The organism is Deinococcus sp. QL22 (assembly GCF_023370075.1).
In the GTDB taxonomy this organism is placed as follows: Bacteria; Deinococcota; Deinococci; order Deinococcales; family Deinococcaceae; genus Deinococcus.
In genome coordinates this window covers 2,986,217-3,042,246 of sequence record NZ_CP097149.1, presented here as the reverse complement: position 1 = coordinate 3,042,246, position 56,030 = coordinate 2,986,217, and the positions used below count along the sequence as shown (strand labels likewise).

General features: G+C 62.8%; 55 protein-coding genes (1 of these 55 cut by a window edge). 25 read left to right on the top strand and 30 right to left on the bottom strand.

Translation table 11 applies throughout. The annotated features are described in order from the left end of the window. Positions 1–23 precede the first annotated feature (23 nt). The 3 genes from M1R55_RS15125 (at position 24) to M1R55_RS15115 (ending at position 3,605) form a co-directional block, all read left to right on the top strand. A complete protein-coding gene (locus M1R55_RS15125) occupies positions 24–1,166 on the top strand; it encodes a low temperature requirement protein A (protein WP_249392549.1) in 1,143 nt (380 codons plus the stop codon). A 168-nt stretch (positions 1,167–1,334) separates the two neighbouring features. Further along, the gene (locus M1R55_RS15120) at positions 1,335–2,483 is read left to right on the top strand and encodes a low temperature requirement protein A (protein ID WP_249392548.1); all 1,149 of its coding nucleotides are present in this window, start codon (positions 1,335–1,337) and stop codon (positions 2,481–2,483) included. 174 nt (positions 2,484–2,657) lie between these two features. Beyond that, positions 2,658–3,605 carry an aldo/keto reductase gene (locus tag M1R55_RS15115; RefSeq protein ID WP_249392547.1) on the top strand — a complete coding sequence of 316 codons (948 nt, stop codon included), beginning with the start codon at positions 2,658–2,660 and terminating at the stop codon, positions 3,603–3,605. Between the two features lie 142 nt (positions 3,606–3,747). Here the strand turns inward: M1R55_RS15115 and M1R55_RS15110 are convergent, their stop codons facing one another. The 3 genes from M1R55_RS15110 to M1R55_RS15100 form a co-directional block, all read right to left on the bottom strand. Further along, positions 3,748–4,383, bottom strand: a complete 636-nt coding sequence (locus M1R55_RS15110) for a response regulator transcription factor (protein ID WP_249392546.1) — start codon at positions 4,381–4,383, stop codon at positions 3,748–3,750. A gap of 58 nt (positions 4,384–4,441) precedes the next feature. After that, a complete protein-coding gene (locus tag M1R55_RS15105; RefSeq protein ID WP_249392545.1) occupies positions 4,442–5,542 on the bottom strand; it encodes a S1C family serine protease in 1,101 nt (366 codons plus the stop codon). A gap of 71 nt (positions 5,543–5,613) precedes the next feature. Continuing rightward, positions 5,614–6,132 (bottom strand): GNAT family N-acetyltransferase, encoded by a 519-nt coding sequence (locus M1R55_RS15100; RefSeq protein ID WP_249392544.1) that lies wholly within the window; start codon positions 6,130–6,132, stop codon positions 5,614–5,616. Positions 6,133–6,155: 23 nt separating this feature from the next. Between M1R55_RS15100 and M1R55_RS15095 the strand changes: the two genes are divergently transcribed. Continuing rightward, positions 6,156–7,106, top strand: a complete 951-nt coding sequence (locus M1R55_RS15095) for a histone deacetylase (RefSeq protein WP_249392543.1) — start codon at positions 6,156–6,158, stop codon at positions 7,104–7,106. A 120-nt stretch (positions 7,107–7,226) separates the two neighbouring features. Here the strand turns inward: M1R55_RS15095 and M1R55_RS15090 are convergent, their stop codons facing one another. Beyond that, on the bottom strand, positions 7,227–7,994 hold the full coding sequence (locus M1R55_RS15090) for an SIMPL domain-containing protein (RefSeq protein WP_249392542.1): 768 nt from the start codon (positions 7,992–7,994) through the stop codon (positions 7,227–7,229). A 152-nt stretch (positions 7,995–8,146) separates the two neighbouring features. On the opposite strand from M1R55_RS15090, the gene M1R55_RS15085 reads away from it, so the two are divergent. The 4 genes from M1R55_RS15085 (at position 8,147) to M1R55_RS15070 (ending at position 10,739) form a co-directional block, all read left to right on the top strand. Beyond that, positions 8,147–8,311: a hypothetical protein gene (locus tag M1R55_RS15085; RefSeq protein ID WP_249392541.1), complete on the top strand. Its 165-nt coding sequence runs from the start codon at positions 8,147–8,149 to the stop codon at positions 8,309–8,311. Between the two features lie 3 nt (positions 8,312–8,314). Next, the gene (locus M1R55_RS15080; RefSeq protein WP_249392540.1) at positions 8,315–8,488 is read left to right on the top strand and encodes a hypothetical protein; all 174 of its coding nucleotides are present in this window, start codon (positions 8,315–8,317) and stop codon (positions 8,486–8,488) included. A 36-nt stretch (positions 8,489–8,524) separates the two neighbouring features. After that, positions 8,525–8,761 (top strand): Fic family protein, encoded by a 237-nt coding sequence (locus tag M1R55_RS15075; protein ID WP_249392539.1) that lies wholly within the window; start codon positions 8,525–8,527, stop codon positions 8,759–8,761. Between the two features lie 271 nt (positions 8,762–9,032). After that, on the top strand, positions 9,033–10,739 hold the full coding sequence (locus M1R55_RS15070) for a peptide chain release factor 3 (RefSeq protein ID WP_249392538.1): 1,707 nt from the start codon (positions 9,033–9,035) through the stop codon (positions 10,737–10,739). A 73-nt stretch (positions 10,740–10,812) separates the two neighbouring features. Here the strand turns inward: M1R55_RS15070 and M1R55_RS15065 are convergent, their stop codons facing one another. Then, the gene (locus M1R55_RS15065; RefSeq protein ID WP_249392537.1) at positions 10,813–11,928 is read right to left on the bottom strand and encodes an aminopeptidase; all 1,116 of its coding nucleotides are present in this window, start codon (positions 11,926–11,928) and stop codon (positions 10,813–10,815) included. Positions 11,929–12,137: 209 nt separating this feature from the next. Here M1R55_RS15065 and purU point away from each other — a divergent pair, with 209 nt between their 5' ends. Continuing rightward, the gene (purU, locus tag M1R55_RS15060; RefSeq protein ID WP_249392536.1) at positions 12,138–13,073 is read left to right on the top strand and encodes a formyltetrahydrofolate deformylase; all 936 of its coding nucleotides are present in this window, start codon (positions 12,138–12,140) and stop codon (positions 13,071–13,073) included. 73 nt (positions 13,074–13,146) lie between these two features. On the opposite strand, the gene M1R55_RS15055 is transcribed toward purU, so the two are convergent. The 5 genes from M1R55_RS15055 to rpsP form a co-directional block, all read right to left on the bottom strand. Then, complete coding sequence (locus M1R55_RS15055; protein ID WP_249392535.1) at positions 13,147–13,758, bottom strand: LON peptidase substrate-binding domain-containing protein; 612 nt, start codon at positions 13,756–13,758, stop codon at positions 13,147–13,149. A gap of 74 nt (positions 13,759–13,832) precedes the next feature. Beyond that, positions 13,833–14,675, bottom strand: a complete 843-nt coding sequence (trmD, locus tag M1R55_RS15050; protein ID WP_249392534.1) for a tRNA (guanosine(37)-N1)-methyltransferase TrmD — start codon at positions 14,673–14,675, stop codon at positions 13,833–13,835. A gap of 27 nt (positions 14,676–14,702) precedes the next feature. Beyond that, positions 14,703–15,233, bottom strand: coding sequence for a ribosome maturation factor RimM (rimM, locus tag M1R55_RS15045; protein WP_249392533.1), 531 nt, complete (start codon positions 15,231–15,233; stop codon positions 14,703–14,705). A gap of 77 nt (positions 15,234–15,310) precedes the next feature. Next, a complete protein-coding gene (locus M1R55_RS15040) occupies positions 15,311–15,553 on the bottom strand; it encodes a KH domain-containing protein (protein WP_168733480.1) in 243 nt (80 codons plus the stop codon). A 140-nt stretch (positions 15,554–15,693) separates the two neighbouring features. Continuing rightward, positions 15,694–15,942 carry a 30S ribosomal protein S16 gene (rpsP, locus tag M1R55_RS15035; RefSeq protein WP_249392532.1) on the bottom strand — a complete coding sequence of 83 codons (249 nt, stop codon included), beginning with the start codon at positions 15,940–15,942 and terminating at the stop codon, positions 15,694–15,696. Positions 15,943–16,244: 302 nt separating this feature from the next. Here rpsP and M1R55_RS15030 point away from each other — a divergent pair, with 302 nt between their 5' ends. Continuing rightward, a complete protein-coding gene (locus M1R55_RS15030) occupies positions 16,245–16,988 on the top strand; it encodes a hypothetical protein (protein WP_249392531.1) in 744 nt (247 codons plus the stop codon). On the opposite strand, the gene M1R55_RS15025 is transcribed toward M1R55_RS15030, so the two are convergent. The 3 genes from M1R55_RS15025 to ftsE are packed head-to-tail and all read right to left on the bottom strand — an operon-like array spanning position 16,985 to position 20,185. Further along, on the bottom strand, positions 16,985–18,598 hold the full coding sequence (locus tag M1R55_RS15025; RefSeq protein WP_249392530.1) for a M23 family metallopeptidase: 1,614 nt from the start codon (positions 18,596–18,598) through the stop codon (positions 16,985–16,987). The genes M1R55_RS15030 and M1R55_RS15025 overlap by 4 nt on opposite strands. Further along, on the bottom strand, positions 18,598–19,461 hold the full coding sequence (locus M1R55_RS15020; RefSeq protein ID WP_249392529.1) for an ABC transporter permease: 864 nt from the start codon (positions 19,459–19,461) through the stop codon (positions 18,598–18,600). The genes M1R55_RS15025 and M1R55_RS15020 overlap by 1 nt, the downstream gene beginning before the upstream one ends. 40 nt (positions 19,462–19,501) lie before the next feature. After that, positions 19,502–20,185: a cell division ATP-binding protein FtsE gene (gene ftsE / locus M1R55_RS15015; protein WP_249394234.1), complete on the bottom strand. Its 684-nt coding sequence runs from the start codon at positions 20,183–20,185 to the stop codon at positions 19,502–19,504. Between the two features lie 175 nt (positions 20,186–20,360). Here ftsE and M1R55_RS15010 point away from each other — a divergent pair, with 175 nt between their 5' ends. Beyond that, entirely contained in the window at positions 20,361–21,677 is a 1,317-nt protein-coding gene (locus M1R55_RS15010) for a S41 family peptidase (protein WP_249392528.1), read from the top strand. 146 nt (positions 21,678–21,823) lie between these two features. Here M1R55_RS15010 and M1R55_RS15005 read toward each other — a convergent pair whose 3' ends face one another. The 6 genes from M1R55_RS15005 to M1R55_RS14980 form a co-directional block, all read right to left on the bottom strand. Next, positions 21,824–22,450, bottom strand: a complete 627-nt coding sequence (locus tag M1R55_RS15005) for a hypothetical protein (protein ID WP_249392527.1) — start codon at positions 22,448–22,450, stop codon at positions 21,824–21,826. Further along, complete coding sequence (locus tag M1R55_RS15000) at positions 22,434–23,024, bottom strand: GNAT family N-acetyltransferase (RefSeq protein ID WP_249392526.1); 591 nt, start codon at positions 23,022–23,024, stop codon at positions 22,434–22,436. Before M1R55_RS15000 ends, M1R55_RS15005 begins: the two co-directional genes overlap by 17 nt. Before the next feature lie 60 nt (positions 23,025–23,084). Further along, on the bottom strand, positions 23,085–25,322 hold the full coding sequence (locus M1R55_RS14995; protein WP_249392525.1) for an AAA family ATPase: 2,238 nt from the start codon (positions 25,320–25,322) through the stop codon (positions 23,085–23,087). Continuing rightward, the gene (gene clpS / locus M1R55_RS14990; protein ID WP_249392524.1) at positions 25,322–25,642 is read right to left on the bottom strand and encodes an ATP-dependent Clp protease adapter ClpS; all 321 of its coding nucleotides are present in this window, start codon (positions 25,640–25,642) and stop codon (positions 25,322–25,324) included. The genes M1R55_RS14995 and clpS overlap by 1 nt, the downstream gene beginning before the upstream one ends. Before the next feature lie 440 nt (positions 25,643–26,082). After that, the gene (locus M1R55_RS14985; RefSeq protein WP_249392523.1) at positions 26,083–26,733 is read right to left on the bottom strand and encodes a desiccation-associated late embryogenesis abundant protein; all 651 of its coding nucleotides are present in this window, start codon (positions 26,731–26,733) and stop codon (positions 26,083–26,085) included. A gap of 68 nt (positions 26,734–26,801) precedes the next feature. After that, the gene (locus M1R55_RS14980; RefSeq protein ID WP_249392522.1) at positions 26,802–27,236 is read right to left on the bottom strand and encodes a VOC family protein; all 435 of its coding nucleotides are present in this window, start codon (positions 27,234–27,236) and stop codon (positions 26,802–26,804) included. A gap of 22 nt (positions 27,237–27,258) precedes the next feature. Between M1R55_RS14980 and M1R55_RS14975 the strand changes: the two genes are divergently transcribed. After that, on the top strand, positions 27,259–30,222 hold the full coding sequence (locus tag M1R55_RS14975) for a GAF domain-containing protein (protein WP_249392521.1): 2,964 nt from the start codon (positions 27,259–27,261) through the stop codon (positions 30,220–30,222). 101 nt (positions 30,223–30,323) lie between these two features. Continuing rightward, positions 30,324–30,758, top strand: coding sequence for a hypothetical protein (locus M1R55_RS14970; protein WP_249392520.1), 435 nt, complete (start codon positions 30,324–30,326; stop codon positions 30,756–30,758). A gap of 13 nt (positions 30,759–30,771) precedes the next feature. On the opposite strand, the gene M1R55_RS14965 is transcribed toward M1R55_RS14970, so the two are convergent. Next, a complete protein-coding gene (locus M1R55_RS14965) occupies positions 30,772–31,806 on the bottom strand; it encodes a Sectered polysaccharide deacetylase (protein ID WP_249392519.1) in 1,035 nt (344 codons plus the stop codon). A gap of 172 nt (positions 31,807–31,978) precedes the next feature. Between M1R55_RS14965 and M1R55_RS14960 the strand changes: the two genes are divergently transcribed. Next, positions 31,979–33,205: a glycosyltransferase family 4 protein gene (locus M1R55_RS14960; RefSeq protein ID WP_249392518.1), complete on the top strand. Its 1,227-nt coding sequence runs from the start codon at positions 31,979–31,981 to the stop codon at positions 33,203–33,205. Here the strand turns inward: M1R55_RS14960 and M1R55_RS14955 are convergent. Beyond that, the gene (locus tag M1R55_RS14955) at positions 33,171–33,839 is read right to left on the bottom strand and encodes a glycosyltransferase (RefSeq protein WP_249392517.1); all 669 of its coding nucleotides are present in this window, start codon (positions 33,837–33,839) and stop codon (positions 33,171–33,173) included. The genes M1R55_RS14960 and M1R55_RS14955 overlap by 35 nt on opposite strands. A 92-nt stretch (positions 33,840–33,931) precedes the next feature. On the opposite strand from M1R55_RS14955, the gene M1R55_RS14950 reads away from it, so the two are divergent. Together M1R55_RS14950 and M1R55_RS14945 are read left to right on the top strand one after the other, a co-directional pair. After that, positions 33,932–35,143 carry an MFS transporter gene (locus M1R55_RS14950; protein ID WP_249392516.1) on the top strand — a complete coding sequence of 404 codons (1,212 nt, stop codon included), beginning with the start codon at positions 33,932–33,934 and terminating at the stop codon, positions 35,141–35,143. Between the two features lie 164 nt (positions 35,144–35,307). Beyond that, entirely contained in the window at positions 35,308–35,970 is a 663-nt protein-coding gene (locus tag M1R55_RS14945) for a polysaccharide deacetylase family protein (RefSeq protein ID WP_249392515.1), read from the top strand. Positions 35,971–36,063: 93 nt separating this feature from the next. Here M1R55_RS14945 and M1R55_RS14940 read toward each other — a convergent pair whose 3' ends face one another. Further along, entirely contained in the window at positions 36,064–36,468 is a 405-nt protein-coding gene (locus tag M1R55_RS14940) for a hypothetical protein (RefSeq protein WP_249392514.1), read from the bottom strand. 88 nt (positions 36,469–36,556) lie between these two features. Between M1R55_RS14940 and M1R55_RS14935 the strand changes: the two genes are divergently transcribed. Next, the gene (locus M1R55_RS14935; protein ID WP_371827119.1) at positions 36,557–37,591 is read left to right on the top strand and encodes a DUF1517 domain-containing protein; all 1,035 of its coding nucleotides are present in this window, start codon (positions 36,557–36,559) and stop codon (positions 37,589–37,591) included. A gap of 100 nt (positions 37,592–37,691) precedes the next feature. On the opposite strand, the gene M1R55_RS14930 is transcribed toward M1R55_RS14935, so the two are convergent. Next, positions 37,692–39,155 carry an aspartate aminotransferase family protein gene (locus M1R55_RS14930; protein WP_249392513.1) on the bottom strand — a complete coding sequence of 488 codons (1,464 nt, stop codon included), beginning with the start codon at positions 39,153–39,155 and terminating at the stop codon, positions 37,692–37,694. A gap of 88 nt (positions 39,156–39,243) precedes the next feature. Here M1R55_RS14930 and M1R55_RS14925 point away from each other — a divergent pair, with 88 nt between their 5' ends. The 5 genes from M1R55_RS14925 (at position 39,244) to wecB (ending at position 44,600) form a co-directional block, all read left to right on the top strand. Next, positions 39,244–39,996 (top strand): fumarylacetoacetate hydrolase family protein, encoded by a 753-nt coding sequence (locus M1R55_RS14925; protein ID WP_249392512.1) that lies wholly within the window; start codon positions 39,244–39,246, stop codon positions 39,994–39,996. Positions 39,997–40,008: 12 nt separating this feature from the next. Continuing rightward, the gene (locus tag M1R55_RS14920) at positions 40,009–40,749 is read left to right on the top strand and encodes an NUDIX hydrolase (protein WP_249392511.1); all 741 of its coding nucleotides are present in this window, start codon (positions 40,009–40,011) and stop codon (positions 40,747–40,749) included. Positions 40,750–40,794: 45 nt separating this feature from the next. Next, positions 40,795–42,111: a S41 family peptidase gene (locus tag M1R55_RS14915; protein ID WP_249392510.1), complete on the top strand. Its 1,317-nt coding sequence runs from the start codon at positions 40,795–40,797 to the stop codon at positions 42,109–42,111. A gap of 136 nt (positions 42,112–42,247) precedes the next feature. Continuing rightward, positions 42,248–43,426: an MraY family glycosyltransferase gene (locus M1R55_RS14910; RefSeq protein ID WP_249392509.1), complete on the top strand. Its 1,179-nt coding sequence runs from the start codon at positions 42,248–42,250 to the stop codon at positions 43,424–43,426. Between the two features lie 13 nt (positions 43,427–43,439). After that, entirely contained in the window at positions 43,440–44,600 is a 1,161-nt protein-coding gene (wecB, locus tag M1R55_RS14905; RefSeq protein WP_249392508.1) for a non-hydrolyzing UDP-N-acetylglucosamine 2-epimerase, read from the top strand. A gap of 73 nt (positions 44,601–44,673) precedes the next feature. Here the strand turns inward: wecB and pgi are convergent, their stop codons facing one another. Further along, on the bottom strand, positions 44,674–46,320 hold the full coding sequence (pgi, locus tag M1R55_RS14900) for a glucose-6-phosphate isomerase (RefSeq protein ID WP_249392507.1): 1,647 nt from the start codon (positions 46,318–46,320) through the stop codon (positions 44,674–44,676). Between the two features lie 104 nt (positions 46,321–46,424). Beyond that, a complete protein-coding gene (locus M1R55_RS14895; RefSeq protein WP_249392506.1) occupies positions 46,425–47,156 on the bottom strand; it encodes a TetR/AcrR family transcriptional regulator in 732 nt (243 codons plus the stop codon). Positions 47,157–47,352: 196 nt separating this feature from the next. Between M1R55_RS14895 and M1R55_RS14890 the strand changes: the two genes are divergently transcribed. Together M1R55_RS14890 and M1R55_RS14885 are read left to right on the top strand one after the other, a co-directional pair. After that, positions 47,353–48,708: an HD-GYP domain-containing protein gene (locus tag M1R55_RS14890; RefSeq protein ID WP_371827118.1), complete on the top strand. Its 1,356-nt coding sequence runs from the start codon at positions 47,353–47,355 to the stop codon at positions 48,706–48,708. Between the two features lie 436 nt (positions 48,709–49,144). Beyond that, the gene (locus M1R55_RS14885) at positions 49,145–49,384 is read left to right on the top strand and encodes a hypothetical protein (RefSeq protein ID WP_249392505.1); all 240 of its coding nucleotides are present in this window, start codon (positions 49,145–49,147) and stop codon (positions 49,382–49,384) included. A 7-nt stretch (positions 49,385–49,391) separates the two neighbouring features. On the opposite strand, the gene M1R55_RS14880 is transcribed toward M1R55_RS14885, so the two are convergent. Beyond that, complete coding sequence (locus M1R55_RS14880) at positions 49,392–50,291, bottom strand: carbohydrate kinase (RefSeq protein ID WP_249392504.1); 900 nt, start codon at positions 50,289–50,291, stop codon at positions 49,392–49,394. Positions 50,292–50,460: 169 nt separating this feature from the next. Here M1R55_RS14880 and M1R55_RS14875 point away from each other — a divergent pair, with 169 nt between their 5' ends. Beyond that, positions 50,461–51,246: an SDR family NAD(P)-dependent oxidoreductase gene (locus M1R55_RS14875; protein WP_249392503.1), complete on the top strand. Its 786-nt coding sequence runs from the start codon at positions 50,461–50,463 to the stop codon at positions 51,244–51,246. A gap of 4 nt (positions 51,247–51,250) precedes the next feature. On the opposite strand, the gene M1R55_RS14870 is transcribed toward M1R55_RS14875, so the two are convergent. From M1R55_RS14870 to uvrA, 4 genes are all read right to left on the bottom strand, one after another. After that, positions 51,251–51,688, bottom strand: coding sequence for a disulfide bond formation protein B (locus M1R55_RS14870; protein ID WP_249392502.1), 438 nt, complete (start codon positions 51,686–51,688; stop codon positions 51,251–51,253). Positions 51,689–51,698: 10 nt separating this feature from the next. Further along, entirely contained in the window at positions 51,699–52,385 is a 687-nt protein-coding gene (locus tag M1R55_RS14865; protein ID WP_249392501.1) for a thioredoxin domain-containing protein, read from the bottom strand. 135 nt (positions 52,386–52,520) lie between these two features. Next, complete coding sequence (locus M1R55_RS14860; RefSeq protein ID WP_249392500.1) at positions 52,521–53,183, bottom strand: hypothetical protein; 663 nt, start codon at positions 53,181–53,183, stop codon at positions 52,521–52,523. Positions 53,184–53,230: 47 nt separating this feature from the next. After that, a protein-coding gene (gene uvrA, locus M1R55_RS14855; RefSeq protein ID WP_249392499.1) for an excinuclease ABC subunit UvrA crosses the window boundary here: on the bottom strand, positions 53,231–56,030 show its 3' portion. The gene runs 329 nt beyond the window's last position; the window shows 2,800 of its 3,129 coding nt (coding positions 330–3,129); its start codon lies beyond the right edge, outside the window — the gene reads right to left on this strand; the stop codon is at positions 53,231–53,233.

Sequence of the window (56,030 nt, the reverse complement as noted above, 5' to 3'; positions counted from 1 at the left end):
CGTCTGCTTGTACTCTGGAAAGAATGACCATTCAGTCTGTAATCCCGGCTCCTTTAGTTACGCCTACCGAGACCCCCATGCAGCGTGTCAGAACGATCGAACTCTTTTTCGATCTCGTCTTCGTCTTCGCCCTGACCCAATTGACCAGATTGGTAGCGCACCCATACGGCCCCGCCGACTACGGCAAGGCGCTGCTGGTCTTCTTGACCCTCATGTGGATTTACAACGGATACGTGTGGTTGGGCGGCAACGTCGAATTCGGTGCAGGAAGGCAACGCCGCCTGATTTTTGTGGCGATGGGCGGATTTTTTATCATGGCCCTCAGCATTCCCACCGTGTTCGGTGCCGGCGGTGTTCCCTACGCGCTCGGAATGCTCGCCGTCACTGCCCTTCACATCTGGCTGTTCAGAACAACGCATAACAGCAGTGCTCGGGTTGTCTGGCAGTTGGCGGGCTTTCATGTCGGCGCGGCGTTACTGGTCTTGGCTGCCGCGTTCGTCTCTGCGCCCTACGATTGGCTCATTTGGGTGGCGGCAATCGTCACGCTGGTCTCCACCATCATTTTGAGACGCGAACGTAGTTTTCAACTCAACCCCCAACATTTTGTAGAGCGGCACAGCCTTTTGATTATCATTGCGCTGGGAGAAAGCATCGTGGCGGTGGGAAGCGGCGTAGGCGAGTTGGCCCTGACTGGCCCGCTGCTGACTTACAGTGTGCTGGCCCTGATGCTGTCGGCCCTGTTGTGGTTGACTTATTTTCACCGCGACGATGCCCGCGCCGAACATGCTTTTTTGCGTGCCAATGCCGCTCAGCGCATGCGTGTAGCGGTCATGGGGTACGGGTACGGCCATTTTGTCATGATTACCGGCATCATCCTGATCGCGGTGGGCCTGAAGGTTGGGGTAGCCCACCCCACGGGGCATCCGGACGCCATCGGCATCTGGAATCTGACCTTTGGCACCAGCCTGTACCTGGTTGGAGATGTGATCTACCGCCGAATCGTGGGTATCGATCCCGGTTGGGCGCGCTTCGGTTTGGCTGCCGTGCTGCTCCTGACCATTCCGATAGGCCTGATGTATGGAGCGCTTCCGCATCTTGTGCTTTGTGTGTTCCTGCTCACGTCGCTGCTGTGGGTAGAGGCGGCGCGTGATACGAACGTGGATTGAACGCCGTGTTTTCTTGACCTCTAATCCGAGTGAAGCCGGAAGAAATCGGTCAGCGCCGCTGTCAGGGCGGGCAGATTGCCGTGAACGTCGCCAAACACTGCCAACCTGAAGCCTTCTTGCATACATCAGCCCAATAGAAAAGACCTGACTTGCCGTAGGCTGACAGGAATGACCACCCAGTCCGATCTACCCAGCTCGCTCGTTCCTTCTGAGGAAGCCGGAGCCCCCGTGCAGCGTGTGGGCACCATAGAACTGTTTTTTGACCTTGTGTTCGTGTTTGCCCTGACCCAGTTGACCAGTCTGGTGGCGCATCCACACGGCCCCGCCGACTACGGCAAGGCGCTGCTGGTCTTTATGACCCTGATGTGGATTTATGACGGGTACGTATGGTTGGGGGGCAACGTCGAATTTGGAGGTGAACGCCAGCGCCGCCTGATTTTTGTGGCGATGGGCGGATTTTTTGTCATGGCCCTCAGCATTCCGACGGTGTTTGACGGCGGTGGGCTGCCGTATGCGTTGGGCCTGTTGACGGTCACGAGCATCCACGCTCTGATGTTCAAAACTTCCCACAACAGCAGTGCCCAGGCCATCTGGCAGATTGCGCCCTACAATTTCGGCGCGGCGTTATTGGTACTGGCCGCCGCGTTTGTCCATCCCCCCTACGATTGGCCCCTCTGGGCGGCGGCAGTCGCTACGTTGTTGTCCAGCACCCTTCTGGGCCGCGAGCGCCAATTTCAACTCAGCCCCCGCCATTTTGTGGAGCGGCACGGCCTGATCATCATCATTGCGCTGGGAGAAAGCATCGTAGCGGTGGGCAGCGGCGTCGGTAAACTGGCCCTGACTGGCCCGCTGCTGGGTTACGGCGTGCTGGCCCTGATGTTGTCGGCCCTGCTGTGGTGGACTTATTTTCACCGCGACGATGCCCGTGCCGAACATATTTTTCTGCACGCCCACCCCAAAGAGCGCAGCCGGATGGCGATTCTGGGCTACGGCTACGGCCACTTTGCGATGGTCTGCGGCATCATCCTGATCGCGGCGGGCCTGAAGGTCGGCGTGGTCCATCCCACCGGGCATCCGGACGCTGTCGGCATCTGGAATCTGACCTTCGGTATCACCCTCTACCTGCTGGGCGACGTGATTTACCGCCGCGCTCTGGGCATCGGCCCCGGCTGGGTGCGCCTTCTGTTGGCCGCCGCGCTGCTCCTGACCATTCCGGTGGGCCTGATCTACGGGGCATTGCCGCATCTCGTGCTGTGCGTGCTGCTGCTCACATCGCTCCTCTGGATAGAGGCGGCGCGTGATCCGCTGGACGGCTGAAGCTGCTGCCTTCGCTAAACGATAGATGTATTCGCCCTGCCTAACCGGGGAGTACCCTTGCCTGTCTGAATGCGTTTCCCGCCCCGCTTGGCCCGCCCTGCTTATTTCAGAGGAGTTTCCATGACCCAGTTTCCTTCCACCTCGCTGCCTGCCCGCTAACTTGGTTCCCTACGTGTGTCTGCCCTCGGCCTCGGCTGCATGGGCATGAGCGAGTTTTACGGCGACGCCGACGAGACCGAAAATATCCGCACGCTAGACCGCGCCCTCGAACTGGGCGTGACTTTTTACGACACCGCCGACATGTACGGCCCCTATACCAACGAAGAGCTGCTGGGCCGCTGGCTGGCCGGAAAGCGTGAGCGCGTGGTGCTGGCGACCAAGTTCGGCATTCAGCGCGGCCCCGACAACCGCATGCGGAGCATCAGTGGCAAGCCGGAGTACGTGCAGCAGGCCGCCGAAGCCAGTCTGAAGCGCCTGAACATCGACCATATCGACCTGTATTACCTGCACCGCGTAGACCCCACCACGCCCATCGAAGACACGGTGGGCGCGATGGCGAGTCTGGTACAGCAGGGCAAAGTGCGTTACCTCGGCCTCTCTGAAGTCAGCGCCGACACGTTGCGCCGCGCCCACGCCGTGCATCCCATCACCGCCGTACAGAGCGAATACAGCCTGTGGACGCGTGACCCTGAACAGAACGGCGTGCTGGACGTGTGCCGCGAACTGGGCGTCGGCTTCGTGCCTTATAGCCCTCTGGGACGTGGTTTTCTGACCGGACAGATTCAGACGCCCGACGACTTTGCGCCCGACGATTTCCGCCGCTACAGCCCGCGCTTTCAGGGCGAACACTTCCAGAAGAATCTGGATCTGGTGCGGCAGGTCGAGCAGTTGGCAGCCCAGAAGGGTTGCACGCCCTCGCAATTGGCGCTGGCGTGGGTGCTGGCGCAGGGCCAAGACATCGTGCCCATTCCCGGCACCAAGCGCGTGAAATACCTGGAAGACAACCTCGGCGCAGTAGACGTGCAACTGAGCGCCGATGATCTGGCCGCCATTGACACCGTATTCCCAGTGGGCGCGGCCAGCGGGGAGCGCTACGCAGACATGGGCAGCGTAAACAGGTAGGAGCCGCCGGAAAGAGTTCAGCCCCATTCTTCCTGTGCTGAGTGGAGGAACCGGGCTGAATTTTGCTGAATTGGAATACTGGTTAAATTGGAATAACCGTAAATGTAAATTCGAAAGGGTTGTCTGCTGGCGACTGTCCGCCTCACACACTCACCAGTCCCAGCCCAATCCCGCGTGCCACAGCTCCAGCGCGGCTCTGTACACCCAATTTGGAATACACCGCCTGCACATGAAACTTGATGGTGCTCTCCGTAACGCCCAGTTCCCGCGCCGCCCGTTTGTTGCTCAGGCCTTCTGCCAGCAGCACCAACACGTCGTGTTCGCGGGGCGTCAGGGTCACGTCGGAAGGCGGGGAGTCGGTGTCGTCGGCTTCCGGCTCTGCGCTCTGAAATAGCGCGGGCGGCATCACCACCAACCCTGCCGCCGCACCCAGGACTCCGGCCAAGAGTTCGGCGGGCGTGGCATCGGCACTCAGTACAGCCCAGCCACCGCCCGTCAGTTCGGGCAGCAGATTCGCCCAGGCTCCTGTCCCGAGCGCCACGATTGCCCCAGATGCGGCTACAGAGTCTGTTAGTGCGTCAAGGTCGGTCAGCCACGCATCGTCCACCATCAGCACGTCTGTTTCGGTGTGGTCGTTGTTGCTCTGGACACTCAGGCCTGCCGCCACCAGCAGGCTTTCTACCCCGGCCCGCAACATCGCGGAGCGCACCGCCACCCGCACCGAGGGCAGCAGGTGACTGGGTGCCAACTGCTCGGGCAATGCGGCGGGCTCAGTCATGGCTGATGCTACGCGCTGGGGCCGCAAAGGTGAGGGTGGCTGCACGCGGGGCAAGGCCTCAGCGTTCTCCAACTGTCACGGTGACGTCGGTTTCCTGACCACCGCGCAGCACCCGCACGGTCAGCGTTTCTCCGGCCCGCTCGCGCACCCGTTGCAGCAGTTCGCCGGGGTGCCGCACCGCCTGACCATCCAGCGCCAGCAGCACGTCACCGACCAGGAGACCTGCCTGGGCGGCGGGGCTGCCTGCTTCCACCTGCACCACCGTCAGTCCGACGCGGCCACTGTGTCGACCAAAACCGGGTTGACCAAACCCCTGCGGGCCACCCCAACCAGGGCCACCGCGTCCATTCCAACCGCGTCCATCACGCCTGCCATCGCCTCGTCCATCCCACATGGGGCCGCCGCGTTCGCCCCGTCCGGCTCCCCGCCGTGGCTCATGCTCGCCGCGCCCGCCGCGTTCTTCGGGCTTGGGTGCATCGCTGCCCGCTTCGGCCTGCGTTTTGGGCTGTTGGTTATCAGGAAAATGAACAGGTTGAGTTGCCAATCCCAGATAGCCACGCGGCACACGTCCCGCCGTGTTCAGCAGTTCGGCCACCCTGAGGGCACGGGCCGCGGGCACGGCCAGCAGGGTTCCCCGGCTCACGCCCGCATTCAAAATACCGACCAGGCCGCCGCGTGCGTCCACAAGTGCGCCCCCAGTCACTCCGCGAAAAGGTGCGGCTCCGGCATCCAGCCAGCCGCGCATCGGCCCACGCTGGGGTGGTTCGGCGCGTTCCATCAGGCCCAATGTGACCTGTAGCCCGTGCATAGGGCGGCCCACAGCCAGCAGCAATTCCCCCACCCGCGCTCCGTTGCTCGCGGTCATGGCGGGCATATTCAGCCCCTCAATCCGTAGGAGGGCCAGATCGGTGGAGGGGTCACGGCCTGCCACTGTGGCGGCCAATTCCCGACCATCTGCCGTGCGCACCTTCACCTCGTCGCCGTGCAGCACGTGCCCCGCGGTCAAAACCTGTCCATCTGCGACCACTGTGCCGCTTACGGTGGCTGGGCCGCCAGTCAATACCGTCACCACCGAGTGTCCCGCCGTTTGCGTGGCGTCCGCTAAGCTCTCCGAGATCTTGCTCAGGTCGCTGAAGTTCATACCGTTTGTATTCGTCATGCCCATAGAATGCGTCTGAAAGGCCAGATCCGCGCCGGGCGAATGGTGGGGGCCGCAGCCTGTCCGAACGGCTAGGGTGGTGCGGAAGCCTGCTGAACGTCGGCCCGCCGGAGCCCATAGCAAATCACTTCTACCATCTGGCCCCGGTACACTTCCGGCTCAGCCCGGCCCACCACTGTGAATCCCAGCCCCAGCATCAGGCGATGAGAGCGTGCGTTGGGCGCATGAACCTGTGCGGTGACGGTCGTTAGTCCAAGTGGGCCAAAAGCCTGTGCCAGCATCAATCTGCACGCTTCAGCCGCCAGCCCACGCCCCCACTGCGCCCGTTCGCCAATCGCCACGCCCAGTTCTGCCGTGTGGGCCTGTCTGTTGGCGAGGTCTACGTAGCCCACCAGTTGCCCGTTTTCCTCTATTCCCAACCGCAAAAAGTCCGGCCCGGTTCCGGCAATCAGGAGTTGCCAGTGCCTGTTGATCAGACGCGGGGCGAGCCGGGGCGTCCAGCCTGCCGCCAGGCAGAATTCCGGGTCAGCGGCCCAGCGCACGGCGACTTGCTCGTCGCCGGGTCGAAGTGGACGCAGGGTCACGGCCATGCCTGCAGGATAGGCTGAATCCAGTGTCCAGCTTCCCACATCCCTACCGCGCCTTCACGGCCTTTCTCGGTACGTCGTTCTCGGTTGGCCCGCCGCCACGCCGTCAGTTCTTGCCCGCCGAATTCCGTGAACCGTTGCTTGCCGGAGCAGGGGAGAGGCTGCCCCTCCTGGATGCCCCGGTACTGGACTGGGCATTGGCCGAGCGTGTCCACGACACCGATTATCTGCGTCGCTGGCGGGCCGGAGAGGTCACGCGGGCGGAGGAACGGGCGCTGGGATTCGCTTGGTCGCCTGCTGTGGTAGAGCGCGGCCTTGCCAGCAGCGGCGCAACCTTGGCCGCCACACACGACGCTTTGGCCTTGGGCCTCGGCATCAATCTGGGCGGCGGCACGCACCACGCCTACCGCGCTCACGCCGAAGGGTTTTCCTTCCTGAACGATGTGGCAATCAGCGCCCAGTGGTTGTTAGATGAAGGCTGGGCGGCGCGGATTGCAGTCGTTGATCTGGATGTGCATCAGGGCAACGGCACCGCGTCCATCTTTGCCGCCGAATCCCGCGTGCTCACCATCAGCGTGCATGGGGCCAACAATTACCCGTTTCAGAAGGAGGTGAGTGGGCTGGACGTGGCACTGCCCGATGGCACGGGTGACGAGGCTTATCTGGCTGCGCTGCGAGGTTCCGTGTTCCCCGCACTGCACGCTTTCGCCCCTGATTTTGTCTTCTACCTCGCCGGTGCCGATGTGCTGGAAGGCGATCAGTTGGGCCGCCTCGCCCTCACGCCCGCCGGGGTGCGCGAGCGGGATGATCGCGTGTGCCGCTGGGCCGCTCTGCGCGGTATTCCATTGGTGTTGGTCATGGCAGGCGGCTATAACAAAAATCCCCAAACGCTGATCGCGGCGCGGTTGGGGACGTTGGATGCGGCTTTGGATGCGTTTGGCATCGTGGGTGGCGCGTCTAAGGGTCTAAAGGTCTAGGGTGCTGGGTCAGTCCGGTCTTGGGATTGGGTTTGTAGAAAGGCGGTTTGGCTTTATGCCCGCCCCGACGCAAAAAACCTCAGACCCTTGACCCCTAGACCAAGCCCTCACAACCTCCGCCTACTTCACCACAAAGTCAATCTCCACCACCGCCGTCACGTCTTTTTCCAGCGCCGTCGTGTCGTAGCTGCCCGTGTCTTCTACGCTGGTTTCAAAGCGGGGCGTAATCTGGAACACGCCCACGCGGGCATTCTTCACGGCCCCGATGGAGTTTCCCGCACTCTGGGCAATTGCCTGAGCGCGACGTTGGGCGTCTTTGCTGGCTTCTTCCAGCAGTTGTACGCGCACGTCGCTCAGCTTGGTGTACAGGTACTGCACGTCGCCGCTTTCGATGCTGAGGCCGCCCGTGCTGGCATTTACAAATGCCGACGTCGCCGCGCCCACCGCGCTTTGCAGCTTGGCAATGTTGCCCGACTGCACCCGGAACGTCTGGCTGACCACGTAACGGGTACGCTCCACTTCAGCATTTTCGCCGTTCACATCCTCAATCACCACGTAATTTTGTGGCCCCGCATTTACCGGTTCGCGCCGCAGTTCGGAGGCAGAAAAGGTCTGCGCCCGCAAAAAGGCGTCTATGGCAGGCTGCGCCCCCTGAAAAGCCTTGTAAGCATTTTGCAGATTGGTGTCGTCGCTGCTGCGAACCGTGAATGTCCATCCCGCCAGATCGCTGGTGATATTGCGCTTGGCGCTGCCCGTTACATTGATCACATCGCTGGCGTTCTTGACATCGGCCAGCCCCCGCACGACGACAAATCCGGTGGCGAAAAAGGCGACAGAGGCGATAGCGGTAGCAATAATGGCGCTGGGCAAGCGCACCGATGGGGTCATGAGCTACGCTAACACGCTTCTCATGTAGTCGCGTCATCCGAAAGAATTGGGTTGGCTGGATTTTTGCTGAACAGGGTGTGGGTGGTCAGAAAGCCGGGGCGTGGGCTGTAGCATAGCAGGAGCGAGCGCCGTCCAGCGGGGGATGGGAAGAGATGACTGTCAATAACAATTCACAAGATCAAGCTCAAGACTATTTGCGTGCCCAAGAGGTGAAGCGGGAATCCAAACCGCCCCGCACGGAGGCCGAAATACGTGCCGAAATGAAAGAGAGTGTTAAACGCAACGCCCGCGCCCTGCAGACGCTCGCCAAGCTGTAGCGGATGGCTGGCCCACTGTCCAGCACCTATTTCTACCGCTACCGGGGCATGGACTTACCCACAAAAATATATGTGCCTGAACTCCATGACGATGTTCTGGAAGTGTCGGAAGGCCGCGCAGGTGTGGCCCATATCGGCGTGATTGAAAGTGCGGTCAACAAGCGCGTGACGTCTTAGGGCGGCGAAGATGCTTACCCTACGTTCTTTACTAAATTGGCGGCGATTGGCTACACCTTGGCCCACGATCACGGCTTCAGCGACGGTAACAAGCGCACCGCCCTGCAGGTCATGCTCAATGTCTTGGAAGAAAACGGGTTTTATCCTGATCCGTCTGACCGCGGGAAGGTGACGGCGGCGATTCTGGCGGCCATGAATCTGCTGGATGTGGCCGGACTCCGCGTTACCCTGATGCTGTGGTGCGGCATTGACCCCGCCGACGCGGAAGCCTGACGCGTTATACTGAGTGCATGACGCGCCGCCTAACGCCAACCTAGCTAACTCGAAGTTCATTTCTGGATGAACCGAATAAAGCGAGAGGCCAAGAGAAGACAGTGTAGCGGGAATAGAGAGGTTGCCCGCTTTTTGGCGAGGCTCGCAATGCGAGCGGCACTGTCCCAAGCGTGAGTTGAAGGCGCGACCACCCAGCCTCAAGAACACAGTCTCAAGAACCAGCAGCGATTCACCATTCGGGCCGTTCCCAATCAGGCCCGCAGGAGTTTTTATGACCAGTCTTCCTACCCAGCTTGACGTGCAGGACGGGGCCGCCGTACCCGAAACACAAGCCGAATCTACACTGACCGAATCCAATCTTATCGAACCCACTGCCACCGAGAAGGCCGCAGCATTGGCCGACAAGACCCTGACCACCGAAATCGCCCGCCGCCGTACCTTTGCCATTATTTCTCACCCGGACGCGGGCAAAACCACCATTACCGAAAAGCTGTTGTTGTACGGCGGCGCGATTCTGGAAGCGGGGAGCGTGACCGCCAAGGAAGGCCGCTCGCACACCAAGTCCGACTGGATGAGCATCGAACAGCAGCGCGGGATTTCTATTTCCAGTTCGGCGCTGACCTTCGAGTTTTCGGGCCGCCACATCAACCTGCTGGATACGCCCGGACACCAGGATTTCAGTGAGGATACCTACCGCACCCTGACCGCCGCCGACAGCGCCCTGATGGTGCTGGACGCGGCGCGTGGGGTACAGACGCAGACTGAAAAGCTGTTCGCGGTGTGCCGCAACCGGGGCATTCCCATTCTGACTTTCGTCAACAAAATGGATAGGCCCGCCCAAGACCCCTTTGAACTCTTGGAGCAGATCGAGAACATTCTGAAAATCACGGTGGTGCCGCTAACGTGGCCGATTGGCGACGGCCCCGACTTTAAGGGCGTGTACGACCTGCAAACCAAGCAGGTGCTGGCCTTCGAGCGCACGGCAGGCGGCAAGCAGCGTGCGCCGATGCAGACGGCGGGCTTGGATGATCCCAAACTGGTGGGCCTCGTCGGCGCGGATTTGGCCGCCAAACTGCGCCACGACGTGGAACTGATCACCGCCGCCCTGCCCGAATTCGACGCTGCCGAGTTTCTGAGCGGCGAACTGACGCCCGTCTTCTTCGGGAGTGCCATGAACAATTTCGGCATCGAGCATTTCCTCAGCAACTTTGTGGAACTCGCGCCGCCTCCCGGCCCCACCGACACCAATCTGGGCGAGCGCGAGCCGGAAGCGCCGTTTGCCGGATTTATTTTCAAATTGCAGGCCAACATGAGCAAGCAGCACCGAGACCGCACCGCCTATATGCGCGTCATGAGCGGGCATTTCGAGCGCGGCATGGACGTGACCCACACCCGCACGGGGCGCAAGCTGCGGCTTTCGCAGGCGCATACCCTGTTTGCCCAAGACCGCGAAAAAGTCGAGGACGCCTACCCCGGCGACATCGTGGGACTGGTCAACCCTGGCGTGTTTCAGATTGGCGACGTGATCAGCGTGAACGGCAAAGTCGTGCTGCCCAGCTTCCCGCGCTTTACGCCCGAAACCTTTGCCACCCTCGGCCTGCGCGACGTGGGCAAGCGCAAGGCGTTTATGAAGGGCCTCCAGCAACTGGCAGAAGAAGGCGTGGTGCAGGTGTTCTACCCCACCGACGGCGCACGCGATCCGTACCTTGGCGCTGTAGGCCCGCTGCAATTCGAGGTCTTTCAGGCCCGGTTGTTGGAAGAATACGGCGTGGACGTGGAGATGAACGTCACGTCTTACCAACTGGTGCGTTGGCTGGCGGGCGACGCCAATTCTGTGGCCCGCTTTGCCCGCCACGTGGAAGACGATCAGGGCCGCCCGGTCATGTTGTTCAGGTCTAAATATGACCTGAGCTATACGCAGGAACAGCACCCTGAGATTGAATTCCTGCCGCTGCCCAAAGATTTGACGCGGGTGTAAGGGAAAGAGCTAATTCTATAAGCCGCCCGGCTTGAATCCTCAGCATTGGATTCAGGCCGGACGCTTTTGATCATTACAAAAACTGCCCGTTTTCCTGCCAGACCTCGCCGTCCAACAGAATCCGCCCGCCCTGCCGCAAGTCTGCAATCAGATCCCAGTGAATCGCGCTGGCGTTCACGCCACCCGTTTCTGGATACGAGCGGCCCAGCGCCAGATGCACCGTGCCACCGATCTTTTCATCGAACAGAATGTTGCCTGTAGGCGTCTGAATGCCGCTGTTGGAGCCGATGCCCAGTTCGCCTAGACTGCGTGCGCCGGAGTCGGTGTTCAGAGCGGCCAACAGGGTGCTTTCGCCTTCGTCGGCACGCGCATCCACCACCACGCCGTCCCGGAATTCCAGCCGTGCGCCGCGCACCATCACACCCGCGTATTCGGCGGGCACGTCAAACGTAATAAATCCGTTGGCGCTGTTTTCAATCGGCCCGGTAAAGACCTCGCCGCTGGGCATGTTGCGTTTGCCGTCGCTGTTGGCCCAGGTTCGCCCACCCACGCGCAGGGTCAGGTCGGTGCCAGGGGCTTCTAGTTTTACCGTATCGGCGCGGCTCAATCGGTCTATCAGGCGGGCCTGAAGTTCGCGCACCTCGCCCCATGCGGCCACCGGGTCGGGGCGATCCAGGAACATGGCCCGCATCACGAACGCGCCGAAGTCGGCCTCGGTCATGCCAGCTTGGGCGGCAGCATGCGCGGTGGGAAACAGCGTCAGGCTCCATTTTTTGCGGGCGCGGGCGGCGGCCAGTGGTGAGCGGGCAGCGGCCAGGCGGGCGCGGCGGCGGGCGTCCACCGCATCCACTCGGCCCGCTTCGGGCGTCAGGATTCGCAAGGTGCCATCCATGCCTTCCATATCGGCCAACTCTGCGGGATGAAGCACGTCCAGTACACCGTCCGCGGCTAGTGCCGCCACGTCATCGTCTTGGCCCGGATACTCTAGCCGCACTGCTGGCCGCCCGCCTGCTCGCAACATGGCGCGGGCCACTTCGCGCACGAGGGGCAGGCCCACCACGCCGCTTGCAATCAAAATGCGCTCACTCGGCTGCACATTCAGGCAGTACGCCACCAGCAATTCGGCATGCGGGCGCGGATCGTAGGCCAACTGGGTTGCTTCTGAAGTCGCTTCTGGATTGTTCTGCACGCGGGCCAGCCTACTGCATCGGCTCTGTTTACAGGACTGAACTGGGCAGAGGACTGAACTGGAGCGTTGTTCTCTGATCGGGCGTCCACGTTTTGTTCAGGCAACCTTTCCGAGAAGACGCCGAATCTGGCCCACTCGTTCCTGAAAGTTCGTGTGCAGATAGCCCGCCCCGCTGCTGACCATCCAGCCCGGTGCTATCCTGCTCGGCTATGACGGCCCCGCTTGACCCCACTCTATCCCACTCCCCGAAATCCGCTCCGGGTGTATCCGAACCTACCCGGCCCGACCCCAACAACACGGCCACCCTGACCATCGCCTGCCCAGACCGCAAGGGCATCGTGGCCGCCGTATCGCAGTTTCTCCTCAATCACGGCGCGAATATCCTGCATTCCGACCAGCACACCACCGACCCCAGCGGCGGCCAGTTTTTTATGCGAATGGAGTTTCACCTGGACGGCCTGGATCTGGCACGCGGCGCATTCGAGCGGGCCTTTGAAGGCGTCATCGCCCAACCCTTCGAGATGCAGTGGCGCGTGAATTACACCGCCCAGCCCAAGCGCATGGCGATTCTGGTCAGCCGCTACGACCACTGTTTTCTGGACTTGCTGTGGCGCAAACGCCGGGGCGAACTGCACATAGAGATTCCGCTGATCATCTCTAACCATGAAGACCTGCGCCGCGACGCCGATATGTTCGGCATTCCCTTTCATGTGGTGCCCGTGACCAAAGAAAACAAGGCCGAAGCCGAGGCCGAGCAGGTGCGCCTGATGCATGAGGCGGGGGCCGATTTTGCCGTCCTGGCCCGCTACATGCAGATCCTGAGCGGCGACTTTTTGCGGGGCTTTGGCCGTCCGGTCATCAACATTCACCATTCTTTTCTGCCTGCGTTTATCGGGGCCAACCCCTACCGCGCTGCCTTTAACCGGGGGGTCAAGCTGATCGGTGCCACCAGCCACTACGTGACTGAGGAACTCGACGCCGGGCCGATCATTGCCCAGGACGTGATTCCGGTCACCCACCGCGAAACGCCTGATTCACTGATGCGAATGGGCCGCGACGTGGAGCGGCAGGTGTTGGCCCGCGCTGTCAAAGCCCATGTAGAAGACCGGGTGCTGGTGTACGGGAATAAAACGGTGGTCTTCTAAAGCCTGATCTTGACCCACAAAAACGGCGCTGAGTGATTCAACTCCAGCGCCGTTTGATTTGCTGACAACTTCCCTAATTCAGTTCCCGCGCCCCCGCCGGAACCGTGGACATCAGTACGTCCAAGCGGTCTAGCAGTGTCTTGCCTTCCAGAGCCTCCTCCCGCTGCTCGGGCGTAAGCGGTAACAGGGCGGCGGCGAAACTGGCGAGCAGCAGCGGTTCGTCGGGGGCGTTGTCGCGGATGGCGGCGGCGTCGCTGGCCCTTAGTCTCAGCAGGTCGGCCAGCAGGCGGCGGGCTACAGCTTCAGTGGCGGGAAGCCCAAGGGGATCGGGTTCCAGCGGCCAGTCTTCCACGGTGGCGCTCAGGAACGGCTCGGTCAGGTCAAAGTCCTGAATGCGGAAGCGGTCGCCGCCGACCACGATAATGCTGCTCGTGCCGTCTTCGTGGCCCTGCGCCTGCATCAGGTGGGCGTAACTGCCCACTTTAGACACCCGTTCATGGAAGGGCAGATTGGACTCGTTGCTGGTTTCGCGCACCCGCACGACGCCGAATGGTTCGCCCGTTTCCTGCACGCGTGCCAGCAGCGCCCGGTAGCGTGGTTCGAAGACATAGAGCGGCAGCACTTGCCCCGGAAACAGCACGAGGTTTGGCAAGGGAAAAAGCGGGACAACCGGAGACGCGGACATGTTCTGCTTATCCTGCGCCCTGAACAGGGGTCATGACTTGTGCGGAAGCTACAGAAGCCCTCCGGCAGAGCTTACTATTCAGGGGTCGCATCATTGGCTGGAACTTTAGATTGGTCTTGAAGGGTCGAAGGAGTGCTGCGCTTGCGCTTCCGTTTGGGCACGGGTGGCGGCGGAGCATTCCAGGTCTTGAGCTGCTCTGCCGATGCGCCAAGAGTGAGCAGATGTGCACTGTCTTGGGGCGTGAGCGTAGTCGAGGCCAGCAAATCTGGGCGGCGGGCGAGCGTGCGGGCCAGAGCTTCTTGCCTGCGCCACGTCGCAATAGCCGCGTGATTGCCGCCGCGCAGAACGTCGGGCACGGGTTCGCCCCCCCAGTCCAGCGGGCGGGTGTATTCGGGGTAGTCCAGCAGGCCGCTGGAGAAGGAATCGGCGCGGTGAGAATCGGCGTCTCCTATGACTCCCGGCACCAACCGCGCCACCGCTTCCAGCACGCAGGCGGCGGCAGCTTCCCCGCCCATCATCACAAAATCCCCGATGCTCAGTTCCCGCGTGACCCGCGTTTCCACCCGTGCGTCAAACCCCTCGTAGCGCCCGCACAGGAATACCAGATGCCGCTTGCCGCTCAATTCCTCGGCCACCGCCTGAGTAAACGGCTGCCCCGCCGGACTGAACAAAATGACCTCATCGGCTTCCGGCACGCTTGCCAGCGCACGTTCGGCCACATCTACCCGGATGACCATGCCTGCGCCGCCGCCGTAGGGCGTGTCGTCCACTTTGGCGTGTCGGTTGCCCGCAAAATCGCGCAGATTCACCAACTGCACGTCAATCAGGTCACGTTCCCGCGCCTTGCCCACAATCGCCTCCCGCGCAAAGGGGGCCAGCAATTCCGGAAACAGCGTCAGGAAGGAAAACGTCAGCATGGGTGCAGGCTCCTGCTCTTCGCCGTGCTATTGGTCGCCGTCATCGTCCAGCAGGCCAGCGGGCGCGTCTTCAGTCATCACCACGCGCACGGGGCGGCCTGCCTCAGTCTGCACGTCTATGTAGGGCGCTTGCAGGGGCAACAAAAATTCTTTGCCCGCGTGCTGCACCACCAATAAATCCTGCGGCCCAGCGTCTATCACGTCACTGACCTCGCCCAACACTGTGCCCGCCGTATTCAACAAGGGCAGGCCGCGCAGGTCGTGGTAATAGAAACTCCCTTCTTCCAACCCCGGCAGATCGGCGTCGGCGGCGTACACGTTCGCGCCGCGCAGGGGTTCTGCGCCCTCCCGGTCAGTTATTCCGGCCAGTTGCAGGGCCACGCCGGGAGCCAGAGGATCGACCCGGCGGATTCGCAGCCAACCGCGCCCCTCGACATACACGCGGGGCAGGCTCAGAATTTGGCCTGCGTCGCCCAGCACGTACAGCTTGATGCCGCCCTGCACGCCATGTGGCCCCAGAAAATAGCCCAGTCGGGTGGTGTCGGCGGGCGCGGTCATATCTGCTGCCCGGTTGGTGTGGTGCCAGTTCGTGTGGTCTGTCTCATGCAGCCTACTTTTTAGTCAGAAAGAGAGGATTACTGCTGTTTGCGCGGCGCATCCAGATCGACATTCAGGCGCTCGCGGGGGTCGCTGACAGCCCGCACCAGCGTCCGAATCGCCTGAATCACGCGCCCCTGCCGCCCGATCAACCGGCCTTCTTCGCCGGGGCCAACGCGCACCGCCACTGTCGGCCCACGCTTGGCGACCCGCACCAGCGAGGGTTGGTCGACCACACTCTGTGCCAGAAACAATGTCAGGTCTACCGGGTCGGTTTTCATGAGCGGCATTCTAGAGCATTGCGCCTGACGCCGAATTCATGTCTGTTTTGACTCCATCACTGCGCCAATCGCAGCGCCAAGAAAAACAGCGTCAAGAAAAAAAGCCCCCGAAGGAGCTTTGATCAAACCGAATGTTCGGTTTATGCGACCTTGACGCCCTGAGACTTCAGCAGGCGGCGGGCCGTCTGGGTAGGCTGAGCGCCGTTGGCGATCCAGTAGGCGGCGCGTTCGGCGTCGATCTTCAGGAAGGTTTCGCTGGTTTTGCGGGGGTCGTAGTGGCCCAGGTTCTCGATGTAACCACCGTCGCGGGGACGGCGGACATCGGTCACGACGATACGGTAGTGGGGGTTGTGGGCGGAACCAAAGCGGGAAAGGCGAATCTTGACCATGGGAAAAACCTCGGATTTAGGGTGTACTGAGGGTAAAGCGCCTGCAAGGATGGCAGGGTTCATACGCCCGTCAGCAGCCAACCGGGAGCGCACCGAGGAAGAGTATCAGACCGGGGCACATGGGGCAAGGGGCAAACGGGGCAATTGCTGTGGCCTCAGCTGCCACCCTGTTTTCCAATGTTTTCAGGCTGAAAACGCTCTAAGCCTTTTGACCACCAATGCTGCTGACTGTTAAGGTCGTTGACCGAGCCGCCCTTTTGAAACAGCGCCCCCGACTCTGCCCGGTTAACCAAGGAGACATCATGTTGCAAGAGAGAGCCACGTTTCTGGAAAGGACGGTTCCGCTGCTGCCTTGTCCGGCCATTTTGCCCATGACCGAGTTTTATACATTGCTGGGATTCGAGGTGACCTACCAGCAACGTGCGCCCAACGGGTATGCCTGTGTGCGGCGCGGGGGTATCGACCTGCATTTTTTTGTGCTCAAGGGGTTGGAGCCCGCGCAGTCCTATACGTCGTGTCTGGTGATCATCGAAGACGGTACGGCGATGCATGGAGTGTTTGCGGCAGCCTTGCGAGGTGCTTACGGCAGAGTGCCCGTGCAGGGGATTCCCCGACTGGGACGCTTACGCGCAAACGGGGCCTTCAACGTCATTGATCCGGGCGGCAACTGGATTCGGTTCGTTCAACACACCGAACCAGCCACCTCTGATTCTTCTGATGTTGATTCTTCCGATTTGCAACGGGCCACCGAGCTGGCCGAAACCCTCAGCGAATCCAAAGGTGATTTGGTCGCCGCCGCGAAAGTTCTGGACAAAGCGCTGCGGCAAGTAGATTCGGCCCCAGCCGCACACCGTCTGCAGGCTGTGCTGCTGCGGGCCGACCTTGCCTTGGCCCTCCAAGACGTACCGAAGGCGACAGAGTTGCTCGCGGAGATTGAAGGGCTGTTGCAGCAGGCTCCCGCTGCCGACGAACATGCACTGTGGGCCGAATTCCTGAGCCGCGCCGCTGACCTCGCCGAACGAATAGAGGATGGAGAAGCGCCCTAGAACCCCGGATTTACTGGCTGCCGGGTTGCCCCATTTACCCGGTTGAGCTGGAACGCCATCCGGTCTGGGCCAAAAATAGGGCTGCCCCCGATGGCCCCCAGCGGTGTGCCCTGAGCCACGCGGTTGCCCACGCTGACCTGCGGATCCTGTAGCCCAAAGTAGGCGCTGACGGTGGGGCCATGATCCACCAGAATGACCCAGCCGAGGCTGTTGTAATAGGTGGCAGCAATCACGTTGCCCGCAGCGGTAGCGGCAGCCTGCGTGCCTCCCGGCGCACTCAGTACCACCCACTGCGCGCCGTTGGCCCCGTAGCCCTGCGACACTTGGCCGCCCGGCAAAGGGAACCCAGCGGGGCCACTGGCAGGGGGCAGCGGCGCAAGCTCTTGCTCGACCCGCACCTGCGCGGCCTCGGCCTCCTGGCGCTGCTGGGCCAACTGCTCCTGCTCCTGCTGCACGGCGGCGCGGCGGGTGCTCTGGGCGGCGGCGGCGCTGCGCTGGGCCAACGCACGGGCTTCTTGCGCCCGCGCCAGGCGTTCGCGTTCGGCCTGGGCGCGTTGCTGCTGCTCGCGGGCCAGTTTCTCCTGGGCCGCCTGACGCTGGGCCGATTGAATGCGTGCCGCTTCCGCCCGCGCAGCCTGAACCCGTGCAGCCTCTACCCTCGCCGCCTCGATCCGGGCCGCTTCCACGCGTGCCGCCTCGATTCTGGCGGCGCGTTCCTGTGCAGCACGCACGGCAGCCAGGCGTGCCGCCTCTATGCGGGCACGTTCCTGGGCCTCCCGAATCCGGCGCAACTCGGCCAATCGGCGCTGGCGTTCTTCTTCCAATCGGCGCTGACGTTCGGCCTCTATGCGGGCGCGTTCCTGCACCACCGCTCCCACCAGGTTGTCTATGGTGCGCCCGGTCAGGGCTTGCTCGGCCTGAGTCTGGGCGGCAATCGTGCGCTGGCCCTGTTCCGATTTCTGAAGGCTCGCCAGTAACGTCTGCTGTTCCTGGCGGCGGTCTTTGAGGTTCGCCAAGACCTCGGCCCGCTGCGTCTGCAAATCCTTCAGGGCGGCGGTCTGCTGGGCCTGCTGCGCCTCCTGGTTCTTCAAGGAGGCCACCTCAGAGCGCAGCGTTTCTATGATCTGCACGTTGTATTTGCCTGCCATGTTGTTGTAGCTGAGCCGAATCAGCAAATCCGACAGACTGCGGGACTGAGACAGCAGTTGCAGATACCGCCCACTGCGCTCGCGGTAGAGGGTATTCAGAATCTGGCGCACGTCTTCTTGTAGGCGCGATACCCGCGTTTCGGTGCGGCCTTTGGCGGCGGTGGTATCGGCCAGCAGTTGTTCGGCCAGTCGGGTGCGGGCCGCCAGCGTCGCTACCTCATTCACCAGCTGCGTCACGTTGCGGCCCAGTCCGTCCAGGCGGGTCAGGGTGGCTTTTTGCTGCACGGTCAGGTTCTGGATGGTGTTCCGCACCCGCTCCAGCTCCTGCGCCTGCGCCGCGTTCAGTTGCCGCTGCTGCTGAAGATCGCGTTGCAACTGCTCCAGCCGTTCGGAGGTGGTCTGTGCCCCCGCCAGCAGCGCCGCCGAAACCAACAGCAATGCGGCCTGCCTTCTGAGCCGCACTATTCCAGCTCCTGCAAATAGCGGCGGGATGCGAACAGGCTGCCCAGCAGGCCAATCGTGATGCCCAGCAGCGCCACGCCCCCCAGAATCGGGGTCAGGGTGGCCGGATCAGTGACCACCGGGAACACGGGCGCAAGCAGTTGCACGCGGCGGGCCAATTCAAAATAGGCAGGCGTCAGCAGGGCCAGCGCCACTGCCCCGGCCAGCACACCCAGCAGCACGCCCTCTATGACATGCGGCATCCGGATAAAGCCGCGTGTAGCTCCCAGCAGGCGCATCACACTGATTTCGTTGCGGCGGGCGTACATGGCGACCCGCACGGCATTCAGAATGTTGAAGAGTGTGCCGAGCAGTAGAAGGCCCACCAGGCCGTATCCGGCAGCGCGAATGGCCGTCAGCGCCCGCACGGTAGGGTCTACGTAGCCTGCGCCGTATTCCACGTCGCCTACGCCCGGCAACCGCGCCACAGCAGCGGCCACTACTCTCGAATCCTCCACCCGCCCCACCCGCATTCTGAGGGTCGTCGGAAAGGGATTGCCCACCAGTGCCACGGCGTCGCGGGCATAGGGAGAGTCGCGGGTCATCTCCTCCAGCACCTGTTCACTGCTGACCAGACGGGCCTCGCGAACCTGCGGAAAGCCCTGCACCTGCCGAAGCAGCGCCGCCCCGTCGGTGCCTGTGCTCAGGAACGCCGCCACCTCCACCTGAGATTCCAGCTGTTCCAGCGTGCGGTTCACATTCAGCGTCAGCAGCAGCACGAACCCCAGCATCAGCAGGGTCAGGGTCATGGTCATTAGGGTGGCCAGCGTGGCTGTAAAGTTGCCGCGCATGGCGACCAATGCTTGCCGGAAATGGTAGGTCATAGGGTCTCCGGAAGGGGAGAACACCCAGAATACAAATGGCTCATAGGGCATACCCGCCGTAAGGGTCGTCGCGCACCAGTTTGCCTTTACGCAGCGTCAGCGTGCGGTGCCGGAAGGTCTCCACGAGGTCGCGGGCGTGGGTCGCCACCACCACCGTCGTGCCGCGCAGGTTCACATTCTGCAGCACCTTCAAGACTTCGCGGCTGTTGTCAGGGTCGAGGTTTCCGGTCGGTTCGTCGGCCAACAGGAGCGGCGGATCGGACACGATGGCGCGGGCAATCGCCACCCGCTGTTGCTCGCCCTGAGACAGTTGCAGAGGCAGCGCGTACTTTTTGTGCTCCAAGCCTACTGTTCTGAGGGCCGTCGTGACCCGTGAAGGCCATTCCCGCTGCGCCACTCCGGTCACACGCAGGGCGAACGCCACATTGTCGTAGGCATTCAGGTGGGGCAGCAACAGATTTTCCTGAAATACGGTGCCCATGCGGCGGCGTAGCAGGGCAGTGCGGCCTCCCCGGTAGCGCGCCAGCGGCTCGCCTGCCACGCACACTTCACCTTTGCTGGGCAGCGCCCGCTTCAGCACCAGATTCATAAAACTGCTCTTTCCGGCCCCGGAATGGCCGACCAGATACACGAATTCGCCTTTGCCGACATGCATGCTCACGTCGTCGAGGGCCAGCGTGCGCGTAACAGGATATTCGAGGGTGACGTGTTTGAAATCGATCATGGGCGTTCCCCGGCAACAAGGATGCTGGGCAGCGTCAAAAGGAAGAATGAAGTCATGCTCGCGCAGCAGCATAGCCCAGCCTCTTCACTGAACCATGAAGTCAGCCTCATGAGGCCGGGTCAGCTGGTAACTTCGGCCTCAAATGCCCTTCACGCGCACGCACTATCCTGACGCTGTGAATGCAAAACGCTTGACCATCGTGGCCGGAACTCTCGCTGCCACTGCCGCTGTTGCCTACGCGCAACTGGGCGGCTATACGCAATCTGACCTCACCAAAACGGCCACAGGCAAGACGCTCCTTCAGGTCATCGGCGACCTGAATCAGTATTACCTGTATCCCGTAGACCAAGAAAAGCTGCTACGCGGCGCGATCAACGGCGCACTCGGCAGTCTGAACGATGAATTCACCTACTACAGCGAACCCGCCAACAACGCCGTAGATCAGCAAAACCTCAGCGGCGAGTTTTACGGCATCGGCGTGACCCTGACTGCGGCCAACGCCGACGGCACGGGCGGCAAGATCGACAACGTGTACAAGAACGGTGCAGCGGCCGCCAACGGCGTCCAGATCGGCGATGTGTTCGTCAAGATCGGTGACAAGGATGTGCTGACCAGTAAACTCGACGAAATTGTGCGCCTGGTGCGCGGCACCAAAGGCACTTTCGTGAACGTGACGTTTGCGCGTGACGGCAAGCCCTACAACGTGAAAATGGAGCGCCAGCCCGTCGTGATCGTGAGTGTTGAAGAAACCATGTTGCCCGGAAACGTGGGTTACATCGCCCTGAACACCTTTTACAACGAGAAGGCCAGCGAGCAGTTCCGGGCGGCTGTGGCCAACATGAAGAAGAAGAACGTGACCAAGTTGATCCTCGACTTGCGCGACAACGGCGGCGGCCTGCTGAGTGCGGGCGTAGATGTGGCCGATCAGTTCCTGCAAACGGGCAACATCGTGAGCCTGCGCGAGCGCAGCGGCAAGACCACCGTGTACGGCAAAGCCGCCAAGCGCAACAGCGATTACACGGGCAAGCTGATCGTGCTGGTCAACAAGAACAGCGCCAGCGCCAGCGAAGTGGTGGGCGGAGCATTGCAGGACGAAAAACGAGCCACTATCGTCGGAGAGCAGACCTTCGGGAAGGGCGTGGCCCAGATTCCGATTACCACGGTAGACGGCGGCAAAGTCGCCATCGTGAACAGCGCGTGGCTGACGCCGCGTGGCCGTGAGATTCACAAGAAAGGCATCACCCCTGACGTGCTGGTGAAGGACACCCGCTACGTCACGCCCCTGAACTTCAGCGGCAGCGGCATCGCGGCAAGCAGCAAGCTGACCATCACGGTGGCCGGAAAGCCAGTCACGGTAACCGCCGACAAGGAAGGCAAATTCACGTACACGGGCGAAGTTAAGCGCCCCAGCCGCAGCACCGTACAGGGTGAGGCCAGCGTAGACATCGTGGGTGACGCCCAAGTGAAAAAGGCGCTGGAACTGCTGAAGTAACTGTAGACGGTTGGTGGTCAGTGGGTCGGGGCTGTGGCTTCCGGCCCACTGGTTTTTTGTGCTGCTGAATCCTTTGGGATGACGGTTCAGATGGTGTCTGGAACGCTGTTGATGGCCTACAGTTCACACTCTACGGCTGACCAAATTCAGTCCCAATCCCACTTGCGCCAGTCGCTCGCTTTGGCGTTGCCCGCTTTGGCTTTTCTAGACGCCACCTCGGCCTCTTTTTTCTTGGCGGCGGGGTCTGGGTACCAGTCATAGGCGGCGGCCAAGGCGGTATCCAACCTTGCCCGCAGCAGGGCCGCCAGTGTAGCCGAGTCCCCGGCGCTGACCTTGCCGATCTCAGCTTCTAGGCGGGCTTGCAGTTCTTCCAATTTGGGCAGGTACGGCTCGCGGGCTTTTTTCACCGCGCCCTTTCTCAGCGGTTCGGGGTGAATGATGGGGCGGTAGCTGCTGGCGGCGGCTTCCAACAGCGCGGCGCGGGCCACTTGGCGGGCGGCTTTGGCCTTTTCGGCGCGTTCGCGGGCATCGGCGGCGCGGGCCTGACCGATCAAAAAGTTCTCGTCGCGCTCGGCTTCTTCTACCCTCGCCTCGGTGTACAGCTTGACCGGCGGCAGTTTGCGGCGGCCCATTTTCAGCCCGTTGGGGCGGGTAGCGTCGTGTGTGCCCAAGAATTTGGCGATCAGGGCCGCCGTCCAGCCGCGTTCTTTCAGGTCTTGGGTCGCCAAGAATCCGGCGGGATTCAGCGGCACTTTTTCAGGTCTGCTGCTCATGTCTTTCCCAGTTGGCCCTCTCCCAATCAGCACAGAGCATATCCAGCCGCACGCTGTCGTATCGTTGGCCCTGTACCACACGCGCTTCCCGCACCCGCCCCGCTTCCCGGAAACCCAGTCGCAGAGCCGCCCGGATCATGCGTTCGTTGCCACTCCAGGTGGTAAAAGTGACGACATGGGCGTTGGTTTCCTCGAAGGTGGCCGTGACCCACAACTCCAGCGCCCGCGTGCCCACGCCGCGCCCCCAGTGGGCCGGGTCGTACACCAGAATGCCCAGATCCCACCAGCCGCCCCCCGCTGGAGCCTCCTCGGAGCGGTTGACCATGCCGATGCACACGCCGCCCACATCGACCACGCGCTCATCGGGGTCTGGAGGACGGCTCGCCAGCTGATCCACGTAAGCCTGCATGACGGCGCTGGTACTGGCCGCGTGAAAATACGGCGCGTCCCACTCGCGCCACTGCGCCTGCGGGTCGGCCAGCCAGCGCCGCAGCGTGGGCAAGTCGCGTGGGCGTCGGCCCCGAACAGACACAGCTTGGGGATCAGGAAGAGGCGCGGCGGGCGGCAAGGTCACGGGCGCATCATGGCAGAAGCGCAGGCCGCAGCAACAGCGGGGAAGGGTTCATGCTCAGCCTCACTTGAAGGTCAGCACGTCCCCACTTGCCCCTACCGTGACCCTGCCGCCTCCCTTCAGGCGTCCGAACAGCAGTTCGTCGGCCAGCGGGCGCTTCAGCTTTTGCTCGATCACACGGGCCAGCGGGCGTGCGCCCATCTGCGGGTCATACCCCTGCTTGGCAAGGAGGGCGCGGGCAGCGGGCGTAACCGTAATCGCCACGTTGCGCTCGGCCAACTGCGCGGTCAGCTCGCGCAGGAACTTGTCTACCACACCCGCCATAATTTCGGGGGCCAGCGGCGAAAAGTGCAGCACGGCGTCCAGGCGGTTGCGGAATTCGGGGCTGAACGTGCGTTTCACGGCCTCGGCACTCTCTCCCGTGCGGGACACCTGTGAGAAGCCCAGCCCCGGACGGCTGGCGTCGGCGGCTCCGGCATTGGTCGTAAAGATCAGCAGCAGGCCGCGCCCGTCCACCTTTTTGCCTGTGTGGTCGGTCAGCGTGCCGTGATCCATCAGTTGCAGGAACAGGTTGTAGATGTCGGGGTGAGCCTTCTCGATTTCGTCCAGCAACACCACCGCGTTGGGGTTCTTGGCGACGGCATCGGTCAGCAGGCCGCCCTGATCAAAGCCCACATAGCCGGGAGGCGCACCGATCAGGCGGGCCACCGTGTGCGCTTCCTGATACTCGCTCATGTCGAAGCGGGCCAGATGCACGCCGAGGCGCTCCGCGAGGGCGCGGGCCAGCTCGGTTTTGCCGACTCCGGTGGGGCCAGCAAACAGGAACGCCGCTTGAGGCTTCTGCGGATCGCGCAGGCCAGCACGAGCCAGTTTGACGGCGCTGGCAACAGCAATCACGGCAGCGCCTTGCCCCAGCACCCGTTTGCCCAGATCGGCTTCCAGCGTCGCCAACGACTGGATTTCTTCGGCTTTCACCGCACCCACGGGCACACGGGCCATTCGCGCCACCGTCGCCTCTATGTCGGCCTCGGCAATCTCGCCACCTGTGCCGACAGAAGACCGGGCCGCACCCGCCTCGTCTATCACGTCTATGGCTTTATCAGGCAAAAAGCGGTCGCGCAGATGACGCGCACTCAGGCGCACGGCGGCGTCCAGGGCGGCTTCCGTATACGTCACCTTGTGATGCGCGGCGTACTTGGGAGCCAGACCACGCAAAATGGCGATGGCGTCGGCCTCGGATGGCTCCGGCACGTCTACAGGTTGAAAGCGCCGCCATAGCGCCCGGTCTTTTTCGAGGTGACGCAGTTCGGCGGGCGTGGTAGCCCCCATCAGCCGCAGTTTGCCGCGTGCTAGAGCGGGTTTCAGTAGGTTGGCGGCGTCCATGCTGCCGCCCTCGGTGGCTCCGGCCCCCACCACCGTATGCAGTTCGTCTACAAACAGCACCGCGTTTTGGCCGTCCAGTGCGGCCAGTACGCCCTTCAACCGTTGTTCGAAATCTCCCCGGTAGCGCGTTCCTGCCAGCAGCGCCCCCAGATCCAGCGCGTATACCGACGCGGTGCGTAGGAATCCCGGAGCTTTGCCGTCTGCGATTCTCTGTGCCAAGCCCTCGGCCAGCGCCGTTTTGCCCACGCCAGGTTCGCCCACCAGCACCGGATTGTTCTTGCCACGCCGCGCCAGTACATGTACCACCCGCGTCAATTCGGCTTCGCGGCCAATGACCGGATCAAATTCTCCGGCGCGGGCCTGCGCGGTCAGGTCGGTGGTGAAGGCTTCCAGCGGGTCTATGGGCGCGTCCTCGGCGGACGTTTCCGCGGGGCCATCTATGCCAGCGGTCAGGCGTTCGCGGCTGCGGCCCGCGACTTTGGCCGTGCCGTGCGACACGTAGCCCAGCATATCCAGCCGCGTAATCCCCTGAGCCTCCAGCGCGGCGCGGGCGGGCGAGTCTTCTTCCTCCAGCAGTTCCACCAGCACCCGCGCTCCATCGGCGGCTTCTTTGCCCTTGCCGCTGGCGTGCAGTTGCAGCACCGCGCCCTGAACCACCCGGTGTACCGCCAGCGTAAAATCGGGGCCATCATCTGGGTCAGTCTCGTCGGTGGGAAGTACTTCGAAGGAGTCCAGTGTTTGTTGCAACCTGTCGCGCAAGCTCTCCACATTTGCACCCAACGCCAGTAGCGCCTCACGACCTTCGGGGTCGTGCGTGAGGGCCAGCAGCAGGTGCTCCAGCGTCACATATTCGTGTCCGGCTTCCCGCGCATAGTCGGCGGCGCGGCCAATCGTTATCTGTAGATGATCTCCGATCACTAGTCTTCTCCCTCTGGCTCGGCCACCAGCATCAGCGGAAAGCCTTCCTGCCGCGCGTGGGCCGTCACCTGCGCCACCTTCGTTTCGGCCACCTCGCGGGTATACACGCCCGCCACGCCGCGCCCCTTGTGATGCACGGCCAACATGACCAATTGCGCTTCCTGCTCACCCTTGCGGAAATAGCGTTCCAGCACCATCACCACGAAGTCCATCGGGGTGTAATCGTCGTTGATCAGCAAGACCCGGTAAAGGCGCGGGCGCTGCGTCGTCGTGCGGTCTAGCGTTTGCGTGCCGCTGTCTGGAGTGTTCCGGCGCGTCATGGGGGCAGTGTAGCGAAGTTGGCCGAAAGGTGGCGGGGCAGGGGTTACGGTGTGGTGTTTTTGTTTGGCGGGTTTTGTGGGTTGCTGCCACGTTTCCACCACCCCCCCGCCCCCGCCCCCAAAGGGGTCAGGGGAGTTTGTCGCTCCGCTGAGGAGGATTGATCTTGTCGCATTTCGAGTCGGCTGAATCCTTCTCTTGAAGCGGCATTGCCAGTCGTCTTGACGGTGGAATTGGCCCGCCCACTACGTGGACGACAGTCTCACACTGACGTGGGCGGGGACGATCTGGGGTGTCTTGATTTTAGCCCCTCCCCCTTGAGGGGGGAGGTTGGGAGGGGGTGAATGAGCGCAGCGATTGCCCTTCGCCCTTACCAGCCCACAAAACAAAACCCCTCCACTCACCTAAGGAGCAGAGAGGAATTCCGATCAAGTCGCGAGCTTCAGCCCTTTTTAGCGTCCTGAACAGCACCCTTCACATCAGCCTTGACTTCGTTCGCTTTGGCTTTGGCGTCGGCGGCTCCATCGGCGGCTTTGTTCTGGGCGTTGTCGGCAGCCTTCTGAGCATTTGCGGCCACGTCCTGCGCCTTGTCTTTGGCGGCGTCTACAGCTTTGCCAGCCTGTACGGTCGCGTCCTGCGCCTTGTCCTTGGCCGTGTCTACAAACTTCTGGCCTTCTTTCTGGGCGTCCGCCTTCACGTCTCCTGCCTTGTCCTTGGCGTCGGCAGCTACGTCAGAGGCAGCGTCTTTAGCTTTTTCGGCGGCTCCGGTCACGGCGGCTTTCACGTCGCCTGCAACTTCCTTGGCTTTGGCTGCGGCGGCGTCTGCACCACCAGCGGCAGCGTCCTTCACTTCACCGGCTTTGTCGGCAATGACGTCGCCTGCGTGCTGGGCAGCGTCTTTGGTCTTCTCCCAGCCCTTAGCCACGCTGTCGCCCATGTCGTGCACGGTGTCTTTCAGGCCCAAATCGGCCAGCTTCTGATCCAGCGCCTTGCGGTTCTGTTCGCGGCTCAGGTAATAAGCACCTGCGCCGATCAGTGCGCCCAGCAGCAGGAGGCGTTTTACGGGAAAATGATGGTCATCTCGGTCAAACATATGAGAAATCCTAACCCGCATTTCTCATGAACAGATGAGGACGCACTCAGGAGGGGTTCAGGCTGGACTCAAGGCCTGCGGTCTGAAGCGGGACGGTAGCCCAAGCTTTGCACCAAGCGCAGCAGATAGCCGTCAGGATCAGCCACCACGAATTGACGGTTCCCCACTTCTTGGGAATTCTGCTGATACCAGCGTTCCTCTAGGGGCAGCAAAATGGAGGCGTTGGCCTGCTTGACCCGCCCATATACGGCGTCTGCATCCGGCACAGGCACAGACAAATTCATGCCTCGGCCATACGGGAACACCAATTCGCCCGCTAAAAAGGTGCGTTCGGACAAGGTAGGTTGTTCCAGCATCAGCTCGGCTCCGTCCAATTCCAGATACACAAAGCGTTCTTCTGGCCGGGCGTACCGCACTCTAAAGCCGATCACGCTGACATAGAAGGCAAGACTGCGCGTCAAGTCGGATACGTACAACTCAGGCACGATGGCTTGACTGGTCATGCGTCCTAAACTATGCCCAACCATGACTGCTGTGCCGTCTGCACTTCCTCTGCCTGCCTTTCCACCCAGCCTCAGTGCTGCGCTGGATGTTCAGACCTATGGCGCGGCGCTGGCCGAGTACGCCTGCCGCACGGTGCGGGCGCACGGCGTGCGGGTGTGGGCGGTGTCGGGCGGTTCGCTGGTGCCTGTGGCCGAGGAAGGGCGCGGGCTGGCCCTCAGCGACGGAACCCTGGCGGCGCGGGCGTTGGCGAGCGGCGAGGTGCTGGAGGAAGGCATGTTGGCCTGCCTGCCCTTTGGCGCGGGGGTATTGGAATTCGTGGGCGCTGATCCGGCGGGCGTAGACAGCCTGCTGGGGCTTGCGCCGCTGCTGGCACTGGCGCTGGAGGGCGTGCAGGCGCGGGAAGCCCGGCGGGGGCGGGGCCGGGTGGCCGAAACGGTGGAAGGCCTGGTTCGCAGCCTCGGCGGAAGCCTCGATTTGCCGGAAGTGCTGACGGTCACGGCCCGCAGCGCAGCGTTGGCCCTCGGCTTCGGGCGGGCCTTCGTGGGCCTGTTCAGCGAATTTGGGGAAGCGGGCGCACGCACCGGAGAGATTTATACGCACGGCTTTGAGGGCGAGTTCTCGGGCGGCATCGGCGTCGGCCCGGTCAGCTTTGAACGGCTGGTGCAGCGCGGCGAGGCCATCCGGTTCGAGCGCGGGCGGGATGCGGGCACGCCCCTGGCGGCTGGGCTGGCCGAACTGAACCCGGTGGCAGCGGTGATTGCACCCCTGACGGCGCGGGGGCGACCCTTGGGTCTGCTGTATGTAGATAGCCGCACGCCAGGAGCCAGCGCCACCGACGACGACGCCCGCCTCGTGCTGGCGCTGGCCGAGCAAGCCAGCCTTGCCATAGACAATGCCCGCCTGTACGGCATAGAAACCCGCAAACGTGAGGCTGCTGAGGCTCTGCGCGAGGCGGGCGCGGCATTGGCGGGCAGCCTGCATCTGGCCGATACGCTGGCGCAACTGCTGGAGCGGGCCGTGACCCTGTTCCGCGCCGATGCTGCGGGTGTGTCCGAACTCCTGCCGGACGGACGAACCCTGATCATCCGCAACGCCGTGGGCCTGCCCAGCGAATACGTGCTGCGGGTGCGGGCCAAAGTGGGGGCGGGCGTGACGGGCGGGGCGGTGGAACGCCGCGCAATGGTGGCTGCCCGCGACCTGCCGCGCGACCACGCCGACCCCCAGACCGAGGGCGCCATTACGGGAGGCCTCGGCGGAGGCAGCCGCTACACCCGGCAACTGCTGGCGCAGGGGGCCTACCCGTTCCGGGGCGTGGTGGGGTTGCCGCTGCAAACAGGTGCGGGCATTTTCGGGGCCTTGACGCTGTATTTCCGCGAGCCGTTGCCGCTGGACGCCGACGATCTGGCGCTGGCAGAAGTCTTCGCGGCTCAGGCCAGCCTCGCCATAGCCAACGCCCGCCTGTACGAAGAAGAACTGCGCCGCGAGCGAGAGGCTGCCGTGCTGCTGAACGTGGGCCGCCTGCTGGCCGAAGACCAGTCGGACGCGGGCCTGACCGAAGCGGTGCGCCTGTCGGTGCTGGCAATGAATGCCACACGCGGCCTGATTGCCCTGACCAACGAAGCCGGAAGCGTGAGCCGCTGCGCCGCCTTCAATCTGCACTTGCCCAGCGAAGCTGATCTGGCCGGGCTGAATGCCCAACTGGGCCGGGGGCCGCGCCCGCTGACGCGTAAGCACGCGCTTCCGGTGGCCCGCAGCGCCCTGATCGTGCCCCTGCGGAGTGGCGACGATGTGCTGGGCTTCCTGTACGCCGACGACCCCGGCACCGACCCGCCCAGCGACCGGGTGCTGCAACTGGCCCGCTCGGTGGCCGACCAGATCGCCCTGACGCTGACCCGCGAGCGGCTGCTGTCGGCCCTGGCCCGCGAGGAAGCCCGCTACCGTCAGTTGGCAGAAGGGGCGCACGACCTGATCCTGTCTGCCGACGCGGGCGGTGTGATCACCTATGCCAACCCCGCCAGTACCGCGCTGCTGGGGCCACATCTGGGGCCGCTGACCGGGCAACCGCTGCTGATGCTGGCAACTCCCGCCACTCGCCCCGCGCTGCACGCCGCGCTGGACGCTGCCCGCGTGCGTGCCGTGGGGGGCCGCGCCGAAATAGAGGTGGGCGGCACCGATCTTCCGGGTGGGCATCCCATTCGGTTGGAAGTGCGTCTGAGTGCCGTGCGAACGCCCGGACAGCCCGCCGCCGCGCCCTCGGTGCTGATGGTAGCCCGTGACCTCAGCGAATTGCAGACGCTGGCCGACGAGATTACCCGGCGTGGGCAGGCGCTGGAGGCCGCCACCAGCCGTCAGAGCGAACTCCGCACCTACCTGACGCTGTTTACGCAGGCGCAGGAGGAAGAACGCCGCCGCATCAGCCGCGAACTGCACGACGACACCGCGCAGGTGCTGACTGCCACGACCCGCCGGGTGGCCCGCCTGGCCCGCGACCTGACCGGCGAGCAACGCGCCCGCGCAGACGACATCCGCGCTGACCTCGACAACGCCATAGAAAGCGTGCGCCGCTTTGCCCGTAACCTGCGCCCCAGTGTGCTGGACGACCTTGGCCTGCTACCCGCGCTGGAATGGCTGGCGACCCAGGCCGTCACCGATACGCGCCTGGAGGTGGCCGGGCAAGACCGCCGACTGCCGCCCACCATCGAACTGACCGTGTTCCGGCTGGCTCAGGAGGCCCTGAACAACGTAGATAAGCACGCCCGCGCCCTGAGTGCCGCCATTCGCGTGCAGTACACGCCCGAAGGGGTGCGGGTCGCCATCACCGACGATGGGCAAGGTTTTACTCAAGATCAGGCACAGGCCCGCGCTCAGGCCGGACATTTGGGTTTGATTGGTCTGCGAGAACGGGTGGCGTTGGCAGGCGGTGAACTGGACGTGGAGAGTGTGCCGGGACAGGGAACGACGCTGGTGTTTACGTTGCCGGGGTGAGCGGAAAACCGCTCTTCACCTGGAATTATCGGAGATGCTGAAATGTCGAGAAGTCTCACTATAAAAAAACAGTTACTGAAAAGATTTTAAGCCTACCGAGGGTGTCCTCTGGGACAGATAACACACAGTATGTATCATCTATCGTTCTCACCGCTAGAAGAGCGGAAGATCAAAGCACATATAATGACCCTCAGGATTTATTGGATTTGTGGCGCATCTCGTTCAGAACGGCGATACATGAGGATATCGTCTATGGTCAATGGGGTTTAGTCATTCATCATTTGGAATGGTGTTTGTCTGAAACCCAACTTGTCAAGAGTTTATATCCAACTGAAATTTCAGCTTTGAAGTTAGTCATTGGCGAGTTTTTAGGCGATCAAGAGAAGCTGCTTGTCTCCCTAGATAAGGACAAATTCGGGCAAGTCAGTATTTTTCAGCCGCTTGACGCCAGAAATGAGTGGCCTATTGTTGCTGATCGGTTGAGCGAATTTTTGATGAAGTTTATTGAATACGGCGGACAAAAATATTGGGTCTGAGAAGCTTAACACTCTACCCATGCCGCGCCACAAACGCTTCCCGCGTCATCCAAGCCATTTTCGGCGTCCCCTCGCTCGGCGGTTTGGGCGTGCCGTAGACCGCCCGCAACAGGCGGAAGCCGAAGCCGAACCACCGCGCCTGCTGGGGCGGCAAGTCCAGCAGGGTAAAGCCGTTCCTTTCCAGCGGACTATGGAACAGAGTGACGGCGTACACGGCCTGAGCACCTTGCAATTCCGGACGGGTTTGCAGGGCCGCCGCTACGTCTTTCAAGCTGCGTTGGTAGGCGCGGTAGGCGGCCAGAGAACTGCGGGCGTTGATGCCCACGATGCGCGGCGAGTGCAGATGCAATTCGGCGGTGGGTGTGTGCGGCGGCAAGGGCAGCGGCGGCATCACCTCGGAGCGCGGAGCCACGCGCATCACGGCGTCGGCGCGTTGGGCGAGGTCAATCACATGATGGTCACGGGCAAAGCGGTCTTCTACGGTGCGGCTGTAAACGTGGATCAGCAGGTCACGGGGCTTGGCGGAGCGCAGGCCGGGAATGGCCCGCACAGGCGCGGGGCGGTAGCCCAGTGTCTTCAGTTCGGTCAGAGTCGCCGCCAACTCTGCCGGAAGTACCCGCACCGTCTGACCCGGTTGCGCTGCCGCCTGCGGAAAGGGGAGAGGGCGCACGCCATGGTGCATCAGCGCCGCTAGATTCTTACGGGTCAGCGCCGCTCCTTCCAACGCCCACACGGTCACGGGCTGACCTGCCGCTGCTTCCAGCTTGCTTATTCCAATTGGAGGCCCAGTTCCGGCGATCTCGTGTCCGGCTTGCACGGCGGCCCGCAACAATTCTGGGGCAACGCGGGCCAAGTCCACCGGAACCAGCAATGTGGCTCCCAGCTTGGCTTCTTCTAGTACCCGCAACACGGTTTCCAGTTCTGCCGCCGACTCCACAGGCACGGTCAGGCCGGTGGCAGGATCGCCCGGAGCGCCGCCGTAGAGCGTACCGAACGCACCTGCACGCAGCAAAGAAGGCGTGATCCAAGGGAAAGCAGCGGTGAGCATCTGCACGACTGTAACGGTATTGGCGCAGGGTTGCACCCATCTGACAGTACGCTCTCATGCTGATCACGGTATGCTCCTGTCTAACGATGCTTCAGTTTTCCTTTATCTCCAAGGGCCAGTGCAGAGTGGCGAGGACTCCGGCGAGCATGGCCTGTAGCGGCGGGGGGTGGGCGTGACTCCGCCTGCTTCTCTTCCAGAAGGCGCGGCCCTGACCGAGCGCCCGCTGCGAATCGGTCTGTTCACCGATACCTTTTTGCCCGACCAGAACGGCATCGTGACCAGCGTGGGCCTGCTCAGCGATGAGCTGCGGGCGCGCGGACACCATGTGGATGTGGTGGCCCCCGATTTTCCCGAACATGTAGATACCCGCGCCGACGTGTACCGGATTTCCAGCCTGCGCTACATGTTCCTGCCCACCTACCGCCTCGCATGGCCCACCCGGAAGGACTTCGAGCGCAAATACGACATCGTGCATACGCATACGCCGCTCACGCTGGGGCTGGCGGGCGTGCGCTTGGCCCGCAAGTGGCAGGTGCCGCACATCGCGACCTATCACACGCATTTGGCGGCCTACACGCATTATGTGCCAGGACTGACTTCCTTTGACCAGATGACCAAACTGGTGTCGAGGGTGTCGGGACAGTTGTACGGACGGGCCAACGCGGTGATTGTGCCCACCACAGGAATGCTGGACGTCATGCGCGACATGGGCGTGCGTGACCCGGTGGTCATTCCGACCAGCATCGACCCCAAAGGCCTGGAAGCCGCGCCGCCAATCCTTAACCCCTGGCCTGCGGGCACGCGCCGCATTCTGAGTGTAGGCCGCCTAGCCCGTGAAAAACGCTTCGATCTGGTGCTGGATACCCTATCGCAGTTGCCTGACGCTCATCTGGTTCTGCTGGGAGAAGGGCCGGAGCGGGCGCACCTGGAGGCCCACGCCCGACAACTCGGTATCTCGGAGCGCGTCACCTTTTTAGGCGTGCGTCCCTGGACAGAGATCGGCGCGTATTACCGCCTCGCGGAACTGTTCCTGTTTGCCAGCGACACCGAGACGCAGGGCCTGGTGCTGCAAGAAGCGCAATTGATGGACGTTCCGGTGGTAGCGGTCGGCGCACGCGGAACCCTGAGCGGCGTGGCACACGGGCGCAGCGGCTACCTGACCATGCCCGGCGACGTGAACGCACTGGTCAGGCACGCCCGCGACGTGTTGGGCAGTCCAGATCTCTGGGAACAGCTGTCGGCGGGGGCACGTGCTTTCGGCCAGACCACCACACCCGGTGGGGTCGCCGAGCGGGTGCTGGAGGTGTACGCCCGTGCATTGGGCGCACCCAGCAGCGCCGAATTAGCCCTGCCCTCCGAGGCCGTTACTCCTCGAAGTAGCCTCGTGTATGACCGCTGATATTTTGCGCGTGCCGCCACAGGAAGGGAATCAATCCGCCTTCCAGCCGCCGCGCACTGGTTTCGACCAGAGCCCCCGGCACGTAGGCCACCGTGCCCAACCGCGCCAACGCCTGACCCAGCAAAATGTCCTCGTAGGCTTCGACATCTGGGTATCCGCCCGCCAGATCTGCGGCGAGGCGCGAGTAGGCCATGTTTGCCCCGGCCAGATTGGGTTTGTCGGCCAGCACGCACAGCCGCAAAAACAGGGTGTAGGCGGCTTCCGAAATCTGCGGCAGCGGGCGGCGCACCCCCGAAAATCGCATGGGGCCATAGAGGGCCACCCGGCCTGTGGCGGCAGCGTTCAGGCGTTCCAGCCACTGCGGGGCGGGCAGGGAATCGGCGTCGGTGGAGGCCACCCAGTCGCCCCGTGCGGCGTCCAGACCAGTTTGGCGGGCACGGGCCACACCGCGTTCATGGCACTGAATAACAGTGGCTCCCCACGAGCGGGCCACCTCGGCGGTGGCGTCACGGCTGCCGTTGTCGACGACAATCACTTCATGGGGGGCGTGGGTCTGACGTTCCAGTGCGCGCAACGTCAGGGGCAGATACACCGCTTCGTTGCGCGCAGGAATAACAACCGAGAATTCCGGCACCCGGACAGGCTAGCAGGTGTTCGTATGGTCATCTTCATGTGCCCTCCATCTGGCCCTCTTCGCAGCCGGACTACCCTCTGCGGAGCCTCTGCATGACGGTGGGCAAGCGGCCACTCTCAGACCGGATTCCACTGCTACCCGGCACGCTCGTTCCTGTGCTGGGGGCTACCCTAGCCGTTGCCTGCGCCGAATTTGTTCGCAACGGCCTGTATGTCGGCTATCTGCCGCTGGTGGGCCGCTCCGAATTTGGCCTGCCTCTCACGGCCACGGGCGCGGCCCTCACCGCCCACCTGATTGCCGATACGCTGATGCGCGGCCCGGCTGGGGCGGCCATTTCGCGCTATGGGCTGCGGCCTGTAGTGGCAGGCGGAGCGCTGCTCAGTTTGTTGGCAGTGGCCCTGCTGCCGTTTGTGATCACGTTCTGGATGCTGATTCTGGTCGCTGCCCTCCACGGCGTAGGCTTTAGCGTGATGTGGCCGGGAGTGCTGAACCTGACCGCTGATTCCAGCAAACCCGGCTACAGCGGGCGGGCGCTGTCCACCGTGACCATGTTGGCCCTGCCCATGATTGGCGTCGGCGTGCTGGTGTACGGCGCAATCGGCAAGCAGGGGGGCAATTTTCCACTCATTCTGGCGGGTGGGCTGCAACTGTTGGCCGTGTGCGGGGCGCTGCTGATGCCCATGCGCCGCGTGCGCCAACGCGAAACGCCGCCCGCCCCCAGCCGCGAGAGTGTACGCCGCGTAGCGCGCTCCCTGCTGCCGCTGATGCCTGCCGCGCTCCTGCAAACTGGGACGTTGTCCCTGATTGGCCCGCTGCTCTTTCCTATTGCCAAAAAACTGGGCATCGAGTACTGGCCGCTGGTGTCTATTCTGGCGCTGGGGGGCGTCATTGCTTACGCCACCATTCCCTTTGCCGGAAGAATTGCAGACCGGGGAAATGCCCGCTTGGTACTGGCGAGCGGCTTTGCCCTGATCGGCACGGCTTTCGTGTTGGTGGCGACCTTGCCCCCTATCTGGGCGTTTTACCCCATCGCGGTGGTGCTGGGCATCGGCTACGGCTGCGTGACGCCCGGTTGGTCGGCCCTCGTCACAGGTACGCTGCCGGAAGCCGAACGCCCCGCCGCCTGGGGCGCACTGATGACTGTGGAAAATGCCGGAACCGCCTTTGGCCCGGTGGTGGGTGCGCTGGCGTATCAGGCCATCGGCGTCAGCGGGCCATTCATCGTGGGCGCGGCGCTGGCTCTGGTGACTGCCAGTGCTTACGCCATGTTCAGGCGGGCCTTTCCGGCGGCAGTGCATAGCTAGGCGGTGCATGGCTAGAGCTGGGCAATTCTGGCTCTGAACCATGCGCCATAAAGTCCACCCGCGTTTCAGCTCTCTTTTTCACCGCTCACCCGAAGGCAGGAACCGCCATTCCAACTCATTCCCTTTCCCATTGGATCAAAGCTGGCGCGGTTCTGGCTGCCGCAGTGCTCGCCGCCGATGTGCTGGGCCGCGCCGCCGGATGGGGTGCGCTTGGCCCCGGCCCCCGCACTCGCCGCCGCGTGGCCCTGACCTTTGACGATGGCCCCGGATCCCGCACGCAGGACTTGATGACTGTGCTGAAGCGGCACGGCGCACCTGCCACCTTCTTTGTCACGGCCCCGAACGCCGCCGCGCACCCCGACCTGATGCAAGCTCTGGCGGACGCGGGCCACCAGCTGGAGGCGCACGGCATCTGGCACCGCCCCGCCCTGCTGCTGCCACCGTGGATGGAATGGGCACAGGTGCGCTGGCATCCACGTGCAGGAGAGCCCAGTTTGCTATTTCGCCCACCCTACGGCGGCCATAGCCCCTGCACCCGCCTGCTGGCCCGCCTCGCCCGCCGCCGAATTGCGCTGTGGGACACGGAAGGCCGCGACTGGCTGGACTTGCCCGCCGCTGAACTGGCCCGGTACACGCTAGAGCAGGTGCGCCCCGGCAGCGTGATCTTGCTGCACGATGGCCCGGAGGTCACGCCCGAACTGCTCGACTTGATCTTGCACGGCCTGCACAAACGTGGCCTGACGCCTGTGTTGCTGCGCGATCTGCCCATGCAGCGCATCGGTTTGCGGGCGGGGCTTGAGCGGGTGCGGGCCAGTTATGGGCGGTGAACAGCGTCTAATGGCCGAGGGTCGAAGCGATTACCCTTCCTTAGGCCCTGGACCTTCAGACAAAGCTCCCCAAACACCCATCCACACCAGGATTTACGCCCTTCCCATCAGCCCCAGCCGACGCGCCAACGGCTCTGAGATCAGCCATTGCTCAGGCATCTCGGCGGCACCGCCCTCTTCTTCCGGCTGTATCTGCATCAGCACGCAGCCCCGGCCCAGATAGAACGCCACGATTTTTGCCCACGCTTCTTCCTCGGTGTCGGCAGTTTCCTCGATGTCTTCCAGCGTGCCCCACAGGTCGCCGTCAACTTCCTCGCTCCTGAGGGCCTCGGCGTGGCCGCTGAACACGTAGGCGTCTACTTTTTCCTTGCGCGGATGATAGACGCCGCCTTCCTCGCGCAGATCCAACTTATCGCCGCGCTCGTACAGACTTTCTAAAAAGATTTGCCACTGCTGAGCAGTCAGGACAATGGAAGGAGTAGGTGCAGAATCGGTCATGTTCGGCAGTGTACCCGCCCCCGACCTCTAAAGGCAGGCCTCACGATTCTGGAACGCTGGCCGCGTTTGGCCCGTACACTGAGCCATCATGCCCCGCTTTCATAATCAACACTCGCACCAGCAAGACTTGCATAACCAAGCCAAGCCCCGCCTACGCCCATTTGCCCTGTTGCTGCTGCTCATGGCGGCCTTTGTGCTGGCTCTCGGAAGCCTGACCCTGCAAGGTTCGGCCTCGGCCCAATCCGGCGGCGGCTTTGGCGGCAGCAGTTCGGGCGGGTCTTCGGGCGGTGGGGGAGGCGGCTACAGCGGCGGCGGTGGAGGCTACGGCGGTGGATACGGGGGCGGCTATAGCGGCGGCGGTTACAGCGGCCCGATTATCGTCAATACGGGGGGCGGCGGCTATTACGGCGGTGGGGGCGGCGGCTTCGGCTTCATCGGGCTGATCATCTTCGGCTTCGTGGTGTTTTCGGTGGTGGGCGCCATGCGCCGCAGCATGGCGGGCGGCGGGGCACGCGCCCTCACACGCGGCGGCGGGCTGGCGGGCTTTAGCGGTACGGCGCAGGCGGTCAGTGTGCAACTGCTGATGGCCGAGGGCGACGAAGTGAAGAAGGCGCTGCAACGTGTGGCCCAGTCCGGCGACCCCGACAGCAACGAAGGCCTTGCGCGGATGCTGCAAGAAGCTGCGCTGGTGGCCCTGCGTCACCCTGACCGCTGGGTGTACGGCAACGTAGAACGCGCACAGGGAGCCGCCAACGCCGCCGACTCGCAGGTGGGCGCGTGGGCCACCGAAGCCCGCTCCGCCTTTACCGAGCAGACCACCAGCAACTACCAGAACAAAGACGTGAACACCGGCTTCGAGCAGCGTAAAGACTACAAAGCCGACCACGATTCCGGCGACATGTATCTGGCCGTGACCATTGCCATTGCCGCCCACACCCTGGAGAACTTGCCCCCCGCAGGTGTCACCAACGCCGCCGAAGCCCGCGCCGCCCTGAACGCGATCAGCAGCGTGGCCCCCGGCGACCTGATCCGCGCCGAGGTGGTCTGGAGTCCAGATGCCGAGGGCGAGTTTCTAAGTGAAGATGACGCGATTCAGAAGTATCCGAAGCTGACCAAGTTGTAAAGACCGTCAGTGGTGAGTGAGCCAGATCAGAGATCGTAGAGGGTAGATCGTGGAGTGTGGAAAACGCCCAACTACGATCCACCCTTTCCATTTAGTTTTTCTATCCGTCGCTGGGCGTCCGCTTCTTCGGTTTGCTCGCCGCGAATTTCGCCAGTTTGGCCGTCATCGCGGGCGGCGTGTTGGTCAGGATGTTGCGGGCGGCCGGGTTGCGGGCGGCAAAGTCGGCCACGCGGTTCATCATGGTGTCAAACACGTCCTGCGGCATATCCAGCGCGGGGGTCAGGCGCACGGTGCGCTTGCTGCTGAGGCTGAGGTTGCCCATCACGCCGCTGCCGTGCAGTTCGCGCAGGGCCAGAATCGCGGTGGCCTCGAACACCAGTTCTTTCAGGATTTCGGGTAGGGGCAGCCCCAGCATGGGCTTAAACTGCATCGCCAGCAGCAGGCCCTGACCGCGTACATCCTCCAGCAATCTGGGGTACTCGGCCTGAATGGTTCTTAGGCGGGCCAGTCCCAATTCACCCAGTTTTAGGCTGCGGGCGGGCAGGTCGTTGTCCATCAGGTATTCCAGCGACTTCAGGCCCACCGCCATCGCCATCGCGCCGCCGCCGAAGGTATTGGAATGGCGTTTGCTGCTCAGGCCGCCCAGCATCTTTTTGTAAATGGGGTGCCGAACGATGGTCGCGCCCACTGCGGTCATGCCGCCGCCCAGCGGTTTGGCGAGCGTGATGATGTCGGCATCCAGCCCCTGCGACGCCGATTCAAACCAGTGCCCGGTGCGGCCCAATCCAGTCTGGATTTCGTCAGCAATGACCACTATTCCGTACCTGCGGCACAGGTCGCCCAATCCGCTCAGGAATCCGGCGGGCGGAATGTTCACGCCGCCTTCTCCCTGAATGGGTTCCACCACCACGCACACCACGTTGTCGGGGCCGACGCGCCGGATCAGGCTGGTCAGCGCGGTCAGGTCGCCGTATGGACAGGTCAGCGCCCCCGGTACGAGTGGCCGGAACACATCCTGATATTCGGGATTGGGCGTGAGGCTCAGGCTGCCCAATGTTTTGCCGTGGTAGCCGCTGGAAAACGAAATCTGAAACTTGGCTTTGGGCCGCCACGCCTTGGCAAATTTCAGTGCGCCCTCTATAGCTTCGGTGCCGCTGGAGCAAAAGAACACCTGCGAATCGGCGTGGCTGGGCAGTTCGCGGGCCAGCAGGCGCACCAGATTGGTTTGCAGCGCGGCTCGCCAAGGCCCTGACGATTGCTGCGGCAAGCCCATCGCCCGGTTGCTGGTCAAAAATTCCTGCAAAAAGTTGGTCAGCACAGGCGGCATCTCGCCAAAGGGAGTGGCCGCGTAGCCCGATGCATTGATGCGCCGCACGCCCGCCTCATCCTCCAGTTCCCACGGCGTGACCCGCGAAAACGGTCCAGCCAGCCCCAATAAATCCAGCCCGTACAGGAGTTCTTCGTTGCCGAACTGCTGATCGAGGTGCCGCGCCGCTGCTCCGGCAAATGTTTCACTCAGGACGTCTGAGGTGCGAATAAACCTATCGGGAAGGCCAACAGTCATGCGGGCCAGTCTATCCGCACGGGCAGGGCCGCGCCGGATGTGTTCACATCAGGCGGACGATTGGCCACGGACGCCCTATTCTTGGCCCATGCGGATTGTCCGAATTCAGACCGAAACAGGGCCACACTGGGGCCAACTCGACACCGACACCATCCACCTCACACGCGGCGTGGCTGGGGAGCGCACCGGCCAAGCGGTGCCTTTGGCTGGGGCAATGCTGCTGGCTCCTGCTGAACCCAGCAAAATTGTATGTGTGGGCCGCAATTATCTGGATCACATCCGGGAACTGGGCAACGATACGGCAGGCCTACCCACCGAACCCGGTATTTTCCTGAAAGGCCCAAATGCGCTGGCCGAACCTGGCGGCACGGTAGAGAAGCCCGACTGGACAGAGAGTTTCCACTTTGAGGGCGAATTGGCGCTGGTGATGGGCAAGCAGGCGCGGAATCTGACGTCCGACAACGCGCTGGACGCCGTGCTGGGCTACACCTGCGGCCTAGACCTGACTGCCCGTGACCGCCAGAAAACCGATCTGCAATGGTTCCGCGCCAAAGCTGCTGACCGTTTTTGCCCGCTGGGGCCTTGGCTGGAAACCGACCTGAACCCGGCTGATTTACGCTTGCAAACCCGCGTAAACGGCCAGACCCGGCAGGATGGCCGCACCAACCAGATGATCTTTGACGTGGTTCAGATTCTGACCTACATCACCCAGTTCGTGACGCTGGAACCCGGCGACGTGGTGCTGACCGGAACCCCCGAAGGCGTGGGGCCACTGGAGCGCGGCGATAGGGTAGAGGTTGAAGTGCAGGGCGTGGGCGTACTGACAACCCTGATCAGCTAGTACTATGGCCGGATGGTTGATCTAGACGTTCATTTGGGCGAGATTCGCTTTAACTCCCGTGTTGCCGTCTTGGTTGTGCGTGACAATCACATTTTGCTCAACCGATTTGATGGAGCAACATTCTGGTTTACGCCGGGGGGCCGAATCGTGACGGGCGAATCCAGCGAGCAAGCTGCCCGCCGCGAATTCTTGGAAGAAACAGGCGCAGTCTTGGATGAACTGCGGCTGGCTCTGGTGGCTGAAATCTTTGGGCAAATTAAAGGCCAGAAGATACACAACTTAGAGTTTTACTATATTGCCACTGGTATTCCAGAGCTTCCTAACGGCGGTTTTGCCAACATTTCGGATGATGGCGTGACATTCGAGTGGTTCCCGCTTGACGGCCTTGAGCAGCTAGATATACAGCCCCCTTCTTGGCACAGATGTTGCCTTTTCTACTCACCTCGCCAGAGGTGCAACATGTGGTCCATTACCGGGAATAGGCGAGAAAGCCCTTATCACCGTCCCCGCCCAAGTCAGTGTGAGGCCGTCGTCCACGCAGTGGGCGGGCCAATTCCCACTTGGAATGAACTGACGATTCCGCTTCAAGCGAGGGAGTCAGCCGACTCAAAATGCGACAAGATCAATCCTGCCGAGCGCAGTGACAACTCCCCTGTACCCTTCGGGGGTGGGAAAGTCCAACGTGGAAGAAGACAGACCCGCTCGCCTTCATCCAATGGGGGCCATCCGAACGCCAGCCGCCACCAAGCGTAACGCCATAGACCATGATTTCGCCCCCCGCCGCGCTACGCTGAGGCCGTGCCACAACTCCGCCGCGTGCCCGCGCTCCTGGTTGCCCTGACCTGGGGTCTAGCCTCTGCCAGTCCTGCCACCGACTTGTTCGATACCGTGACCAAGGCGCTAGAAACAGGCTATTACGGCTGGTCTACGGTAGACCGGGTGGCGTTGGCCCAAAAGTACGCACCCATTCTGGCCGAACGTTGCGAGGCACAGGCGGAAGCGTGCGATTTCGGCACAGGCCGGGCTGTGATCACCGACATGCTGAAGGAATTGGGCGACGCCCATACCAATGTGCGCGACGCGGAGGGCGCGGAACGGCTGGCCGAGGTCAGCCAGAACAAGTCGGTGCCGCGAACCGGAGCGCGGGTGAGCCGGGTGGCGGGCGGCCTGCTGGTGGTGTCGGTGATGCCCGGCAGCCCCGCCGAGCGTGCCGGAGTGCGCCGCTTCGATCTGCTGACCCAGGTCAATGACGAGCAGGCCGGAACAGATCAGCCGATTGGCCCCACCGAATTTGTGCGGCTCGAGCGGGCCAACATGCCGATCACGGTAACGGTGCGGCGTGCAGGAACCCCAGAGCGCAACCTGACCCTCACGCCCCAAAATTTGCAGGCCCGCGACGAACCGACCCTGAGTTGGGTGGGCGAGGGTGGACGCACGGCGCTGATTCAGTACCCCACCTTCCTGTCCTCCGACAGCGCCGAACTGTTTCTGGCGCGGGTGGGCGAGGCCAAGCGGGCGGGCGCTGAAGCACTGATCGTAGACCTCCGCTACAACGGTGGCGGCAGCCTGAACGAATGCGTGGCGGCCAGCAGTGTCTTTGGCCCTACCGTGTACCGCGCCCGCTTCGAGCGTGGCGGCTTTACCTACGGCGGCCTGCTTGGAGATGAGGTTATGTCGCCGGTAGCGCGGATGGCCCGCCCAGACTGGGCTGTGTGGAAACAGCCAGTGGCCCTGCTAATTGGCCCGAATACCGCCTCGTGTGCAGAAGTGTTCACTCACTATGCCCGGTTGTCTGGAGCTACCGCCATTGGCGAAGTGACACGCGGCGTCGGCAACAGCGGCGTCAACTTCAGGCCCCTACCCGATGGCGGCGTACTGGGGCTGACCATCCTGAAGGCCTTTGACGCTGCCGACAACCCCCTGCCTGACCGGATCACCCCCGACATTCTGGCCCCCACCGACATTGCAGCCCTGACCAGTAAAGGCCAGGACACCACGCTGGACGCTGCGCTGGGCGCACTGAAAGCTCAGGCGTCAGCTCCAGCTGCCATAGCCACTAACCCAGCGCCGGAGAAGCCCACTGCGCCGCCGAAGCAGGGATTAGACGGAAGATAGGCTAGTGAAGGTGTGGTAGCCGGTCTATCTACCTGCTGACTACTCTGTAAGCTGCTTCAAAACAGAGCATTACCCGGCCTCTCCACCTTCCTGACGACGCGTTCCTCATGCCATACCTTTACACTTCAGTCAGGTTATGGATTCTTTGAAGGCGCTCGCGGCGCACGTTGGTATCGCGGATTTGTTTGGACTGGGGTTTTTCAGCGTCCTACTCACGTTCCTCACGGCATGGGTGTTCACCTGGCGTTTTATTCCAAGCGTGCGGGCCTTTGCTCTCCAGATGGGCTGGGCCGATCAACCCAATGCCCGCAGGCTCAACAAGGAGCCACTGCCCAATGCAGGCGGGCTGGCTATTTTTGCCGGATTTATCCTGAGTGTGGTGGTGGCGTGGGCGCTGCGCCCCATCGTCGTAGAGGTTGTGAATATTCAGGTCTTGGCAATCCTGCTGGGCGCGTCGCTGCTGGTACTCACCGGCTTCATCGACGATCAATTCGGCCTGTCGCCGCTGTCGCGCCTGCTGGTACAAACGCTGGCGGCCTTCCTGCTGATCGTCAACGGCCTGCGAATAGACCTGAACGCCATCCCCTTCATTCCTTCAATGCCCGACGCCCTGAATATCGTGCTCAGCAACCTGATTACGGTGGTCTGGATCGTGGGCCTCACCAACTCCGTGAACCTGCTGGACGGCGTGGACGGCGTGGTGGGCGGCGTGGGTTTCGTGGTCAGCATGGTGCTGCTGTTCACGGCGGCCCAGTTTCCTGACCGGGCGGCAGCTGTGATTTTGCTGGCTGGACTCGCGGGCGCGACGCTGGGCTACCTGCGCCACAATTTCAATCCCAGCCGCATCATCATGGGCGATACCGGCTCGTATCTGATCGGGTATACGTTGGCTGCCGTGAGCCTGCTGGGAACCCTCAAGTTCAGTGCCGGGGCCAGCCTGCTCGTGCCGCTGATCGTGTTGGCGTTGCCTGTGCTGGACACCACCCAAGTCGTCATTGGTCGACTGGCACGCGGCATCCGTAACCCGCTGGGCCACCCCGACAAGACCCATATTCATCACCGGGTGTTGGCCCGCACCGCCAGCGCCCGCCGCACCGCTGTTATTTTGTGGGGGGTGTCGCTGGCCTGCGGGATGCTGGGCATGTGGCTGCAAGGCGTGTCCGGCAGCGTAATTCTGCTGACGGGCGTGGTGGTCTCGGCCTGCCTGTGGTTCGTGGCTCACCGCCGCATGCGTGCCCAGCCCTCCGAGGCTCAGTCCTCTGAAGCTCAGGCTGCCCCGATTCAGACAGATGTTCCCCGTCAGCCGGAAAACTGAGATGATGCCCCAGATGTCTGCTGCTGATTTCCAAACGCCTGCCACTAAAACCATCGTCCTCGCCTTTGGCACTCGTCCCGAAGCCACCAAAATGGCCCCCGTCTACGCTGCCATCGCCGCCCATCCGGGGTTGCGGCCCCTGATTCTGTCTACTGGACAGCAACGCCAGATGTTAGACGGTGCGTTGGCCGTGTTCGGCCTCACGCCCGATGAAGACCTGAATGTGATGACGGATCGCCAGACGCTGGCCGACCTGACCGCCCGCATCGTGCCGCCTTCGGGTAAGTTGCTGCGCCAGATGGGAGCCGATATGGTGCTGGTTCACGGCGATACGTCCACGTCGTTTTGTGTGGCCCTCAGCGCCTTTTACGAGGGCATTCCGGTGGGGCATGTGGAAGCGGGCCTGCGCAGCGGCAGCCTCAGCGAGCCGTTCCCCGAAGAAGCCAACCGCCGCCTGACCGGAGTCCTGTCCACGCTGGATTTCTCGCCCACGTCGGGCAGCAAAGCCAACCTTTTGCGGGAAGGCAAGGCTCCCGGCAACATCGTGGTCACGGGTCAAACGGCGGTCGATGCCGTGCGAGAAGTGGCGGGCCGTGTGCCCCTGCGCCCCGACTGGCAGGCCCGCGTGCAGGCGGGTCAGCGTCTCGTGACCGTCACCATGCACCGCCGCGAAAACCAGCCCATGATGCGCGAGATGGCCGCAGCGTTGGCGCGGGTAGCGCAGGCCTTCCCCGACACCCACTTCATCTACCCCGTTCACCTCTCGCCCGCCGTGCAGGAAGCGGTGCGGCCTGTGCTGGGGGCGCTGCCCAACTTTGAACTGACCGATCCATTGGACTACAGCGATATGGCTCCGCTGATGGCCGCCAGTGCGCTGCTCGCCACCGATTCGGGCGGCCTGCAAGAAGAAGGCGCGGCGCTGGGCGTGCCCGTGGCCGTGCTGCGTAACGTGACCGAGCGCCCCGAAGGAGTCGAAGCGGGCGTACTGCGCTTGGCTGGAAACGACCCTGCGCAACTGGAAGCCGTGCTGACCGAACTCCTCGGCAACGAGGCGACGCTGGCCGCCATGCGAGCCGCCCGCAACCCTTACGGCGACGGGCAGGCGTCCGGGCGCATCGCAGCGGCGATTGCCTGGCACTTTGGGCTGGGGGAACGGCCCGAAGACTGGGGCTGAGGAGCAAACGTAGACAGTGGAGCTTAGAACGTGGTTTTGGCTGTTTCCACGTTTTAAGCTCCACGATCCTGTTTTAGACCCGCTTTTCCCTATACCACCGAATCAGCGCGTTTGTACTGCTGTCATGCGCCAGCTGCGGTTGCTCCTCACTGCCCAGTTCCGGCACGATTTTTCCGGCCAGCACTTTACCCAGTTCCACGCCCCACTGGTCGAATGGGTTGATGTCCCAGATGGCTCCCTGCACGAAGACCTTGTGTTCGTACAGGGCGATCAGCGCCCCCAGAATGCGCGGCGTGAGTTGGTGGGCCAGCAGGGTAGAGGTGGGGCGGTTGCCGTCAAAGACGCGGTGGGGGGCGAGTGCCGGATCAATGCCCTCGGCCAGCACGGCGTCCAGCGTTTTGCCGAAGGCCAGCGCCTCGGTCTGGGCGAAGACGTTTGCCATCAGGAGGTCGTGGTGGGTCAGGCCGCCCTGCACGGGCATGGGGTTCAGCGTGCGGGCAAAGCCGATAAAGTCGCAGGGAATCAGCTTGGTGCCCTGATGAATCAGCTGATAGAAGGCGTGCTGGCCGTTGGTGCCGGGTTGTCCCCAGATCACCGGACCAGTCTGGTAATCCGTGACCGCACCAGAGAGCGTGATGTGCTTGCCGTTGCTCTCCATGTCCAGTTGTTGCAAGTACGCGCTGAAGTGCGACAGGTATTGATCGTAGGGCAAAATGGCTACGGTTTCTGCACCAAAAAAGTTGTTGTACCAGACGCCCAAGACGCCCATCAGCACGGGCAGATTGGCCTCCAGCGGCGCAGTCCGGAAGTGTTCGTCCATCTCGTGAAATCCGGCCAGCAATTCGCGGAATCCGTCCGGCCCGATGGCCAACATCAGGCTCAGGCCGATGGCGCTGTCCATGCTGTAGCGCCCGCCCACCCAGTCCCAGAAACCGAACATGTTGGCGGTGTCTATGCCGAATTTGCCCACGGCGTCGGCGTTGGTGGATACGGCTACAAAGTGCCGCGCCACCGCTGCGTCGTCGCCCAAAGCTGCCAGCAACCAAGTGCGGGCGCTTGCCGCATTCGCCATCGTTTCCTGAGTCGTAAAGGTCTTGCTCGACACGATCACCAGCGTTTCTTCGGGGTTCAGGTCACGCACCTTTTCGGCCAAGTCGGTGCCGTCCACGTTGGACACGAAGCGCAGGGTCAGATCGCGTTGGGCGTAGTGTTTCAGGGCCTCATACGCCATCACCGGGCCAAGGTCAGAGCCGCCGATGCCGATATTGACGATATTGCGAATGGGTTTGCCCGTAAAGCCCAACCACTGCCCGGCCCGCACGGAGTCGGCAAAAGTCGCCATCCGGTCAAGCACTTCATGTACATCCGGCACCACATTCTTGCCGTCCACCATCACCGCCGCGCCGCGTGGGGCACGCAGGGCGGTATGCAGCACGGCGCGGCCCTCGGTCACATTGATTTTCTCGCCCGCCAGCATCGCGTCGCGCTTGGCTTCCAGGCCAGTTTCGCGGGCCAAGTTTAGTAGCAGCGTCAGCGTTTCGTCGGTTACGCGGTGCTTGCTGTAGTCCAGATACAGGCCCGCGCCCTGGGCGTTCAGTCGCTCACCACGCACAGGATCGGCGGCAAACAGGTCGCGGAGGTGGGTATGCTTGAAGGCCGCAAAATGGGCCGTCAGGGCTTGCCAGGCGGGAAGGTGGGTCAGCGCGGCGGGGTTCGACATGCGCTGAGCATACCCCCGGCCCTACCCCCCCGCGTCGGCGCTTGCCTGAACACCTTCTAGATGTTCGGCTAGATATTCGGCGAGGTGTAAGGCCAATAGGCTGGTCAGCCTTTCAAAGAATGCACAATCACATTGGACGCTTCCAGCGGCTCCAGCGTGACCCGCGCCGACACCTGACCGTCTATGCTTGCCACGCTTAGGCCTGGCGCCAGTGCGCCGTGCATAATCAGCGTAAAGCGGTCTTGCCAGTCACGCAACACCTCACGCTGGTTGCGGTGGCCGCCGTGCAGCAGGGCCAGCAGGCAAGCATCGACAAACAGCGATGCCAGGAACTGAGTGTTGGTGTCGGGCCGAATATGCCCCTGATGGCGCATGGCGATCAGGACGGGTTCCACCAGCGCCACCAAGGTCACGGCGGTACGAATGTCGTGCATGGCGGCAGGCGTCCCCGGATGGGCCGGAGCGTCTGCCGGGGCGTCGTGGTGTCTGGCCCCCAAGACGGCCTGTCCCACTGCGCCAACCAGATGGCGGTAGCGCACGCCCAGGTCGGCCATTCTTGCCGTTACCTGTCCCCACACCGCCTGCGGCGGGCTACCCGCACCCAGCCGCCGAATCGCCTCGTCGCGGGTGTCGGTCACGGTGCGCTCGAAGTGGGCCAGCAGCATATGAATCTTGCTGGGGTAATAGCGGTAGAGGTTGGTACGGCTTACAAACGCGGCGCGGGCGATGTCCTGCGCGCTGGTCTGGTCCAGGCCGCTGCGGGCGAACAGTTCAAAGGCGGCGCGGGCAATGCGTTCGCGCCGGGCGTCGTCTTGCTCTTCCCGGTCGACTTTCATAGGCGGGTCTCCCCAGTCTTGCCTCTCACGGTTTCACAATACCGCGCCGCTGCCCAGCGCTGCCTGACTAAGCCTTACTCTCCAGATGAGATTGTGTTCATGTTGTTGTGAAGTCTCCACCTGGTCAGAGCCGATAGAGCCACTCATCCCTTCTGTTCATCCAAGAACGCACCAAAACGAGTGCTAAACTTCTGGGGTGTTCCGCGTCGGCCCCCTGACCTATTTTGTGCTGGTACTCGCTCTGCTGGTGCTGGGATATGCTGCGGTAACCGATCAACAGGGCTTGTTGGCAGGATCTGCATTGGTGTTGGCCGCCGCGTCTTGGCCGCTGGGCGGCATCTGGCGCTGGACAGCCCTGGCAGTGTATCCAGCCGCTTTTTTGGCGACTTTGGTCTTGCCCGGTTCGGCCCCCACTGTTCCCGAATTGTTGGGGGCGCTGTGCGTTATTGGCGGCCTTGGCCTATTGACCCTGCGCGAGCAAGCGTCGGTGCGGGAAATGGCGTGGCAGCACAACACCATAGACGCCCTGCGGGTGGGCAGCGAGCGACTGGCCGACGCCCGTGACGCCGACGCGATTATCCGCGCTGGCGTGGGCATTTTGGACAAATTGCGGGTGGCTCCCAACCTGGCCTTCGTGGCTTACCGCAAAGGCACGCCGCATATTCTGGCGGCCAAAGGCGCATACGAAGTTTTTTTAGAGCAGCCTATTCACCCCAGCGACAGCGACAGCCGCAGCGTACAGGCCGACCACTGGGTGGCCGAAGAAGCCCTGACCCTGCTGCCCAAAACCCAGCGTCAGAAATACCATGTGGCTCCCGTGTACGGGCGGGCCACCACCCACCTCGGCGTGCTGATCATTACCCGCGCCGAAGACCGTGACTTTGACGAGGACGAAAAGAGCGTCATCGCCTCGTTTGCCCGCCTCTTGGGGTCGCAGCTGGGGCAGTGGCAGGCCATCAGCGATCTGCGCGATGCCAACGAAGTTACATTGAGGTCGCTGGGAGCCGCGCTAGAGCGCCGTGACGACGACACCGGCGGGCATACCAGCCGGGTGGTCAGCATGAGTGTGCGCCTTGCTCGCCGCATGAGCTGGGACGAAGATCAGGTCAAAGCCCTGCGCTGGGGCGCGTATCTGCACGATTTGGGCAAGCTCGCCATTCCAGACCGGATTCTTCACAAGCAAGGCCCGCTGGACGCTGGAGAACGCCGCATTATTCAGACCCATACCACCGTGGGCTACGACATGTTGCAAGACCTGCATTTTTTGCCCGCAGAGACGCTGGATTTGGTGCGCTATCACCACGAACGCTGGGACGGCACGGGCTACCCCGCCGCACTGCGCGGTCAAAACATCCCCGAAACGGCGCGGGTCTTCAGCATCGTGGACGTGTTCGATGCGCTGACCAACGCCCGGCCCTACAAGCCTGCCTGGACACGCGAACGCGCCCTGAACGAGATCAGGATGCAGGCGGGCCGCCAGTTCGATCCGCAGTACGTCGATGCGTTCCTTCGAATGATGGCCGAACACGACGACGCCCGCTTGGTATCGTAAGTTGCAACAATCAAAGATGCCGGATTCGCCGTGACGGTCACACAGTTTTCAAGTATGGGCTACACGCGAATGGCTGGAAAAGGGCGAACTGGTACGCTATCCGGTGCGGTTGGACTGGTTGGCTGAAGCGCAGGCATACCATATTCAGGTTCACTGGCCTAATGCTGAGCTGACCGTCGGAGCCAGCCAATGTGGGGCGGTGCTGGTTGCGTTCGTGGCGCGTCATCTGAAGTTGCCTGTAGCGTTCGGGAGTCTGCAAGACAAGCAAATGACGTTTCATGGGGACTTGCTCTGACTCCCAAACATCTGCAATCCCACCAGATGTTCGTCCATCGCTGCCAGCCCGTACTCTTTGCCACTCGCTCCGCTCGGATGATTCGCGAGAATCATCGCAATTTGGTATCACCGCATCAATATTCTGGACTCTCCACAGCGGATGGTGGGGGTAGACGACCTGATCAGCACAGGCACGGACGCCCGCCTGTTGGTGGCCGGAATGCGGCGGGCAGGCCATACCGTAGTGGGCCTGAGTGTCTGGACGGTGCGCGAGACGGCACTGCTACCCCATGTGCCTGTGCTGACGCTGTGCCCGCACCCCTATCAAACATTTTCGGCCCCCACTTTTCCCGAGTGTGCATCGGGCGAGGCCGTGCGCTGGGAGCAGGTGCGCGAGTGACCCTGCTTTACCTCAACGCTTCCAAGTCGGCCCGTGTAGGCGCGTAGGCTCCGGCACGGGCACAGGCGGCAGCGGCAGCCCGAAGTCCGACTTGCAGGTGGTCGTTCCAGAGGGCGTCCGGATGCTCGGTGGCGCTGACCAGCATTCCAGCGCACAGGGCGTCGCCCGCGCCCACCGTGTCCATAACCTGTACGGGTGTGGTGGGCAGGTCTAGGCGGCCCGCCGACTGAAACAGGGTCGCGCCCGCCGCGCCGCGTGTAATCACGATGGGCGAACGGGCATTCATGCCGCGCAACTCGCGAAGGGCGTCGTCTTCGCTGAGGCCGGGGAAGAACACCCCTAAATCCTCATCGCTGAGCTTGATCAGGTCGGCGCGGCGCATCACGGCCCCGAACACGGCGGGATAGTCGGGGTGGCGGTGAGAAATACGGGCGTTGGGATCGAAACTGATCTTGACGCCTGCCGCCCGCGCCGCTTCTATCAGGCCCAGAAGCGTATCGGCCAGCGGCCAACGCGCAAGGCTGATGCCGCCCACATGCAGCCAGCGGGCCGCGCCCAGCCAGCCATCGGGGAGAGCCGTGGGGTCGAAGTGCAAGTCGGCGCTGTTTTCGCCCAAAAAGCGGTAGGCGGGCGGTGACTTGGAATACACCACCGCCATCAGCGTCGGCGCGGGCGCACGCTGCAAAAAGCGCGGATCAAGGCCCGCTTCCAGAGATTCGCGCAGGAGGTCGTCTCCAAAGTTGTCTTGCCCCACCGCACCCGCAAAGGCACTGGGAACGCCGAGCCGCGCACAGGCTCGCGCCACGTTCCAGCCTGCCCCTCCGGGATGCGCGTTCCAGACGTTTCCGCCGCCAGTTACGAGGTCGGTCAGTGCTTCCCCAGCACTCACAATCAAGGGCAATGTCATACGCGCCTACTTTAGAGCATCGGCCCAATTTGGGCGGCTGTGTTGCCTAATCGCACCAGAGTATGGATCAGGCCGTTCCAAGGGCCGCCACTATCAGCCGCCCCTTGAGCTTTTCTTCATTCTGTTTATCCGTCTACTCATTATCAGCACAGCCGGGTCACACTAGGGAATGGCTGCCTCTCCGTTTCCGGCCACTCCAACGGCCTCGTCCACCTCGCTTGCAGGTGTGGTGGTCACCGGTGCTGCACGCGGAATTGGCCGGGCCATCGCAGAGTTGTACGTAGAGCGCGGCCATCCGGTACTCGGCGTAGACCTGAATTTGCCGCCGCTGCTGAAGGGCAGTTTGCGTTTGAGGGCCGACGTCGCCAGTGCTGCGGGACGCAACCGCATCGCCCGCGCTGCCCGTGACCTGGGTGGCGTGGGCCTTTTGGTCAACAATGCCGCCTATCAGGGCGCACACGGCGGCGTCCTCGATGTAAGCGCACGCGGTTGGTCACGCGCCCTGAACGTAAACCTGAGTGCCCCGCTGCTGCTGACCCGCGAGCTGATCGACCTGATGCCAAGGGGGAGCGCCATCGTCAACGTGGCGAGTGTGCAGGGACTGTTGGCCGAGCAGGGCAACGCCGCATATAACGCCAGTAAGGGCGGCCTGGTCAACCTGACCCGTGCGATGGCCCTCGACCTCGCGCCGCGTGGGGTGCGCGTCAATGCAGTTGCCCCCGGCGCGATCAGTACCGAATCGGTGTTGCAGGCCATAGCCGCGAGCGCCGACCCCGAACAGACCCGCCGGGATTACGAAGACCTCCACGCCCTGCGCCGCCTCGGAGAGCCGCGAGAAGTCGCGCAGGCCGTCTACTTTCTGGGAAGTGAAGAGGCCAGCTTTCTGACAGGCGTTATTTTGCCCGTAGACGGCGGCATGACCGCCAGTTTTATGATGGCGGGTAGACCGGTTTAGCCCTTCACATGCGCCGCCTGCCCCAACTCAGCAGGCCGATGATCAGTGTAAAGGCAGTGAGCGCCAACACCGGAATGGTGATGATGGAATTCAGGCCCGCCAGTGCGCCGCCGCCCCAGATAGGCCACTGCACGTCGCAGCCGGCGGTGGTCTGGCCGACTCCGCACACCTTGAGGCTCTGAATGACGCCCCAGTCTTCTAGGTTGTGAATCAGGGCCACCACCCAGCCCACTGCGGCGAGTGGCAAGGCGTAGGCGCGAATGTTCAGGTCGCCCCGCAGTGCCGCGATGCCCAGCAGCAACGCCAGCGGATACATGGCGATGCGCTGAAACCAGCACAGCACGCAGGGAATAAAGCCCCGCGATTCGCTGAACCATAGACTGCCGATGGTGGCGAGCAGGGCCACCACCCACGCCAGATACAGGCGGTTGTCACGTGTCATGGCCTGCGCCCTAGTTCATCAGGGCAGCGTCTATAGCGGCGCTGACCGAGGCGGTGGCGTAGCTGTCCACCAATTTGCCGTTCACGTAGATGGCGGGCGTTCCGGCGACTTTGGCGTCCACAGCCTGCTTCTCGTCGGCATCCACAGCGGCGGCAGTTTCGTCATTGTCGAGGCAGGTGGCAAATTTGGCGGTGTCTAATCCTTCCACGTTGGCGGCCAAGTCTTTCAGGCGGCTTTTGGTGGCCCACACTGCCGATTCGTTTCCCTGACCTCGAAACAGCACCGCTTTGTAGCTCTCGTGCAGGTCGTTGCTCTGTACAAACGCGCACTCCACGGCTTGCGCAGCGAGTTTGCTGTCGTCGGTGGGCAGGCGGGCACTCTGCGCCAGGAACGGGTAGTTGATCGACACCAATTTTGCCTTGCCTGTGTCAATGTATTTGGTCTTCAGTTCGGGCAAGAATTCATCCTCGAACCGTTTGCAGTTGGGGCACTTGAAATCCTCGAAGACCACCATCGTCACGGGTGCGTCGGCCTGCCCCAGCACCGGCTGACCCGACAGATTGAAGTTGACCGATTGACTGGAGCCACTGGGTTGACCGCGCACGGCGAAGAGGGCGATAGCGATGAGGGCAGCAGCCAGCAGAGTGCCGATCACCAGAATGGTGCGGTTGGGGTTGGTTCCTTGAAGACGGGTCATGGTGCGGCCAGTGTACCAACCGGACAGATGAGCGGAGCAGAACGCTGAGGCAAGTCATTGGAGCGAACAAAAACGCCCCTCTGGACGGGCCGAGAGGGGCAGGGTGAAGAGAGATAGGGTGAAAAGGGATAAGGTTCAGGTCGTCAGTTCCGGCACGCCCGACAGTCTGGCTGCACGGCGTCTGGCACGGCGTTTAATTAAACTGTTGATGATCTGCCGTACAAAGCTGAAGCCGAGGCCCACCAGCATGGCCAGAATCGCCGTGCGCTGAAATTCCGGGTTGGCGGGCAGGGTCAGCGTGGGGTCTATTCTGGGGCCAAAGCGGCCCACCGCCAGCAGTGTCCCCGCAAACAGCAGCCCCGCAAATGGCAGCACCAGCGGCCCGCCCGAATGCTTGATCAGCAGCAGGGCCATCAGTGCCCCGCCCACCAGCGGCACAATAATGAGCCATTGGGCAGGTGGTGCAGTTGGACTCAGGAAGGCCAGCCCTCCCAGCACCACACCGATATAGCCGAACCAGCCGCCAAATTCATCGGCCAGAATGACCAGCAATACCCACGCCAGCAGGCGCACCGGCCAGTCTCCGGGTGTCCACATAAAGTAGGCCAGCACCGCCAGCAGCGCCCAGCCGCCCACCAACCGCGCCACATCCAGCCATCCGGCGCGGCGTCGTGCAGCACGGAGCCGTTGGGCACGGGAGGGTCGCGCGGGAGTGGTGAAGTCTGAGGGCAAGTCAGGCGTGACCGAATCTCCCTTGGCTGCGTCTGACTTGGAGAGGTTTGGAGGAGGCGTGGTCATGGCTTACCCGTGATCATAGTTCACCATGACTTGAAGTTCACCCTGAATCATAGGTCACTCTTTTTGGCGCGTCCCTTGCGGGCGGGGGCAGCGGCCACCAGTTCACGCTCCGGTTCTTCCGACTCCGGTTCTACCACCGTCGCTGCCGCTTTCGCTTTGGCCGATGCCTTCTTGGCAGGAGCTTTGGCTTCAGCTTTGGCGGGTTTCGCGGCCACAGCTTCCGGTTCTCCGGCAGGCGTAATGCCCGGCACACGCCGCAGGTACGCGCCTGTATGCGATGTCGCGTGGGCGGCCAATTGCTCCGGCGTTCCAGTCGCCACCACCAATCCACCGCGCACGCCGCCTTCTGGCCCCAGATCGATGATGTGATCGGCGCACTTCATCACGTCCAGGTTATGCTCGATGATCAGCAGCGTGTTGCCGCCTTCCACGAGCCGTTGCAGCACTTCCATCAGCTTGCGCACGTCTTCAAAGTGCAGGCCGGTGGTGGGTTCGTCCAGAATGTAGATGGTCTTCCCGGTGGCCCGCTTGCTCAGTTCCGACGCCAGCTTGATGCGCTGCGCCTCGCCGCCCGACAGCGTGGTGCTGGGCTGCCCGATTCGCATATAGCCGAGGCCCACGTCACACAGCAGTTGCATCTTCCGCTCAATGGCGGGAATGGCCTCGAAGAACTCGCGGGCGTCCTCCACAGTCAGGTTCAGCACGTCGCTGATGGTCTTGCCGTTGTACTTCACTTCCAGCGTTTCGCGGTTGTAGCGCGCACCCTTGCAGATCTCGCAGGGCACGTAAATGTCGGGCAGAAAGTTCATCTCGATCTTCATCACGCCGTCGCCCTTGCAGTGTTCGCAGCGCCCGCCCTTCACGTTAAAGCTGAAGCGGCCCGCCTGATACCCGCGCCGGCGCGATTCGGGGGTACGGGTAAACAGGTCGCGCACCTCGGTAAACACGCCCGTATAGGTGGCCGGGTTGGAACGCGGCGTGCGGCCAATCGGAGACTGATCAATCTCGATGACTTTATCGAGATGCTCCATGCCCTCAATTCGGTCATAGCGGCCCGGACTGGTCTTCGCGCCGTTCAGTTCGCGGGCCAGGGTGGCGTGCAAAATGTCGTGAATCAGGGTGGATTTGCCGCTGCCGCTGGGGCCAGTCATCACGGTCATGGTGCCCAGCGGAATATCGATGCTCACGTTTTGCAGGTTGTGTTCGCGTGCCCCGATGACCTTCAGGCGCTTGCCGTTGCCGCGCCGCCGCTCTGCCGGAATCTCAATTTTCAGTTCGCCGCGCAGGTATTTCCCGGTCAGGCTGTGGGGGCTATCGCGCACCTCGGCGGGCGTACCTACCGCCACAATTTCGCCGCCATGCACGCCTGCACCCGGCCCCATGTCCACCAGATAGTCAGCTTCCATCATGGTGTCTTCGTCGTGTTCCACCACCAGCAGCGTGTTACCGAGGTCGCGCAGGTGCTTCAGCGTCCCGATCAGGCGGTGGTTGTCTTTGGGATGCAGTCCGATGCTGGGTTCGTCCAGCACGTACAGCACCCCAGTCAGGCCCGATCCGACCTGGGTCGCCAGCCGGATGCGCTGCGCCTCGCCGCCGCTGAGGGTGTTGGCGGTGCGGTCAAGGCTCAGGTAATCCAGCCCCACATCCACCAGAAATTTCAGGCGGGTGCGAATGGCCTTCAGAATCGGGGCGGCCACCGCTTCGCCAAATACGTTCAGTTTGTAGTCGTAGCGGGCGGGGGCGTGCGCTTTGGCCGTGCCGCCCAGGTGCCCGGCAAGGTGCGGCCCGACCGCGTCATGATCCAGCGTGCCTTCTTGCAACCCTGCAAAAAAGGCGTCGGCGTCCAGCACGCTCATGCCGCTGGTCTGCGAGATATTGAGGCTGCCCACCCGCACCGCCAGGATTTCGGGCTTGTAGCGCGTGCCCGCACAGGTGGGGCAGGGCCGAAGCTCCATCATTTCTTCCAGCTTTTCGCGCATAAAGTCCGATTCGGTATCGGCAAAACGGCGCTCCAGATTGGTAATTACGCCCTCGAATTCGGTCATAAAGCGCATGGTTTCTTTGCCTGCCCGCCGGTAGATCACCTCGAAGGGTTCGCCGGGGCCGTTCAGAATGGCGGTTTTGGCGGCTTCGGGCAAGTCGCGCCAGGGGGCTTTCAGGTCAAATTCCATGTGCTCCGACAGGGCCTTCAGTTTGTCCCAGTAGTACACGCCGCCGCCCGTGCCTTTCTTAGACCAGGGCAGGATTGCGCCCTCGGCAATGCTCAGCTTCTCGTCTACCACCAAATCCGGCGAGAATTCGTTTTTGTGGCCGAGGCCCGCGCAGTCGCCGCACGCCCCGTAAGGCGAGTTGAATGAGAAGGAGCGCGGTTCGAGTTCTTCCAGAACGCTACCGTGCTCCGGGCAGGCAAACTTTTCGGAATACAGTTCCTCGGCGCTTTCCCCGTCTGGGCCGCCTTCGGGCATCAGCACACGCAGCAGGCCCTCGCCCCGGCGCAGGCCGAGTTCCACGCTCTCGGCAATGCGGGTGCGGTCGCTGCCGCGCAGGGTCACGCGGTCAATCACCACGTCTACATCATGCTTTTCAAACTTTTCCAGCTTCAGCTTTTCAGCCTCGTCCAGCTCGTACAGCGTGCCGTCGACCCGCACCCGCGCAAAGCCCTCGCGCCGCAGGTCACCAAACAGCTTGCGGTATTCGCCCTTGCGCCCGCGAACCACCGGGGCCAGCAAAATAGCGCGGGCGTCCTCGTAGCCGCTCAGCAGGCGATCTGTGATCTCGCTGGGACTCTGTTTTTCAATTTTGCGCCCACAGACCGGGCAGTACGGCGTGCCCACGCGGGCGTACAGC

Bases quoted from the DNA above. Each gene is read 5' to 3' on its own strand.
- M1R55_RS15125 (WP_249392549.1), top strand. From the start codon at position 24: ATGACCATTCAGTCTGTAATCCCGGCTCCTTTAGTTACGCCTACCGAG.
- M1R55_RS15120 (WP_249392548.1), top strand. From the start codon at position 1,335: ATGACCACCCAGTCCGATCTACCCAGCTCGCTCGTTCCTTCTGAGGAA.
- M1R55_RS15110 (WP_249392546.1), bottom strand. From the start codon at position 4,383: ATGACTGAGCCCGCCGCATTGCCCGAGCAGTTGGCACCCAGTCACCTG.
- M1R55_RS15105 (WP_249392545.1), bottom strand. From the start codon at position 5,542: ATGACGAATACAAACGGTATGAACTTCAGCGACCTGAGCAAGATCTCG.
- M1R55_RS15100 (WP_249392544.1), bottom strand. From the start codon at position 6,132: ATGGCCGTGACCCTGCGTCCACTTCGACCCGGCGACGAGCAAGTCGCC.
- M1R55_RS15090 (WP_249392542.1), bottom strand. From the start codon at position 7,994: ATGACCCCATCGGTGCGCTTGCCCAGCGCCATTATTGCTACCGCTATC.
- M1R55_RS15085 (WP_249392541.1), top strand. From the start codon at position 8,147: ATGACTGTCAATAACAATTCACAAGATCAAGCTCAAGACTATTTGCGT.
- M1R55_RS15080 (WP_249392540.1), top strand. From the start codon at position 8,315: ATGGCTGGCCCACTGTCCAGCACCTATTTCTACCGCTACCGGGGCATG.
- M1R55_RS15070 (WP_249392538.1), top strand. From the start codon at position 9,033: ATGACCAGTCTTCCTACCCAGCTTGACGTGCAGGACGGGGCCGCCGTA.
- purU (WP_249392536.1), top strand. From the start codon at position 12,138: ATGACGGCCCCGCTTGACCCCACTCTATCCCACTCCCCGAAATCCGCT.
- M1R55_RS15055 (WP_249392535.1), bottom strand. From the start codon at position 13,758: ATGTCCGCGTCTCCGGTTGTCCCGCTTTTTCCCTTGCCAAACCTCGTG.
- trmD (WP_249392534.1), bottom strand. From the start codon at position 14,675: ATGCTGACGTTTTCCTTCCTGACGCTGTTTCCGGAATTGCTGGCCCCC.
- rimM (WP_249392533.1), bottom strand. From the start codon at position 15,233: ATGACCGCGCCCGCCGACACCACCCGACTGGGCTATTTTCTGGGGCCA.
- M1R55_RS15040 (WP_168733480.1), bottom strand. From the start codon at position 15,553: ATGAAAACCGACCCGGTAGACCTGACATTGTTTCTGGCACAGAGTGTG.
- rpsP (WP_249392532.1), bottom strand. From the start codon at position 15,942: ATGGTCAAGATTCGCCTTTCCCGCTTTGGTTCCGCCCACAACCCCCAC.
- M1R55_RS15030 (WP_249392531.1), top strand. From the start codon at position 16,245: ATGTTGCAAGAGAGAGCCACGTTTCTGGAAAGGACGGTTCCGCTGCTG.
- M1R55_RS15020 (WP_249392529.1), bottom strand. From the start codon at position 19,461: ATGACCTACCATTTCCGGCAAGCATTGGTCGCCATGCGCGGCAACTTT.
- ftsE (WP_249394234.1), bottom strand. From the start codon at position 20,185: ATGATCGATTTCAAACACGTCACCCTCGAATATCCTGTTACGCGCACG.
- M1R55_RS15005 (WP_249392527.1), bottom strand. From the start codon at position 22,450: ATGAGCAGCAGACCTGAAAAAGTGCCGCTGAATCCCGCCGGATTCTTG.
- clpS (WP_249392524.1), bottom strand. From the start codon at position 25,642: ATGACGCGCCGGAACACTCCAGACAGCGGCACGCAAACGCTAGACCGC.
- M1R55_RS14985 (WP_249392523.1), bottom strand. From the start codon at position 26,733: ATGTTTGACCGAGATGACCATCATTTTCCCGTAAAACGCCTCCTGCTG.
- M1R55_RS14980 (WP_249392522.1), bottom strand. From the start codon at position 27,236: ATGACCAGTCAAGCCATCGTGCCTGAGTTGTACGTATCCGACTTGACG.
- M1R55_RS14975 (WP_249392521.1), top strand. From the start codon at position 27,259: ATGACTGCTGTGCCGTCTGCACTTCCTCTGCCTGCCTTTCCACCCAGC.
- M1R55_RS14965 (WP_249392519.1), bottom strand. From the start codon at position 31,806: ATGCTCACCGCTGCTTTCCCTTGGATCACGCCTTCTTTGCTGCGTGCA.
- M1R55_RS14950 (WP_249392516.1), top strand. From the start codon at position 33,932: ATGACGGTGGGCAAGCGGCCACTCTCAGACCGGATTCCACTGCTACCC.
- M1R55_RS14940 (WP_249392514.1), bottom strand. From the start codon at position 36,468: ATGACCGATTCTGCACCTACTCCTTCCATTGTCCTGACTGCTCAGCAG.
- M1R55_RS14935 (WP_371827119.1), top strand. From the start codon at position 36,557: ATGCCCCGCTTTCATAATCAACACTCGCACCAGCAAGACTTGCATAAC.
- M1R55_RS14930 (WP_249392513.1), bottom strand. From the start codon at position 39,155: ATGACTGTTGGCCTTCCCGATAGGTTTATTCGCACCTCAGACGTCCTG.
- M1R55_RS14925 (WP_249392512.1), top strand. From the start codon at position 39,244: ATGCGGATTGTCCGAATTCAGACCGAAACAGGGCCACACTGGGGCCAA.
- M1R55_RS14920 (WP_249392511.1), top strand. From the start codon at position 40,009: ATGGTTGATCTAGACGTTCATTTGGGCGAGATTCGCTTTAACTCCCGT.
- M1R55_RS14910 (WP_249392509.1), top strand. From the start codon at position 42,248: ATGGATTCTTTGAAGGCGCTCGCGGCGCACGTTGGTATCGCGGATTTG.
- wecB (WP_249392508.1), top strand. From the start codon at position 43,440: ATGTCTGCTGCTGATTTCCAAACGCCTGCCACTAAAACCATCGTCCTC.
- pgi (WP_249392507.1), bottom strand. From the start codon at position 46,320: ATGTCGAACCCCGCCGCGCTGACCCACCTTCCCGCCTGGCAAGCCCTG.
- M1R55_RS14895 (WP_249392506.1), bottom strand. From the start codon at position 47,156: ATGAAAGTCGACCGGGAAGAGCAAGACGACGCCCGGCGCGAACGCATT.
- M1R55_RS14885 (WP_249392505.1), top strand. From the start codon at position 49,145: ATGGTGGGGGTAGACGACCTGATCAGCACAGGCACGGACGCCCGCCTG.
- M1R55_RS14880 (WP_249392504.1), bottom strand. From the start codon at position 50,291: ATGACATTGCCCTTGATTGTGAGTGCTGGGGAAGCACTGACCGACCTC.
- M1R55_RS14875 (WP_249392503.1), top strand. From the start codon at position 50,461: ATGGCTGCCTCTCCGTTTCCGGCCACTCCAACGGCCTCGTCCACCTCG.
- M1R55_RS14870 (WP_249392502.1), bottom strand. From the start codon at position 51,688: ATGACACGTGACAACCGCCTGTATCTGGCGTGGGTGGTGGCCCTGCTC.
- M1R55_RS14865 (WP_249392501.1), bottom strand. From the start codon at position 52,385: ATGACCCGTCTTCAAGGAACCAACCCCAACCGCACCATTCTGGTGATC.
- M1R55_RS14860 (WP_249392500.1), bottom strand. From the start codon at position 53,183: ATGACCACGCCTCCTCCAAACCTCTCCAAGTCAGACGCAGCCAAGGGA.